This window comes from Pseudomonas sp. FSL W5-0203 (assembly GCF_001896155.1).
Lineage (GTDB): Bacteria > Pseudomonadota > Gammaproteobacteria > Pseudomonadales > Pseudomonadaceae > Aquipseudomonas > Aquipseudomonas paracarnis.
This window is the reverse complement of record NZ_MPOR01000014.1, coordinates 1-57,671: the sequence shown is the minus strand read 5'-3', so window position 1 is coordinate 57,671 and position 57,671 is coordinate 1. Positions and strand designations below refer to the sequence as shown.

The following is a 57,671-nucleotide window of genomic DNA, read 5'->3' as shown; positions in this document are numbered from 1 at the left end:
ATGCCAGGCGCACCCTGGGCCTTGAGGCGAATGCGCTCGCCATCGGCCACACCGGCCGGGATCTTCACGTTCAGGCTCTTGACGGTATTGCTGACGTGCCGGCCGGAGGCATCGTACTGGGGCACCTGGAAGCTGATCTGCTTGGACTCGGTCGACAGGGTTTCTTCCAGCGACACCGTCAACTGCATCTCCACATCCTGGCCCTTGCGCCCGGCGGGACGGCGCTGGCCGCCACCGAAAGCGTCACCGCGCGAGCCGAAGATCGAACTGAAGAAATCCGAGAAGTCGCCCGCGTCCTGGCCACCGCCAAAGCCGCCACGGCTCTGCCAGCCCGGAGGGCCCTGGAACGGCTGGCCATGCTGGCCGTATTTACGCAGCTCGTCGTACTCGGCGCGCTTGTCAGCACTTTTCAGTGCCTCATAGGCTTCGGACGCGTCCTTGAACTTGGCTTCGGCATCCTTTTCCTTGCTCACGTCCGGGTGATATTTACGCGCCAGCTTGCGGTAAGCCGACTTGATCTCCTTGTCGTCAGCCGTTGGCTCGACACCGAGAATCTTGTAATAGTCTTTGAAATCCATGGGGGCATCACCATCCGTTATCGATATCGCGCAGCCCGCCACACGGCACGCCATGGCTGGCAGCCTGGGAATTGATGTCAGGGCGCGTCATAAGTTAAATGGCGATACACGGCATCAATGCAATGGCTGTGTACCGCCTGGATATGCCCACAAGATTGGGGCAAAACATGGACTTTCAAGATAGGACGCGTCTATTTACGACGACAGACGCGTTACCCGCAACGCAAGAATCAGGCAAATCGGCCTCTTATCATGTCTTCGGTGTACTGGTAGTCCAAACGCAACTCGGTGCCAGCGGCGATATCTTCGGTAGCGAAAATGGCATTGAGTAAAAATGGCTTGCGCTTGATCTGCGCGTCAGGCCCCACGCCCAGCCACATGTCGGCCTCGACGTCGAAAGCCACGGTCTCAACGTTGTAGCCTCCCAACGCCTGGCGCAGGGGTGTGCCGTTGGCGTCGTACTCAAAGTGGGTGTTGATTCGCGACAGGATGTTGTCACCCGACAAGTGAATCGGTTCTTCCACCAGCGTGTTCCCGTGGGCAACCCTCTGGCTGCCCACCTTCATGGTATAGGTCTGTTCGCCAGGCCCGAAGATACCGAACGGCAGCACGGTACCGCCGTACACACCGACGATTTCGCCTTTGGCGATTCGGCGGTTGGCCACCACCATCGACTGGCCGATCAACGCTTTCTCGCCCGGCACTTTCACGTCTTGTTCGGTGAACGTGCGCAGTTGCAGTTGCGCTTCATAGCGCGCGCCGACCTGTTCATATCCCTCGAACTGGATGTAAGGCTTGATCTGCGCCGAGGTGTAGTGGGCGCCCGAGTCCTGGGTCACCTGCTTCTCCAGCGACCTGATTCGAATAGGCCGTCCCTGATAATCCCTCAGCGGATACTTGCCGTTGTTGGCACGGACGTAGCTGCCGGCCGGATTGGGATTGGCCGTGAAATGGATTTCACGGCGCATATAGCTGAGTTCGCCCGCCGTGTATGGCCGCACCGGCATGGACTCCGAGGCCTCCACAAATTCATCGTCCGAACCTTGCGGTACCATCCCGCCCCTCAGGCCCCGGCGCTTCCAGACCCCGGTGATATCAGGCTTGGCAATCACACCGCTGCTGGTCAACAGCAACGGATTGTCCACCGCCTGTACCCACAGCACGTAGTACTCACCGTCGCCCGCGTCGGGCATGCTCGCGACAAAATATTGCTTGCCATTGAATTCAATGGCTTGCGCCTGGGAAAGTTGCAGGTTCACGGAGGTGCTTTCCACCAGCGCCTCAAGCGTTGCCGTGGGTACCAACGCCTGCGCCACTTCATCGCGGGTCAAGGTTTCAATCAACTGCGCTTCTTCAATCGCAAACTGTGCCTGCAACTCCTCGGCCTTGGCATCGTAGGCTGCGCGCGATAACGTCCCAGCCTCGAAATCACGCCGCAAAATATCCATTTTTTGGTGATGGGGCTCGTTCTGTACTTCAAACCGTGCGCGGTATTTGTTCGCCACATAATCTTTCCAGAAGTCTCTTGAAAGCACGGCCTGAAACTCCTGTGCGGAGTTATCCAGGCTGATGACTCGCTGATAGGCATCATTAAGCATCTCCAAGGAGACATTACCCAGACGGGCGAACCGTGGCTGTTGCGGCTGGCCCGGCAACTCAAGGCGATCCTTCAGGCCATGACGATACGCCAGCCGAATCTCCACCTCTTCCAAGCGGCTGAACTCCACCTCGCGCTGAGCGGAGGTCAAGTCGTCGCGCTTGCGGATCGCAGTTCTACGCTGATCGATATCTTGCAGTGCGATCTTCTCCAGCTCCTCCAGGCGCAACAGCCCCCTGGACAGTTTCAGCAGCGCCGCTCCCTGGGACGCGTCCAGTGCGAGGGTCCTGGCGTTGTGGGTCATCAGCAGGATCTCAAGGTTGCTGAAGGTCAGGGCCGCGCGATCACAACAGGCCGCCCGGCCCGCCCATTCAAACATTTCCTTGCGCAACTGCTCGGACTCGGCACTGTTTTGCGTGATGCTATCGATCACGTCCCACACGCGCCGCTGCAAGTCTGCATGGCCTGCTGGTGCGACTTCCAGGTCACGCAGCACTTCGAAGAAACCTTGCGCACCGGGCAGGGCCTGCAGGGCGGACCATTGAAGTCTGCGCTGCGCAACCTGTTGCGTGGAGAACCCGGTGGACCAGCGCCGGAACGGAGCATCAGTGGCAGCCAACACCACAGGACGATCAGCCACCCGCATGACGCTGGCGACCAGCCTGTTAGTGGCTCGTTCTCCCGCACTTAGCCGGTTGCCGTAAGCGACTATGCGTTGTCGCGTCTCGACCGACAACGGGTTCAAATCCAGATCGGTCACACGGGTGACGCGCAGGGTCTGTGCCAGTTGCTCGTCCGGCGGGGCTATCAGCGAATCGGGCAATGTGGAAATATTGTTACCTCTGAGGTACACCGCATCCAGGCTTGGTTGGCCACCCAAGCCCGTCGGCCAGCTATCAATGCCGGTTGCCCCCATGCCCAATGAACGCAGATCCGACATTTGACTGAAATCCGGCGTGATACCCAGTGGGTTTGAATTGAGCAGCAACGCCCTGAGCGTGGTGCGTGACGACAGCATCGCTGCAGAATCGGGGGTCAGGCGTATCCGGTTGTTTTGCAGGGACAGCCGGGTCAAGCCCTGCATCTGCCCCAGCGCCGGTGGCAATTCGCGCAACCGGTTACTCGACAGGTCCAGCCAGCGCACGCCTCGAAAGCCAGAGAGAAAACCTTCAGGCGACGTATTGAGGTTCATGTTGCTCAATTTGAGTGAACCGACATGGCTGAAATCCGCATCCAGATCAGGCAGGCTCGGCAGGTTCAGGCCACTGAGGTCCAGCTCCAGACCGAAGGGGTCACCCGCGTGGGTGAGTTGCTGCGGGGTTTCCCTGCGCCAGCAACTCAAGATACGTTGCTGGGCCGTTGCGCGATCACTCAGTGCCGCCACCTCGGTGGAACGTTGCCCAACCCGCACATAGCGCTGGCGCTCACCGCCGCCGGAGAACCGCCAGCCCTCCAACTGACGCAGCAGCGTGTCAAATGCCTGCTCACGCGACGCCAGCTCTGCCTCGGCGGCCTCGCCCAACGCCCAAATCATCCCCCTGGAAAACTGCACGCTGTTGTTCGGGTATAATTTCTGCATAACCCGAAGCCTTGGATTCGCGCTGTCGAAGGCGTCCTCAAGGGCGCCTCGCAGGAGCCGCGGATGGTTCTGCGTCAGGTTCTTCCAATACTGGTCGAACTTCTGCCAATAGTCGGCCGCAAAGGGGTTGCCATGCACGATGGTGACGTTATTCGTGCGCACGACCGCTTCGAGCTGATCCGCCGGCGGCGTCAAGTGTTGCGCGGGGACCTCCTGCAGTCGGTTATTCGACAGGTCGACACGCTTTAATCCGGTCAGGCTGGTTAATCCAGAAGGCCACCGGTCAATCTGCGTACCGCGCAAGTTCAACTCCGTGAGGTTTGGCATACCACTGAAGTCGGGCAATGTACCTAACGGGTTATGCATCAGGTCCAGGTTTTCAAGCGCGCTGAGCCGGCTTAACAAGTGCGCACTGTGCGGTGTCAATCGAAGCCCGCTGAAGGTGATGCTCAACGAAGTCAGATTTTTCATTTCCCCGATCACAGGCGGAAATTCGGCAACGTCGCCATTGAAGATCTTCAAACCCTCCAGATGCCTGAAGTTGTCGAGAAACTTGCCCGCGTTGCTCGACCAACTGATGTCGGACAGCTCAAGGTGTTGCACATGACTGAAATCTGCACTCACTGGCGGCAAATCAAACCGTTCCCCCCTGCCGTAATGCAGCTTCAGTGACGCCCCGGTTTCCCGCCGCCAGCAACGCACGACTTGATTGACCAGCTCTGTCTGAACGCTGTAGGCATTCATGGCTTGCGGCCCTTGGGCGCGCCACCACACCTTCAAGGTTTTTTTCAGTGCCCGAAACTCTTCCTCCCGCCGCGCTAGTCCCCCAGTCACGTCATCACCCAAGGATTGGATAAACGCGGTGATTTGCTCCTCGTTGAAGCTGGGAAACAACTGCCGTACACGCCCTCTGTCCGTGCGCAACGCGTTGCCAATTTTCCTGAACAGACGAAACCCCGGCCCGCCACCCAACAGACGAACCATCGGGTCATACTCCGGTTTGCGCAGTGGGTTGGCCTCCAGCACCGTAAGCAGCTCCGTGCGTGGTAAAGGGCTGCGCTGAATCGCCTGCTTGAGCTCAGCGGCGCTGCCCAGGCCCAGGCGCTGACGCTCGTCGAGCGCCAGTTGCTCCCAGATGGCACTATAGAAATCGCCGGGCATGGAAGCCTGGAATTCGCCGCTCTCCAGCAGCACCAAGGTTCGCTTGTGCGGGAAATCGGGTGAGCCGATGGCATCGAGCACCCTGCCCTCAGGGGAATACTGGCGTAACTCCAGCCGCGAACCTCGGTGCCATCCTGGCAACGTTTCCAGGGTGCGCACGGCCAAGCGATGGCTGTCGAGTCCGGTCTGAGTGTCCAGGTGCAGGCCCTCGTAGGCACGCGCCACACGGGTTTGCTGGGCACACCATTTCGCTTGCTCGGCCAATCGCTCAGGCAAGCGACCGCTGCTGCGCAAGGCCTCCAGTTCGTTTGCCGCAGCCCCTTGCAACAGCCGCTCGGCCGCCAGGGTCGGCAAGGCCGGGAATGCGTCCAGCACACGTTGTACATCCGCATCGGGCGCGGGGTTCAGCGCTCGGTAGCGTTCTTCCAGCAACGGCCCCTTGAGACTCTGCACGGCATCGCCGAGGTACTGGCGCAGTTGGCCGCAGCGAACGTCCAGGGATTGATCGGGGCTACCCGGCAACTCCTTGAGCTGCGGGTCGACACCCTGCAAGGTGTACAGCAACTCCCTGAGCAAGCGGCCCCGAGCCACGGTGCTTTCGGTCAGCACTATCACACGCTTGCGCACTGAAGTTGGCGCATCGGCGGTTTCCCACAGCACATCGCCGGTGGGGCCAATGACTTTAAGCGGTACGTTATCGGGCAGCAAACCGCGGCGCTGGAGCATGTCAAATTGCAGCACAGGATCGGCTTTCTGGTACACCAGCGGGTCGCTGCTTTTGATTTGCTCGACAAAGGTGCTGAGTTGCCGGTGCAGTTCGAGGCGCTTGATGGTGTCGTCCAGCAAGAGCGGCAGCGGCTCATGATCGACCATGGTCTGGCGCAACGCATCGGTCTCGACGCCGCTGATACGTAGCGGTTCGGACTGTCCGACGAGGCCCAGGCGCTTGTGCAGCGTGGGCTCGTCCCACGTCAGCGGTTGCTCCAGTTCATGGCTCCAGACCCCGTTATGGTTGTGCTCCAGTTCCGGCGCATAGGCATTGGGACGGCTCGGATGCTGGATGCGGTATTGACCTGTGTGTGGGTCTTGCTTGACCTGATAATGGGAGTCGTCGAACGGCACCAACTGTTGGCCTTCGTGCTCGTACAGGCCCAACGCATCGGGCTTGGCCTCGGGCAAGGGTTTGAGTGGCGATGCATAGGGCGCAAGATCAGGGTTCCACAGCACCTGCTTGCCTGTTGGCAGCGTCACCGGTTTGAGATGATCCACCGCACTCTGCCATTTGACGGCAGGCAACACCTTGGAACCGGCGGCGATGAAGGCAACGTTCAGCGCCACGGAAGCGAAATGCGCCCACATCTGGCGCGGCTCGCCCTGTTCGTAGGCCTCAATGCCCTCGAACACTTCGTAGCACATTTGCGAAGCACCCACCGCGAGCATGATCGGCCCCAGCCCCGGCACTACAAAAGCGGCCAGGTTGAACACGCTGACAGCCGCGTCGAAAAAGCTCTCCAAACGTTCGAGCCGAGCTTTGCGGTCTTCATCTTCAGTGGGCACGGCCACGGCACGTGCATCACTCAAAATCTTGCTGATATGTGCTTGGCGACTGCGCTGCCACAGGTCACCGGCAACGACCCAGTCTTGCATCGGCAACCGCGCTAACGGTGTGCGCAGCGGATAGTCTGCCCCGCCATTTCCGTTGTTGGCAGGCTGGTACAACCAATTGAACCGGGCGAAAAAACCGCCTTGGTCGCGCACCGGCACAAAGCGGCTGAAAAAGCGTCGATACGATGCGCTGTGCAGGCGTGTGCGCAAGTCAGCCATGAACTCGCTACTTGACGCATATTCCTTGACGGGCTGCTGGGGGTCACCGGGGATGTACACCACCAGCGGCTCGGAGCGGCTCGTATTTTGACGATCGGGCCCGATCAAAAGCGGCCCTACCAACACGCTATCGAATACTTTAAGTGCGGCATAAGTCACCGGTTTCCCACCAAGCCTGGGGATATCAGAACCGGTCACCACCTGCTTGAGCATTCGATAGGCATCGGCACTCAGCGCTCCGTTCAACTGCAGCCTGGCAATCTCGATGCACACTGCAAGCTGCTGGCGCTGGTGCTCCTCGAGTAGCTGCTGCAGTGCCTGGCGCTCGCCGGCGTCTGCAGGTTCAACCACCGCCTTGATATGCGCCTGGTACAGCGCGCCCAGGTCCAGAGTGCGGCAGAGCTTGGCGAACGCGTGGGGGGCGATTGCTACAGCTTGGGCATTGACCGCCGCGAAGCTCGCAATGATGTTGGGGTTTTGCGGGTTGAAGGTGGTGATCAGTTGGCAATCGGTGCACGCGCTGGGCTGTTCTTCATCGGCCTCGAAATTGGCCAGGGCGGCTTCCAGCAATGAAATGCCGCGGTATGTGTAGGTCAGCGATGCGTCATTTTGTTGTTCGAAAACAAAGGCACCGTAGAAGTCATCGCGAGCGCCTTTGGAGCCATACTTGCGCACGAAGAACACATTGCGTACATCCAGCTCCAGATTGAACTCCTTTTTGATCGCATCTTTCAGCGGTTGCTCGGCGAATGTCAGGACGTCTTCAATCTGGCCCAGGTGCGCCTCAATCGAATTAAGCGTTTCACGAAAGCGCGAATGCTGCGCCGCCAGGGTGGTTTTGTCCGTGTGGGTGGCGGCCAGGTACCAGGCAGGAATATCCATCTCGTGCTTGCCCAGTTCTTCCTGGCGTTGCGGCGTACCTTCCTTGAACCAGTTCGGCACGCGTTGTTTGAGAAAGTCGTAATGCACGCCGCGCAGGTCGGCATTGAAGGTTGCATCAGGCATAGCAGTTCGTCCGTGAGGGCAGTAAAACCGCAGCCTAACCAAGCCCCCGCCGGTTCAAGACGTAGCTATGTAGCGCGATTACGCACTGATTTACGGATCACCGGTCTACGCATCCGCTCGCGAGTGACATACACTGCGCGGCCGTTTTTTGACCGGAACCTGTTAGACATGAAAAACGAATCTCCAGCCCGTGCCTGCGGCATTGACTTCGGCACGTCCAACTCCACCGTCGGCTGGATCCGCCCCGGCGAGGAGACGCTGATCGCGCTGGAGGACGGAAAAATCACCCTGCCGTCAGTGGTCTTCTTCAACTTCGAGGAGCGCCGCCCGGTGTACGGTCGCCTGGCGCTGCACGAATACCTGGAGAACTACGAAGGCCGCCTGATGCGCTCGCTCAAGAGCCTGCTGGGTTCCAAGCTGATCAAACACGACACCAGCGTGCTCGGCACTGCCATGCCCTTCACCGACCTGCTGGCACTGTTTATCGGCCAGCTCAAGAGCCGCGCCGAAGCCAACGCCGGTCGTGAATTCGAAGAAGTGGTACTGGGCCGCCCGGTATTCTTCGTCGATGACGACCCGATGGCCGACCAGGAAGCGGAAAACACCCTGGTGGATGTGGCGCGCAAGATCGGCTTCAAGGACATCTCGTTCCAGTACGAACCGATTGCAGCGGCGTTCGACTACGAGTCCACCATCGAGAAAGAAGAGCTGGTGTTGATCGTCGATATCGGCGGTGGTACCTCCGACTTCTCCCTGGTGCGCCTGTCGCCGGATCGTCGTCACAACGACAACCGCCAGAGCGACATCCTCGCCACCGGCGGCGTGCACATCGGCGGCACCGACTTCGACAAACAACTCTCGCTGGCTGGCATGATGCCGCTGTTCGGCTACGGCAGCCGCATGAAGAGCGGCGCCTACATGCCCACCAGCCACCACATGAACCTGGCGACCTGGCACACCATCAACTCGGTGTACTCGCAAAAATCCCAGCTGGCCCTGGGCAGCATGCGCTACGACATCGAAGACACCGGCGGCATCGACCGCCTGTTCAAGCTGATCGAACAGCGTGCTGGGCACTGGCTTGCCATGGAAGTGGAAGAAACCAAGATCCAGCTCACCCATCAAGACCGCCGCCACGTGCCGCTGGACCGCATCGAAGCGGGCCTGAGCGTAGACCTGAGCCGCGCGCTGTTCGAATCGTCCATCGACAACCTGCTCGAACGCGTGCGCGGCAGTGTCACGCAGTTGCTCAATGACGCCTCGGTGAGCGTGGCCCAGGTGGATACGGTGTTCTTTACCGGTGGTTCCAGCGGCATTCCGGCACTGCGCCACAGCATCTCGGCAATGCTGCCGAATGCGCGGCATGTGGAAGGTAATATCTTCGGCAGCATTGGCAGTGGTTTGGCGATTGAGGCGAGCAAGCGTTACGGCAGCTGAGTTTTAGCTGAAACCGTGGCGCGCCCTTCGCGAGCAAGCCCACATAGTTGGATCGTTGGGGTTTCAGGTAGATAGGCTTCGGCTGGCAGGCCGTCATCGCAGGCAAGCCAGCTCCCACAGGTGATCGCATTTCAATGTGGGAGCGGGCTTGCTCGCGATGGCGTCAGCCCAGGCGGCACAAGGCTTAAACCATCCCACCCAGCTTCAGCTCGCTTTTCAGATAGGCATAGTAAATCGGCCCCGCCACCACCCCCGGCAGGCCGAACGCTGCCTCAAACACCAGCATCGCCAACAGCAATTCCCATGACTTGGCACTGATCTGCCCGCCGACGATTCGCGCGTTGAGGAAGTACTCGACCTTGTGGATCACGATCAAATACCCCAGCGCCGCCACCGCCACCCAGATCGACAGCGACAGCGCCACGATGGTGATCAGGGTGTTGGAGATCAGGTTGCCGATCACAGGCAGCAGACCGAGCAGGAAGGTCAGCACGATCAGGGTCTTGGTCAACGGCAGGTGAATGCCACACAACGGCAGCACCACTGCCAGGAACACCGCGGTGAAGGCGGTGTTGAGCGCGGCGATCTTGATCTGGGCGAAGACGATGTTGCGAAACGCCTGGACCAACAGGTGCAGGCGGTCGAACAGCGCGGCGGCCAGGGGTTTGCGCTTGGTCAAGTCGGGCACGCGCTGCAAGGCGATGATCGCACCCAGCACCATGCCGATCAGCAAGGTGACGAACATGTGGGCCGCGTCTTTGCCAACCAGTTGCAGTTCGCTCAGGTGCTTGCTTAGCCAATCACCGATGGCCACGCGAAACTCCGCCGCGCTGGCGGGCAAATAGGCGTCGATGGACGGCGGCAATTGCCCGCGCGCGCGGTCGACCACGCCCATGAATTTGTCCAGGGAAGCCCCGGGGTTTTCCGCTTCGTGGAGCAGGAAGCTGATGGCGCCGGCGAAGATCAAGGCCAACACGCTGACGATCAAGGTGCCCAGCAAGGCCACCGCCAGCCAGCGCGCGCGCCGGCCTTCGATCAGGCGTTGCAGTTGAGGGGTGAGCATGTTGACCAGTTCATAGACCAACAGGCCGGCCAGCAGGCTGGGTAGCAATTTCAGCGGCAGTACCAGCAGCAACCCGCCGAAAATGATGATGTAGCTGGACAGCAACAACACATGACGCTGAGAAAACGTTGGCATACAGCCTCAAAACAAACGGCGTTGAAGGATGGGCAGTCTGCCAGCCTTGGAAGAATCAAGCGAGAGCGGGTGTTGTGAATACGATCAAGTGTGGGGGCTGGCTTGCCTGCGATGCGGGCACCTCGGTGTATCCGTCATACCGAGGCAGGCAAGCCAGCTCCCACAGGGGTTCTGCAGCATTCGTGAGCTCGCGATCAGCCCTTGAGGCAGGTGCTCATGAATGTCTTGCGCGCATCACCGGTCAACGCCTTGGTTTTCGCCGACGCATTGCAGTCTTTCATCTTCTGCTGCTGCGGGGTCAGGGTCTTGGCGTCGTTGGCGGCAGGTGCCGACAGGCAGGTCTTCATGAAGGCCTTACGGTCATCGCCCTTGAGCGTCTTGGTGGTGGCCTCGGCATTGCAGGTGGTCATTTTGTTTTGCTGGGCAGTGGCGGCAAAACCCTGGGCACACATCAGCAGGCCCATCATCAACAACGGAATACGCAGCATCTTCATGGAGTTTTCTCCCTGTTACCGTGCCGACGGGCACGGCCTACAGCGCAGTGTAGTCAAAACCTGTTACAACTTCACCGGCCACGAATGTTCGCCCGCCGATATTGCTCCGGCGTGCAGCCGGCGTGGCGTTGGAACATGGCGATAAACGCTGAGGCGGTGCTGTAGCCCAGATCAAACGCCACGTGTTGCACGCTGCGGTCGCTGTCCAGCGCTTCGATGGCCGCCAGGTAGCGCAAGCGCTGGCGCCATTCGCCGAAGCTCATGCCCAGCTCGCGCACAAACTGGCGCGCCAGGGTGCGCTCGCTCACATGCACCTGCTCGGCCCATTGCGCCAGAGGGCGGTTGTCTCCCGGTTCTGCCTGCATGCCCTCCAAGACCCCAAGCAATCCCGGGTGGCGGGCGTAGGGCAGGAAGCAGTCGTGGACCGGCGCCTGCCTGAGCTGGTCCACCAGCACCTGGGCCAGGCGGATATCGGCATCGGTGCGCGGTGCATTGACATCGCGCAGGGCGAAATCCTTGAGGATCGCCTTGAGAATGTCGCTGATCGCCAGGGTGCAAGGCTGCTGCGGCAACTGCTCGCACAGCTGCGGCGCCAGCCCTACGGAGTGGTAGACAATCGCCTCGGCATTGTAGGAACTGTGCTCGGTAAGCGGCGGCACCCACACGGCGTATTGCGGTGGCGACATGAAGCGATTGCCCGCCACTTCCATGCGCATCACACCGCTGGCCGAGTAATCCAGCGAGCCCCATGTGTGCTGGTGGGGGGTGCATTCGGTGTCCGGGGCAAAATCGGAATACCGAAAGTACACCGGGCTGGGCAGGCGGGCGAAATCGGGCAGGCGTACGGTGTGTCGGGACATATTGTCTGGATTCAACGCTCAGTTGTCTGGATCGCAGTATAGGCTTCGATCCAGACAGAGGATAATCCTGCCTCGTCAACACACTGGGTTTCTTTTCAATGCAATACGCGTATCCGCTGCTGGCTATCTTTATCTGGGCCGGCAACACCGTGGTCAACAAATTGGCCGTGGGCTCGATCTTCCCGGCTGAAATCGGCTTTTACCGCTGGCTGTTCGCTGCGTTGCTGTTCACGCCGTTCATGCTCAAACCGGTGGTCGCCCACTGGCCGCAGATCCGTCCCAACCTGGGCAAGATCTTTATCCTCGGCGTGCTCGGCATGGCGGTGTATCAGAGCCTGGCCTATTACGCCGCGACGCTGACCAGCGCCACCAATATGGGCATCATCCTGTCTCTGATGCCGTTGATGGCGCTGACCGCCGCGATCATCAGCCTTGGCCAACGCCTGACCTTCGGTGCGCTGACCGGCGCGGTGCTGTCGTTCGCAGGCGTGGTCGTGGTGGTGTCGGCCGGCAGCCTGGGCGCGTTGCTGCAACATGGGGTCAACCTGGGCGACGGCATGATGCTGGTGGCAACATTGGCTTATGCGGTCTACAGCACCCTGCTGAAAAAATGGCAGCTGCGCCTGCCGCCGTTGGTGCTGCTGTATTTGCAGGTGCTGGTCGCGGTGATGGTGCTGCTGCCGCTGTATCTGTTCTCGGCCAAGGCCGGTTTGGGCTGGGCGAATATTCCGCTGGTGCTATATGCCTGCCTGCTGGCTTCGATGCTGGCACCGCTGGCGTGGATGCACTCGGTCAAGACCCTGGGGCCCAGCCGTACCACGTTGTTCTTCAACCTGCTGCCGCTGATTACCGCGCTGATTGCGGCGGTGGTGCTGAAGGAAGAGTTGGCGCGGTATCACCTGGTGGGTGGCTTGCTGACCCTGGGTGGAGTGATCCTGTCGGAGCGCTGGACCACACCGGTCAGACGCCCTCAGGACACATCCTGTTAAATCCGATAAAACTTTTCGCCTGGCCCGGGACTCACAACCAATAGCGATCACGCCGGCAGAGCGTGGCGTACAACCGGATTAGCCCCAGGAGATTGAAATGACTCAAGCACAACTGACTGACGTTGCGACCCTGCGCAGCCGCGCCCGCCAGAACGTCGAAAACGGTGCCGTGACCGAAGGCTACGACGCCGACCGTCAGGAAATCATCCGACTGCTCAACGAGTCGCTGGCCACTGAACTGGTCTGCGTGTTGCGCTACAAGCGTCACTACTTCATGGCCAACGGCCTCAAGGCCAGCGTGGCTGCCGATGAGTTCCTGGAACATGCGACCCAGGAAGCCGAGCACGCTGACAAACTGGCCGAGCGTATCGTGCAACTGGGCGGCGAGCCGGAGTTCAACCCCGACCTGCTGTCGAAAAACTCCCATGCGCAATACGTGGCGGGTAACACCTTGAAGGAAATGGTCTACGAAGACCTGGTGGCCGAGCGGATCGCAGTAGACAGCTACCGCGAGATCATCCAGTACATCGGTGACAAAGACCCGACTACCCGCCGCATCTTCGAAGACATCCTGGCTCAGGAAGAAGAACACGCGGACGATATGGCGGATATTCTGCAGGATCTGTAATAACTAACACCGCAACATCCCCCTGTGGGAGCGGGCTTGCTCGCGATAGCGTTGGATCAGTTGATAAATCATTGACTGATACCCCGCTATCGCGGGCAAGCCCGCTCCCACAATTACTTCACGGTCTTGGGCGCCTTGCCTTCCTTCATCTGTTGCAGCAACGGTGCGCACTCATTGGGCTCGCCACCGCTTGGGGCAACCAAGGCGAGCAAGCCGGCGGCCGGCCCGGCGATCACGCCCAGGGCGACCATGCCTGCACCACGTAGCGCCAACGGAATGGCTTTCACGCCAGCATTGGGCTTGATGAAAGGTCCATTGACGTAAAGCGGTGAACGCAGGGAGAACAGGCGAAAACCCTTGGATTCCGGCGTGATGGTCAGGTCCAGTTGCTCGGTGGCCATATTCGCGGTGCCGTCGATGTAGATGATCGCGTTCTCGGTATCGAACACAAACAACCGTGTGGTCGCCAGGCCCGTCTTGATGCCGAAGTCCGCCGCCGCGCAGTTGATCTTTACCTCTTCGTCGCCGAACAGGCGGCCGACCACGTAGTTGCCCACGTTGAGCCCGGCGATTTCCATCAGGCTTCGGCTGATGGCACCATCGTTGATGAGCATCTTCAGGTCACCGTTGGATGTGCCCAACAGTGCCGCCACCGAGTTACCGCGCCCGGTAATATCAGCATCGCCGTTGAGTTCACCGAAGCTGGTTTTCATCGGTTCGAAAGTCGGGAACAACTGCTTAAGCTTGAAGTTGCGCGCCGTCAGCTTGGCGCGGCCCTCCATCGGCGTAGTGCGGCCGTTCAAGCGAATCTGCGCATCGAGCTTCCCACCGGCCACGCCAAAGCGCAGGGGTTCAAGGCTCAGTTGGCCGTCGTTGAGCACCAGGTGGGTGTAGAGGTCGGTAAAGGGCAAGTCGGCACTGTGCACGATACGCTTGCCGGTGAACTCCACATCGGCATCCATATCGCGCCAACGCTCGGTGCGGAACTCCTCAACCGGCAGCACTTTGGTCGCCGGTTGCTTGCTTTCACCGCCACGGGCTTTTTGCTTGGCGTTGGAGTCCGCGCCAATCAAAGGCGCCAGGTCATCCATCAGCAGTTGGTTGGACACCAGCGCGCCACTGAGCTTGGGCCGTGGCTGGCTGGCAACATAGGCCAGGTCGCCGTGGATGTCGCTGTTGCCAATCTTGCCGTTGAAGTTCTCGTAGCGAAAGGAGGCGCCGCTGGCCTCATGCAGTTTGGCGATCAGGTGGCCGTCGGTGGAATAGGCCGGCGAATCCGGCAGAGTCACGCCGGTCAGCGGATACAGGTTGCCCAGACTGCTGCCTGAAAGCTTCAGGCGCAAGTCCAGGGCGCCGAGGTTCAGCGGGTCGGTCAGGGTGCCGGCCAGGGCGATGCTGGTGTCCGCGATCTTGACCTGGGCTTGCAGCGGGAACGGCTTGGCCGCGTCCTGCAAGGCCAGCAAGCCACCGATCTTGCCCGTGCCCGCGAGCTTCTGACCATGATATTGACCTTTGACCTTGAGGCCGAACGCGTAGTCCTGGGGCGCCGAGCCTTTTTCCAGGGCCTTCTTGGCATCGGCGTCGCCGACGATTTCACCGAAGGGGATCGGCTTGCCCAGCGGGTCGATGATCACATCCAGCTGGGTCTTGAGGCTTTGATCGTCAAGGGTCACATGGCCTTTGTCGAAGCCGATGGCGCCAATATCCACCACCCAGTTGGACGGTTCGGCGTTGGGGTCCTTGGGGTCGAACTTGAACGTCCAGTTGGCGCGGCCATCCGCCAGGCGCTGCAACTGGGCACTGGGTTCGGTGAGGTCGATGCGGGGGATCACCACACGCTGCACCAGCAAGGCCAGGGGCGAAATGCGCAGCTCAACCTTCTTGAGCGTGACCATCTGCGGTTGTTTCGACCAATCGGGGTTACCCAGGGTCAGGTCTTCGGCAATCACATGGGGCCACGGCACCCAGGCGCGCCAGCCGCCTTCATCGGGCTCACGCTGCCACACCACCGCGAGGTTGCCGTTAATGGCGAATGGACGATGCAGTTCTTCGGAGACTTTGGCATTGAGGGGCGGCTTGATGCGGTTCCAGTCGAAGAACACCAACACCAGTACCACGATGGCAATCAACAGAACGAAGCTGGCGCAGCTCCAAGCGAGAATTTTACGAGTGCGCGTCATTGCACAGGGCTCCTGAATACGACTGGCTGGGCAACAGCCTTTTAAACAGCTTATAGGACTACGACTGGCAAAGTGCCTGGGGGTTTAACGCAACGGCGGATTTAGCCGAAAAAAGCGATTTTCCTGATCAACCAGACAATTTTCCCCATCGACGACGCACCATTGTTACCCAGGTTCGTGTCGAAAATACCCACATCGGTGCAAAGCCGCGGGCTTGAGAGGCTCGATCTAGAGCCTCCGGCGAGAACAATCAATTCTGTTGATTATTACCATTGTGTTTATGAACTTTTATATCGACTTATCAAGGGTAACATTAACCCTGTACCCACTTTATCGCCCTCCCTAGGAGCAACCATCATGAAACGCCAATTACTCGCTACCGTTCTGTTATCTGTCCTGGCTTCCAGCGCCTTTGCCCTGCCAGCTGCCGAACAGGCCACCCCACAGAACAAAGCCCAAGCCGTGCAAACCAGCCAAACCGTGGCTCGCAGCGGTTCGCAAGAAGACGAAAACCGTGATTACGCCAAAGGCGCCGTAGCTGAAAATGGCTACAACCGTCTGCAAGAGAAAGGTTTGGTCGAAGGCGGTGCTGAACAAGCCAACAAACGTGCCTACACCGAAGGCGTTGCTGAAGGCGGTGCCGACCGTCTGCAAGAACTGCATCAAGCACAGAGCTAAGCCTGTGGTGGCCCAGAAAAAAGCCCGATCTGCCGATCGGGCTTTTGCTTTTATATAGACCGCGTCACGCCCCGCCCCTGCCAAGTTCGACGCCGGCAAAGCGCTTTTGCTAGAGTGCGTCGCTGTACTTGCCGACAAAGCTCATCCGCTCATGCTGCCCCGCGCCGAACAGAAGCAACAGACCCGCCTCGCCCTGATGGACGCAGCCCGCCATCTGATGGAGTGCGGCCGTGGGTTTGGCAGCCTGAGCCTGCGTGAAGTGGCCAAGACGGCGGGTATCGTGCCCACCGGTTTCTATCGCCATTTCGCCGATATGGACCAGTTGGGGCTGGTACTGGTCAGCGAGGTCGGCCAGACCTTTCGCGCCACGATCCGCCTGGTGCGCCACAACGAATTCGTGATGGGCGGCATCATTGATGCCTCGGTGCGCATCTTTCTCGATGTGGTTTCGGCTAACCGCTCTCAGTTCCTGTTCCTGGCTCGCGAACAGTACGGCGGCTGCCTGGCCGTGCGCCAAGCCATCGCCGCCCTGCGCGAAGACATCACCCGCGACCTGGCCGCCGACCTGACGCTGATGCCCAAACTCCAGCACTTGGATGCCGAAGGTTTGCATGTGATGGCCGACCTGATCGTCAAGAGCGTGTTCGCCACCCTGCCCGATATCATCGACCCACCGGCCCACGCCCTGCCGGCCCACCTTACGCCCCAAGCGAAAATCACCCAGCAACTGCGCTTTATCTTTATCGGCCTCAAGCATTGGCAAGGGCTGGGCAGCACCGAATAAAGCAATCAACCCGCCGTGTGGAACCGTTTGGCGGTGGTGTAGTGCTTGTTCCAGTAGCTATTGCTCAATGAATCGATACGAATGGTTTTGCCGGTGCGCGGCGAATGAATGAATTTGCCGTGGCCAATGTAAAGCCCGACATGGCTGACCTGGCCGCGCCCGTTGCCTTTGAAAAACACCGCATCCCCAGGCTTCAACGCATTGCGCTTGATGGTCGCCGCCGATGACCGGTGCATGGCCGTGGTGGTGCGCGGTATCTGGATATTGGCCTGGGTCTTGAACAGATACACCAGGAAGCTGCTGCAATCGAAGCCCTGCTCCGCCGAGGTGCCGCCCCACTTATAGGGCGTACCGAGCAACTCATGGGCGCGGTCGATCACGTCGTCGATGGAAGCCGGCTTGAGGCTTTGCAGCGACGAGCCGAAGCTGGCGCGGGGCTGAAAATTGGCCGATGCCGATGAAATAAAGAAGGTCAGGCTGACCAGGCATATACAGAAAATTGATCGAAGCATGATGAACGTCGCGGTGGTATTAAACAGGGCGCATAGCCTAAAGAACCCTCAGGTAATCTCATGAACTCCAAATCCTCATGATTCGTAGGACAAATCCTAAAAACTGCCTACAGAGAAAAAGATGAAAGAAATTTCATCAAGACAAGCGCCTCCATCAACGCAAAACGCCCTTCGCCGGTGCTATAAACCTCGCCACGCACCAAATTGATTCACACACTGAATTATCTGACGCCCTATTGAGCAGCATGCCTGCCTGACTACAGGGAATTCCGACTCAATTCCGTGATTGGCAAGCCCCTTGCTCTAGGTCTTTCATCGCTCACAGCTGGAAGCTCTCTGATGCTGGTGATACATCGCCGAATCGCCCCCCAAGCCCTCTGGGCCGCCGAGTTGCTGCTCAATTACGAAGCCCGCAGCAAAAGCCGCCTGCGCTGTTTCAGTGCCGACGGTGAAGACGTCGGCCTGTTTTTGGAGCGGGGCCAGCCGCCCTTGCACGATGGTGAATTCCTACAGGCAGAAGACGGACGCGTCGTACGGGTGTGCGCCCGCCCTGAACAACTGCTGCATGTCACCTGCCGCAACGCGTTCGAGTTGACTCGCGCCGCCTATCACCTAGGCAACCGCCATGTAGCCCTGCAAGTCGGTGACGGTTGGCTGCGCCTGCTCGATGACTACGTGCTCAAGGCCATGCTTGAACAGCTGGGTGCCGATGCACAGACCATCGAAGCGCCGTTTCAACCCGAGCACGGCGCCTATGGCGGCGGCCATCATCATTCGCGCCATGGGGATGAAGACTTCAACTACGCCCCCAAGCTGCATCAGTTCGGCGTACGTCTATGAACCCAGCCTGGGCGCTTCTACGCCTGGCCAGTCCGCAATTGCCGATTGGCGGCTACAGCTATTCCCAGGGCCTGGAAATGGCGGTGGACAACGGCCGCGTGCAGGATGCCGCGAGCGCCCGACGCTGGATCAGTGACCAGTTGCTGCTCAACCTGGCGCGTTTCGAAGCACCGCTGTTGCTCGCCCATTGCCGCGCAGCCATCGAGCAGGACTGGGCACAACTGGCGCAGTGGTGCGACGAGCATCGCGCCAGCCGTGAGAGCCGGGAGCTGTATCAGGAAAGCCGCCAGATGGGCTACTCCCTGCAACAGTTGCTCAACGGCTTGCCGGAACTGGACGACAGCGCCCGTGACTTTCTCGCTCAACGCGACGAACCGCACCTGGCCCTTGGCTGGGCCTTGGCCGCGCGCGCCTGGCACATCAACGCCGACGACGCCCTCGCCGCCTGGCTGTGGAGCTGGCTGGAAAACCAATTGGCCGTGCTGATGAAAACCCTTCCACTGGGCCAGCAAGCCGCCCAGCGTCTAACCAGTGAACTGCTGCCGCTGCTGCAACAAGCCCAGCAGGATGCCGAGCGCATTAACCCTAACCATTTGGGCAGCGCTGCTTTTGGCCTGTCCCTGGCGTGCATGGCCCACGAGCGCCAGTACAGCCGCCTGTTCCGTTCCTGATTCTGGAGAAGCACATGAACACACAACCCCTGCGCGTCGGTATCGGCGGCCCGGTAGGCTCGGGCAAGACCGCCCTGACCCTGGCCCTGTGCCTGGCGCTGCGCGATCGCTACAACCTGGCGGTGGTGACCAACGACATCTATACCCGTGAAGATGCCGACTTCCTGGTGCGCAACCAGGCCCTGGCGCCGGAGCGCATCATCGGCGTGGAAACCGGCGGCTGCCCACACACGGCGATTCGCGAAGATGCCTCGATCAACCTGGAGGCCGTGGACCAACTCAACCGTCGTTTTCCGGGCCTGGACCTGATTCTGGTGGAGTCCGGCGGCGACAACCTGTCGGCCACCTTCAGCCCGGAACTGTCGGACCTGACCATCTATGTGATCGATGTGTCTGCGGGCGACAAGCTGCCGCGCAAGGGCGGGCCTGGCATTTGCAAATCCGACCTGCTGGTGATCAACAAAATCGACCTGGCCCCGCTGGTCGGCGCGTCGCTGGACCTGATGAACAGCGACACTCAACGCATGCGCAACGGCAAACCCTTTGTGTTCAGCAACCAGAAAACCGGGGTCGGCCTGGATGACATCGTCGCCTTCATCGAACGCCAGGGCCTGCTGACCGCCGCCTGATCAACCCATAAGGAACCTGTCCATGAGACTCAACAGACTTTTCGCCGCCGCCGCGCTGCTGCTCGCGCCTGCCCTGGCCTTCGCCCATCCGGGCCATGGCGACAATGGCCTGATGGCCGGTATCAGCCATCCCCTGGGCGGCCTCGATCACTTGCTGGCCATGCTTGCGGTAGGCCTCTGGGCGGCCCAACAAAAAGGCGCCGCGCGCTGGGCGCTGCCATGCACCTTTGTCGGCACCATGCTGATCGGCGGCGTGCTGGGTTTTGAAGGGCTGCAACTGCCGGCGCTGGAAAGCGGGATTGCTGCTTCGGTGCTGGCCTTGGGCCTGGCGGTAGCATTGGCGGTGCGGCCGCCGCTGTTCGTGGCCGTGGGCGCCACGGCGTTGTTTGCGCTGTTTCATGGCGTGGCCCATGGCCTGGAACTGCCGGATATGACCAGCCCTTGGGCGTATGCGGCTGGGTTTGTAGGGGCGACCGCCGTGTTGCACGCTGCGGGTTATGCGGTGGTGCGCTTTTTGCCGGCGGCTGCAGCGCCACTGGTGCGAGTGGCCGGGGCGGCTTCGGCGGCGACTGGGGTTTGGTTGCTGGCGGGCTGAGGAAAAGATCGTTCCCACGCTCCGCGTGGGAATGCAGCCTAGGACGCTCTGCGTCCCAAAGCATGACGCAGAGCGTCATAAAATGCATTCCCACGCAGAGCGTGGGAACGATCAGCCTGCTACCATGAGCGCCTACACCCCTGCCGTGACGACGCCAGCCAATGCCCATCGCTTCCCCCTCTTCCCTGACGCCTGTGCTCACGCACTTCCATGACCTGATCGTGCCTCTCTGGCAAGGCCCGGGCTGGAATGCCGACCTGGCACTGCCCTTTGAGGCCCTGGACGCCGACCACCAGCCACTGCCCCCCCAGCGCTATCGCGCCATGGCCTGCGCCCGGCAGCTGTACCTGTTCGCCAGCCTGATCGGCGAACCCGGCGCGGCTTTCGCCGAAGAACGTGCGGCAGCGCTGTTTCGCTCCCTGCAACGGCACTTTCATGATGCCGAACACGGTGGCTGGTTCTACAGCATCGACCCTGCCGGCCAACCGCTGGACAAGCGCAAAGACCTCTACACCCACGCCTTCATTATTTTTGCCTGCGCCCATTACTGGGCCAAGATGCGTGAGCCGTTGGTGGAATCGGTGCTCAACGCTGCCCTGGAAGTCGTCGCCCAACGTTTTGCCACCGGTGACGGCTTGTACGAGGCCGTACTGGAGCGCAACTGGGCCTCGCTCGACTCCGGCCCGTTGCAAAACCCGCTGATGCACCTGGCCGAAGGTTTCCTGGCCACCCTCGCGGTGCGTGAGGACGCCCAGGTACAAGCGGCCCTGCTGGCACTGGCGACGGCCATGCAGCAACGTTTCATCGACCGCGAGCACGGCGTGATGATGGAAAAACCTGTGGGCGCTGTGGATAACTGGTTTGAGCCGGGGCATCAGTTCGAATGGTTCTTTTTGCTCGAGTCTTCAGCTGCGCTACGCGGCACCGCGCTGCATGGCTCGCTGACACGGGCATTTGCCTATGCCGAGCAAAAGGGTGTGGATAAGTTAAGCGGGGCGGTCAGCGGCATGCTTGCGCTGGATGGCACGGTGCGCGACGGTACCCAACGGATCTGGGCACAGGCGGAGTACCTGCGGGCGTTGACCTTGCGGCCAGGCAGTGAAGCGGTGCTGCAGCGTCAGTTGCAGGCGCTGCAACAGCGCTTTTTGCATGCCAAGGGTTGGCATGAATGCCTGGATGCCGAGGGTAAGGTGAGCCGACGGGATATGCCTTCGACTACGCCTTATCATTTGGCGACTTGCTATCAGGGCTTGGTCCAGCATCTGGGCTGACCTGCTGGGCCCATCGCAGGCAAGCCAGCTCCCACAGTTGATAGTGTTCGCACATTTAAATGTGGGAGCTGGCTTGCCTGCGATAGCCTCACCTCGCTCTAACAGACTTTAGGCAATCCACTTGCGATCCCCGGTAAAACTGATCGTCAACCACCGCGCCGCATCCGCCGCCCCAAGCCCTGTGGATATCTCTTCCCGCAGCCCATCGAGAGTCGCGACGTTATCCACCGGGTAATTCGCTGGCAGCACCACATGAATTTCGATAAACCGCGCACGCCCGTGCTTCTGCACATAGGACACATAGTCGTCGAAACCATGCTTGGCCTGCGCGGCGTCCATCACTTCGCGGACCTTGTCGTCCAAGTGATCCGGCGCGATGCCCAACACTTCGCGCAGCGCTGGGCGCAGGATCTTGAATGCTGGCGCCAGCATGCTCAGGGCCAGCAGGATCAGAATCAACGGGTCCACGTAGACCGCCCACTCGCCATAGCCCTGGGACTTGAGCAACAGTGCGGCCAGGAAGCTGATCAGCAAGCCCACCGACAGCATCGCGTCCACCAGCCAACTGATGTTGTCGAACTGGATCAATGACGATTTGAGTGTGCGATTGCGGTAGCGCACATAGAAGAAGTAGGCGAACTCCACGACGGTAAACACCGCCGCATAAATGATCACCAGCCCTAACTCGATTTCGCGCCCGCCATTGATAATGCCGAACACGCCATTGAGGAACGCGTAGATGGCGATCAGCAGCAGGAAACTGCCTTCGATCAACAGCACCATTGGCTCCAGGTGCCAATAGCCGAACTGGAAACGCTCGTTGCTTTTCTTGGCGATCAGCTTGGCCGTGATCAGCATCAGCACCTTGATGGCGGTGGCGATCAGCGAGAAAAAACCGTCGAACAGAATGGATTGGGCGCCGGATATCACACCCGTGACAATCCCGGCGATCGCGACTGCGAACATCAGGATAGTCGATTGTTTGAGCAGTGCCTGCTCACCTCGGTTACTCACATTGCCTCCTGTCAAAACCTTTAAACCGCTGGGTGCGGTGGGGTTTTCAGGCGGGCAGTGTACCTTATGCCGCATTTTGGCCGATTTGCCGCCATCGCAGGCAAGCCCCCTCCCACATTTGGATGTGTGAATACCGTCAAATGTGGGAGCTGGCTTGCCTGCGATGGCAGCGACGCGGTCTTAGCCTTTGGCCCCACGCTCAATCGCAAACCCAGCCCAGGTCTGGCTCACCGGCATCAACTCCAGGCGGTTGATGTTCACGTGCGCCGGGGTGTTCATCACCCAGAAAATCGTATCGGCAATGTCCTGCGGCTGGATCGGCTCGGCACCTGCGTAGGTGGCGTCATAACGCGCCTGGTCACCGCCGAAGCGCACCAGGGAGAACTCGCTTTCACACAAGCCCGGCTCGATATTGGTCACGCGCACGCCGGTGCCTTGCAGGTCGCAGCGCAGGTTCAACGAAAACTGCTTCACGAACGCCTTGGAACCGCCATACACATGGCTGCCCGGGTACGGGTAGTTACCGGCGATGGAGCCCAGGTTGATGATCCCGGCCCCGCGGCCATGGGCAATCAGGCGCGGCAACAGCAGGTTGGTGGTGGTCAGCAGGCCCTTGATGTTGGTATCGACCATGGTTTCCCAATCGTCGAGGTCGCACTTGGGCGCAGGGTCGGTGCCCACGGCCAGGCCGGCGTTGTTGATCAGGCCGCGCAGCGTGGCGAACGACGGCGGCAGGTTGGCGATGGCCTCCTCCATGCCTTTGCGGTCGCGCACATCCACCACCAGGCCATGCACTTCGGTCTGCTTGGAAAGCTCTTGGACCAAGGCATTCAAGCGCTCGGCACGACGACCGGTGAGCACCAGTTTCCAGCCGGCCTCGGCAAAACGACGGGCACAGGCTTCGCCGAAACCTGAAGTAGCGCCAGTGATAAACAGCGTGTCGGACATGGTGTTCTCCTTGCGGGCATCGGGAAAAAAACAGCCAGCAGAATGCCCTTACGCCGCGTTTGCGGCAACCGCTGTGCACACACGCGCATGCTTGACTGATCACTTTTTAATCAAGCGACGCAAAGCCTTATAAACCGTAGCTTGCAGCCATATGCGCGCAGGTTATCCACAACTGCGCCCACAGTCTTTGGGGGCAAGTGCAAACGGCTCAAAGCCACTGTGTACAAGGGTTGCAGGCGGTTTTATAAAGTTTTTTGCTTGACCTGGGCAAGCGCCTATGTAGCCGGCGACAAATGCTGAAAAACACAACGATGGCTCCAGGCCAGTCATTGCGGCCCCTGCGCGCGTCTTTCCAGAGTTTAATCACAGACTTATCCACAGGCCGGAACGACTTATTTCGTTCATATACCTGTGTCTTTAAACAGGTTGACAAACCCTTGAGACGGTCGCGAAAAACACACTGATCGAAAAACAACCAACACGCTACAAGCCACGTGGTTAAAGGCTTTCAGCCAGCTACTCCCACGTTACCCACAGCCGGTTCCACAGTGGATGGGGACAAGTCAAAACTGTGACAAAACAGGGATTTGCGGCGACTATATGTCGCGCTTTTGAGGTGGGCTGGATTTGTTTTCCACAATTTGGTTGAGCGCTTGTGGACATCGCAAAAACAAATGTGGGAACCGGCTTTGGGTGGGAGCTAACTTGCCTGCGATGCGGCCACCTCGGTATGTCAGCTAAACCGAGGTGATGCTGTCGCGGGCAAGCCCGGCTCCCACATAAGGCCCGGTTCCCACAGGGTTGATGCGCCTGGATCTTAGGTCAGTGGCCGCCCAGGTAGGCGTTGCGCACGTCCTCGTTCACCAGCAACTCCTTGCCGGTGCCGGTCAGGCGAATCTCACCATTGACCATCACATACGCTCGGTCCGACAGGCGCAGCGCATGGTTGGCGTTCTGCTCCACCAGGAAGATGGTCATACCGGTGGACGCCAGCTCGCGCAGGGTGGAAAAGATCTGCTTCACCACAATCGGCGCCAACCCCAGGCTTGGCTCATCGAGCAGCAACAGCTTGGGCCGGCTCATCAGCGCACGGGCGATGGCGAGCATTTGTTGCTCACCACCGGACATGGTCATCGCCCGCTGGTTGCGCCGCTCCTTGAGCCTGGGGAACAGCTCGAACATGCGTTGCATGTCCTCGCTGGCGAACTTGTCGCCAATGGGGATAGTGCCCATCAGCAGGTTTTCCTCGACGGTCATGTCGGGGAACACCCGCCGCCCTTCCGGCGACTGCGCAATGCCGTTGGAAGCGATGTAGTGGGACGATTTGTGGGTAATGTCGACGCCGTTGTAGAGGATCTGCCCCGACTCGGCCCGAGGCTGACCGAAGATCGACATCAGTAACGTGGACTTACCCGCGCCATTGGAGCCGATCAGGCTGACGGTTTCGCCTTCGTTGATGTGCAGCGAGACTTTTTTCAGGGCCTGGATCGGGCCGTAGAACACGTCCAGGTCCTTCATTTCGAGGATAGGTGCACTCATACCAACTCCTCTTCATCCGCGCCCAGGTAGGCGGCGATCACTTTCGGGTCGTTGCGGATCGCATCCGGGCCGCCTTCGGCGATCACGTTGCCGTGGTCCAGCACCACAATGTGGTCGGAAATACTCATCACCATGCCCATGTCGTGTTCGATCAGCACCACCGTAAGGTCGTGTTCGTCGCGCAGCAGGCGAATCATCGCGCTGAGGGCTTCGGTTTCCTGTGGATTGAGGCCCGCTGCCGGTTCGTCCAGGCAGATGATCTGCGGCCGCGTGCACATGGCGCGGGCGATTTCCAGGCGGCGCTGCTGGCCGTAGGAGAGCTCGCCGGCCAGACGGTTGGCGCAGTCCACCAGGTCGACCACTTCCAGCCAGTAGAATGCGCAGTCCAGCGCATCGCTTTCGGCCTTGCGGTAGCCTTTGGTATTGAGGATGCCGGCAAGCATGTTGCGGTTGACCCACATGTGCTGGGCCACCAGCAGGTTTTCCAGCACCGACATTTCCTTGAACAGGCGAATGTTCTGGAAAGTGCGCGCCAGGCCGGCACGGTTCACCAGATGGGTGCCGCCGAACATCTTGTAGTACACGCGGCTGAGGAAGCTTTTGGGCGAGACAAAGTCGGTGGCCTCAAAGCGCTCACCCAGCAACTGAATGACGTTGGTTTGCTTGCCCCGCACGTTGAGCTCGATCTTGCCGCCACTGGCTTTGTAAAAGCCGGTGAGGCAGTTGAACACCGTGGTCTTGCCGGCGCCGTTGGGGCCGATCAGGGCGAAGATCGAGTTGCGTTTGACCTGTAGGCTCACATCACTGAGGGCCTTGATGCCCCCGAAGTGCATCATCAGGTGTTCGACAGACAGCACGACTTCCTTGCTCATGGCGCTACCCCCTTGCGTGGCGTCACACCGGTACGACTAATCCGAATCAAGCCACGCGGTCGCCAGATCATCATCACCACCATCAACACCCCAAACAGCAGCACGCGGTACTCGGAAAAACTACGCAGCAGTTCCGGCGCCACGGTCAACACGAACGCTGCGATCACCACGCCGACCGTCGAGCCCATGCCGCCCAACACCACGATGGCGAGGATCAACGCCGACTCGAAGAAGGTAAACGACGATGGGTTGACGAAGCCCTGGTAGCTGGCAAAGAACACCCCGGCCAAACCGGCGGTGGACGCGCCGATGGTGAAGGCCGAGAGTTTGACCAGCACATGGTTCAGGCCCATGGAACGGCAGGCGATTTCATCTTCGCGCAGGGCTTCCCAGGCGCGACCGACCGGCATGCGCGTCAGGCGATGCTTGATGTACAGCACGGCCAGCACCACCAGAAACAGCACGATGTAGATGAACATGAACTTGATGTTGGGGTTGTAATCGATGCCGAAAAACTCGTGAAACGGAATGCCGCCATCCTTCGCACGCTTGCCGAACTCCAGGCCCAGGAAGGTCGGTGACGGCACGGGCATCCCGTTCGGGCCGCCGGTGAACGACAGCCAGTTGTTGAGCACCAGGCGTATGATTTCACCAAAACCCAGGGTCACGATGGCCAGGTAGTCACCGTGCATTCGCAGCACCGGGAAGCCGAGTATGCACCCCGCCAACGCCGCCGCGATGGCCGCCAGTGGCAGCACCGTCCAGAAGCCCAGGCCCAGGTATTGATAACCCAGCGCCAGGCCGTAGGCACCGATGGCATAGAACGCCACGTAACCCAGGTCGAGCAGGCCCGCCAGGCCCACCACGATGTTCAGCCCCAGGCCGAGCAATACGTAGATCAGCCCCAGGATCACCACGGTGAGCAGGTACTTGTTGGCAAAGATCGGGAACACGATGGCGATCACGATCAACGCCGGGATGATCCAGCGCAGCCGCGACTTGTAGTCCGGTGGCAGCACGTGCACGCCGGAGCCGCTGCTCTCGAACCCCTGCAGGATCTTCACGCCCTTGGAAGTTTGCAGGAACAGGCTCAAGGCAAAGCGCCCGGCCATCACGATAGCGACCAGCACGGCAACCCGCGCAGGTTCCAGGTTGAAGCTGTAGCCGTCGAGCACCACGCCGACAATCGGGCCGAATACGATCAGCGAAATCAGCCCCGCGAGGACCGTATCGACCACACTTTTCTTGATATCAATGGATTTGGCAGCAGACATGTTTACACCTTCGCCACAAGTGGGCGACCAAGCAGGCCCTGGGGACGGAAAATCAGAATCACCACCAGCAGGGAGAAACTGAACACGTCTTTGTAGTCAGAGTTGATCAACCCCGAGAACAGCGACTCGGAGATACCGAGGATGATCCCGCCCAGCATCGCCCCAGGCAGGGAGCCGATGCCGCCGAGGACCGCCGCGGTAAACGCCTTGATGCCGATGATGAAGCCGGCATAGAAGTCGAAGGTGCCGTAGTTGAGGGTGATCAGCACGCCGGCCAGGGCAGCCATGGCTGCGCCGATGACGAACACGTAGGAGATCACGCGGTCGGTGTTGATGCCCAGGATCGAGGCCATCTTGCGGTCTTGCTGGGTGGCGCGGCACATGCGGCCGAGCTTGGTGTATTTGATGATGTAGGTGAGCAAGGCCATGCCGGCGAACGCCGCCACGAGGATGAACACTTTGGTGTAGGTCAGTTGCACGAACCCGGTGCCGATATCGACGCGCCAGGCGCCGGCCAGCAGGGTGGGAATGCCTTGTTGCTTGGCGCCCTGGGCGATCTGCGCGTAGTTCTGCAGGATCAGCGAGATACCGATGGCGCTGATCAGCGGTGCCAGGCGGGTGGAGTTACGCAGGGGTTTGTAGGCGACACGCTCAATCACCCAACCGTACACGCCGGTGACGACTACGGTGAAGATCAAAGTACCGAGAATGAGCAGCGGGAAGGATTCGATGCCGAAGTAAGCCAGCAGTGCCAGACTGATCGCCGCGAGGTAAGCGGAAATCATATAAACCTCGCCGTGGGCGAAGTTGATCATGCCAATGATGCCATAGACCATTGTGTAGCCGATGGCGATCAGGCCATAGACCGACCCGAGGGTCAGGCCGTTGACCAGTTGCTGCAGGAAAATACCATCCATAACGCAATCTCACGCGGTGAGCACCTGCACACCGGTGGGTGTGCGGCGCTTCTGGAGGAAAAGACAGGTTTGTTGCAATAGAGCAGGCAACCAGGCCCTCTGTGGGAGCTGGCTTGCCTGCGATAGCGGTTTCACATTCAACACAGGGTTGGCATTGAGTCCGTCATCGCGGGCAAGCCCGGCTCCCACAGGGATCAAGGTGTTCAGGCCGTCGCGTTATTACTTCTGCTTTTCCAACTGATGGTATTTGCCGTCTTTGTCCCACTGGTAAACCACGTAGTCAGAGACTTTCAGGTCGCCCTTGGCATCCCAGGCTTTTTCGCCCATGACGGTTTTAACCGGGTTGGCCTTGAGCCACTTGGCAGCGTCTTCGCCCTTGTTGGACTTGGCACCGTTGAAGCCGGCGGCCAGGGCCTGGATCGAGGCGTAAGCGTACAGGGTGTAGCCTTCAGGCTCGGTACCGTTCTTGCGGAACTCTTCCACGACCGTCTTGCTGTCTGGCAGCAGGCGCGGGTCGGCGCCGAAGGTCATGTACACACCATCAACGTACTGCGCGCCGCCGGCGGTGGCTACCAGTTCGTCGGTGACCACGCCGTCATCGGACATGAACTTGACGTCTTTGAGGCCCGCTTCGCGGATCTGGCGCACCAGTGGGCCGGCTTCCGGATGCAAGCCGCCGAAGTACACGACGTCGGCGCCCAGGGAACGGATCTTGGTAACCAGGGCGCTGAAGTCTTTCTCGCCCCGGGTCAGGCCCTCTTCCAGCACCGGCTTGACGCCGCGCTTGGTCAACTGCGCAGCGGTGGCGTCGGCCAGGCCTTTGCCGTAGGTGTCTTTGTCGTTGATCACCGCGACTTTCTTGCCCTTGAGCACGTCGACAATGTAGTCGCCGGCCACGATGCCTTGCTGGTCGTCACGCCCGCACATACGGAACATGGCGCCCAGGCCGCGTTCGGTCACTTGTGGGTTGGTGGAGCCTGGGGTGATGGCGATGATGCCCGCTTCGTCGTAAACCTCAGACGCCGGGATGGTGTTGGATGAGCAGAAGTGCCCGACCACACCGATCACTTTGTCCTGGTCGGCCAGGCGGTTGGCCACGGCCACGGCCTGCTTGGGTTCGCAGGCGTCATCGCCCGCCACCAGCTTGATCTGCTCGCCGTTGATGCCGCCGGCCTTGTTGATAACGTCGGCTGCCGCCTGGGCACCCTTCATGTACTGCTCACCGAAAGCGGCGTTGGCACCCGTCATCGGGCCCGCCACACCAATTTTCACATCAGCTTGAACAAACGTAGAAACACCCAGCGCCGCAGCAACGGCGAGGGCCAGAAAACCTTTCTTGTAAAACGTCTGGGACATGAGTGGTGCTCCGATATTTTTGATTTTTGGCACGACAACTTGCATTCAAACTTTTCACTGAAAGCTCAGAGCAAGCCGCGTGCCATTACTTTTTTATTCTTCAAAAAGACACGGTGTCATTGTTATTACAGGCGTTTCGACGCCTTTTGCCAGGACGTGCAACCGTCTAGCGTCTACGGGTGCAACCAGCACTGCAAAAAAGTACAACCCTGGTAGGTCGCACCTGCAACCACAGGCATAAACGACAGTTCCTACAGCTGTAACAACGTGCGTAACGGAACTGCACATTTACAGTGCGTGATTGCTACGACTTGCACCAATACAGATGGGTAGCCTGCTAAGAAAACGCAGGCTTCTGAGGGGTATTTCGCTGATCAGATCACGATCCTCAGGCATTGCCCGGCGTGATAGAGCGAGAAGCCGGCTTCATACAGGCAACTGCGCAGGCCCACAGCGGCCAGAGGTTGCATAGGGGCAAAAGGGATCGGTAAGGCTTGGGGGTCCTGGTGACACAGGTAGTCGGCAAACGCCTTGCCCACTACGCTGCCGGTGGTCACCCCGCGCCCGTTATAACCGGTAACCGCCACCAGGCCGGGGGCCGGTTCGAACAGGCGCATCAAGTGGTCGGGGGTGAACGCGATGCAGCCGGTCCAGGTGAATTCCCATTGCACCGATTTGAGGTACGGGAAGTAGTGTTGCTGCACCCGATCGGCCCATGCCTTGAGGAACCACGCCGGCTTCTGGTTGCCGTTACCCAGGCTGCCCAGCAACAGGCGCCCGTCGGCATCGCGGCGAATACTGCTCAGGACCTGGCGCGTGTCCCACGAACCCTGGCCGCCGGGGAGGATCTGCTTGGCCGTGTCATCGGTCAGCGGCGCCGACGCCACTTGGTAGTAATAGCCGGGGAAAAAGTTACGCCGCAGTTCGGTCCATTCGCCTTCGGTGTAGGCGTTGGAGGCGATCACCACCTGCGCGGCCTGCACCGCGCCCTCGGCGGTCTGCACCGACCAATCGGCGCCTTGGCGTTCAAGCTGGGTGACCGGAGAATGGTCAAACAACTGCCCGCCCAACGCTGCGGCGGCATTTGCCAACCCAGTGGTGTAGCCCATGGGGTTCAAGGTGCCGGCGCGCCGATCCAGCAACGCGGCGGCGATTTTCCGGGTACCGGTGGCGTGCTCGCAGGCCTGGCCGGTGAGTAACTCAACCGGTGCGCCACGGCGCTTCCACTGCTGCTCACGGCTGCGCAAATCCGCCTCGCCACGGGCGTTGTGCGCCATGTGCAAGGTGCCTTCACGGCGCAATTGGCAGTCGATGTTGTACTTGTCGATCAGGCTGAACACCAGGGACGGCGCCGCACCCAACATGCGGTTGAGCTGACTGCCCACCGCTGTGCCGAAACCGGCCTCGATCTCGTCCGGTGGAATCCACAGGCCGGCGTTGACCAGCCCTACGTTGCGCCCCGAGCCGCCGTGACCGGTGCGATGGGCCTCCAGTACGACGACGCTTTTACCTTGTTCCAGCAAATGAATGGCCGCCGACAAACCGGTGATGCCGGCGCCGATCACGCACACATCCACCTTGACCGCGCCCTTGAGCGCGGCTCGGTCGGGACGGCCTGGGGTGAGGTGTTCCCATAAACATGTTTCGCGCAGTGCCATTGCCAGACTCCGGGATGAATTCACCACCGCTCGTTCCCACGCTCTGCGTGGGAATGTAGCCTTGGACGCTCCGCGTCCGCATTGTCGTGACGCGGAGCGTCACAGTATGCGTTCCCACGCAGAGCGTGGGAACGATCAGTCTGGTCAGTCGAACGTGATGCCTTGTGCCAACGGCAACTCCAGCGAGTAGTTCACGGTATTGGTCTGCCTGCGCATATACCCGCGCCACGCATCCGAGCCCGACTCACGCCCGCCGCCGGTTTCTTTTTCACCCCCGAACGCGCCACCGATCTCCGCGCCGCTCGGGCCGATGTTGACGTTGGCAATGCCGCAGTCGCTGCCCACCGCCGACATGAACTGCTCGGCTTCACGCACGTCGGTAGTGAAGATGCAGGACGACAAACCTTGTGGCACGGCATTGTTCAGGCGCAGGGCTTCGGCGAAGTCGGTGTAGCCGACCACGTAAAGAATCGGCGCGAAGGTTTCGCTGCACACCACGTCGCTTTGCTCGGGCATTTCCACGATGGCCGGCGATACGTAGTAGGCGTTGGGGAATGTGTTTTGCAGTTGGCGCTTGCCGCCGAACACCTTGCCGCCTTCGCTCAAGGCTTGCTCAAGGGCGTCCTGCATGTTGTCGAAACTGTGCTTGTCGATCAGCGGGCCGATCAGGTTGCCTTCCAGTGGGTGGCCGATGCGCACTTTGGAATAGGCGGCCTTGAGGCGGGTGACGATTTCTTCCTTGACCGACTCATGGGCGATCAGCCGGCGCAGGGTGGTGCAGCGTTGGCCGGCGGTGCCCACCGCGCTGAAGAGGATGGCGCGCACGGCCATGTCCAGGTCGGCGCTTGGGCCGAGAATCATCGCGTTGTTGCCGCCCAGTTCAAGGATGCTGCGGGCGAAACGTGCGGCGACTTTGGGTGCCACTTCACGGCCCATACGCGTGCTGCCGGTGGCGCTGATCAGGGCGACGCGCGGGTCATCCACCAGCGCAGCGCCGGCGTCACGGCCGCCGATGATCACTTGGCTGAGGTACTCGGGGGCACCGTCGAATTTTTTCAGTACGCGCTCGAACAAGGCCTGGCAGGCCAGTGCAGTGAGCGGGGTCTTTTCCGACGGTTTCCAGATCACCGCGTTGCCGCACACCAAGGCCAGCGCAGTGTTCCACGCCCACACAGCCACCGGGAAGTTGAAGGCGCTGATCACGCCGACCACGCCCAGCGGGTGCCAGGTTTCACGCATATGGTGGCCTGGGCGCTCGGAGGCGATGGTCAAGCCGTACAACTGGCGCGACAGGCCGACGGCGAAGTCGCAGATGTCGATCATTTCCTGCACTTCACCCAAGCCTTCCTGGGTAATCTTGCCCGCTTCCCAGGAAACGAGTTCGCCCAGGTCGGCCTTGTATTCGCGCAATACGTCGCCGAACTGGCGCACCAGCTCGCCACGTCGCGGCGCCGGCACCTTGCGCCAGGCCTCGAATGCATGCTCGGCGCGACTGACCTGTTGCTCCACCTCGGCGGCGCCTTCCCAGTGCACACTGCCGATACGGCTGCCATCAATCGGTGAATGCACGGGTTGTTTTCCAGCCTGGTACAGCGCCGGGTTTACCCCGAGACGATCAAGCAATGCGGCAACCATGGGTCACTCCTTCAATCTGCAGACAAAAATTCGCGCCGCAATACGCACGGCGATCCTGGCCCTATTTTTAGCTGGCCCAAGACTTGCCAACAAACGACGATTAGGCGAGATATCATTCCCTTTATTCATGCAAAGAATAAAAAGAGGCATGCCGTGCTGAACAAAAGACATTTGCCCTCGATCACCGCCCTGCAGTGTTTCGAAGCGGCCACCCGCCACCTGAGCTTCACCCGCGCCGCCGAGGAACTGAACCTCACCCAAAGCGCGGTGAGCAAACAAGTAGCGCAGTTGGAAGAACTGTTGCAACACCTGCTGTTTCGCCGCGTGCGCCGCCGCTTGCAGATGACCCCGGCGGGCGACCTGTACCTGGTGGAGGTGCGCAAGATCCTCACCCAGGTGGAAATGTCCACCCACTACCTGCGCTCCTACGGGGGCGAAACCGAAGTGCTGCGCGTGTCCACGCCCTACACCTTCGGAGCACGCTGGCTGGTGCCGCGCCTCAAAGGCTGGCGTTTGCGCCACCCGCAGATCCACCTGGACCTGTGCAACGAACAGGACCCGGACGAGTTACTGCAAGGCAAGGCCGACATGGCGTTCTATTTCGGCCAGGGCGCACGTCCCGGCACCGAGAGCCTGAAACTGTTCAGTGAAGAGCTGGTACCGGTGTGTTCGCCCGACAGCCTGCCCGCCCAGCCTTTCACCGACCCCACGCAACTGAGCGACCTGGTGCTACTGCAAAACGCCTCTCGGCCCCAGGGCTGGCATGACTGGTTCGCCAGCCAGGGCTTCCATACCGAGCACAGCTACCATGGCCCGCGGTTCGACACGTTTTATATGTGTATCCGTGCGGCGCAGGTGGGATGCGGCGTGGCGTTATTGCCGCGCTTTCTGGTGGAGGAGGAATTGGCCGAGGGCAAGTTGGTGATCCCCTGGCAACATGCGATGCCGAGCCAGGATGCTTACTACCTGGCGTATCCTGAGCATTCGGCAGAGGTGCCCAAGGTGCGCGAGTTTGTGAAGTGGATGATGGAGCAGGTGCTTTAGCGCCTGGAGAATCGCCATCGCAGGCAAGCCAGCTCCCACCGTTTGGAATGCACTCCAAATGTGGGAGCTGGCTTGCCTGCGATGGCGCCAGTGGCCTTACTGAAAAAATCACTGGCAAAACCCCACAAGTCTATGCGCCACTAACCCCCTTCCTCAATTGTGCGTAAAGGCCGGCCTCCATCGCCGACCCGTCTGGAGATTCCCGTTATGAGCGAGAGTGTGTTTGCCGATCGCATCGTGCAGAACCTGCTCGACACCGACTTCTACAAGCTGACCATGATGCAGGCGGTGCTGCACAACTACCCGAACGTGGAAGTTGAATGGGAGTTTCGTTGCCGTAACAGCGAAGACCTGCGCCCTTACCTGGCGGAGATTCGTTACCAGATCGAGCGCCTCGCCGAGCTGAGCCTGAGCCCCGATCAACTGGGGTTCCTGGAACGCATCAGCTTTATGAAGCCGGATTTTCTGCGCTTCCTCGGGCTGTTTCGCTTCAACCTGCGGTATGTGCAAACCGGCATCGAGAACGGCGAGTTGTTTATCCGCCTGCGCGGACCGTGGCTGCATGTGATCCTGTTTGAAGTGCCAATGCTGGCCATCGTCAGCGAGGTGCGTAACCGCTACCGCTACCAGACCGTCATCCTCGAGCAGGCCCGCGAGCAGTTGTATCGCAAATTCGACTGGCTGACCGCCAATGCCAGCAGCGATGAGCTGTCGGAGCTGCAAGTGGCGGACTTCGGCACGCGCCGGCGCTTTTCCTACCGGGTGCAAGAGGAAGTGGTCAGCGTGCTCAAGCACGATTTCCCTGGCCGTTTTGTCGGCACCAGCAACGTGCACCTGGCGCGCGAATTCGATATGAAGCCGCTGGGCACCATGGCCCACGAGTGGATCATGGCCCACCAGCAACTCGGCCCACGCCTGATCGACAGCCAGATCGCCGCCCTTGATTGCTGGGTGCGCGAGTACCGTGGCCTGTTGGGTATCGCCCTCACCGATTGCATCACCACCGACGCGTTCCTGGGCGACTTCGACTTGTACTTCGCCAAGCTGTTCGACGGCCTGCGCCATGACTCCGGTGATCCGATCCAGTGGGCAGAAAAAGCCATCGCTCACTACCACAAGCTGGGCATCGAACCGATGAGCAAGACCCTGGTGTTCTCCGACAGTCTGACATTGCCCAAAGCCTTGGAAATATTCCGGGCGTTGCGCGGTCGCATTAATGTGAGCTTTGGCATCGGCACCAACCTGACCTGTGATATTCCAGGGGTGGAACCGATGAGCATCGTGCTTAAAATGACCGCCTGCAATGGCCAGCCCGTCGCAAAAATTTCCGATGAAGCGGGCAAGACCCATTGCACCGACCCGAATTTTGTCGCCTATTTGCGTCACGTTTTCAAAGTACCTGCCCTATCCAGCAAGGAGTGAATCATGCAAGCCGTACAGCGTGAGATTGCACAACAGCTCAAGGTGCAAGCCCCGTTCAAGGACCAGGCCGCACTCGAAGCCGAGGTTGCCCGGCGCGTGGCCTTTATCCAGGACTGCCTGCGCAATTCCGGGCTCAAGACCCTGGTGCTCGGCATCAGTGGTGGTGTCGACTCCCTGACCGCAGGCCTCTTGGTCCAACGTGCGGTGCAGGAACTGCGCGCCAGCACCGGCGATGAGGCGTACCGCTTTATCGCCGTGCGCCTGCCCTACGAAACCCAGTTCGACGAGCACGACGCCCAGGCCTCGGTGGACTTTATCGAGCCGGATGAACGTCACACCGTGAACATCGGCCCGGCGGTTAAAGCCCTGGCCAATGAAGTGGCGGCCTTTGAAGGCAAGGCCGCGGCGTCCCGTGACTTCGTGCTGGGCAACACCAAGGCGCGTATGCGTATGGTGGCGCAGTACACCATCGCCGGCGCGGCCGGTGGGCTGGTGATCGGCACCGACCATGCGGCGGAAGCGGTGATGGGCTTCTACACCAAGTTCGGTGATGGCGCGTGCGATCTGGCACCGTTGAGCGGGCTGGTGAAGCATCAGGTGCGGGCCATTGCCCGTCACTTTGGCGCGCCGGAATCGCTGGTGGAGAAGGTACCGACCGCCGACCTGGAAGACCTTTCGCCGGGCAAGCCGGACGAGGCGTCACATGGCGTGACCTATGCCGAGATTGATGCGTTCCTGCAGGGTGAGCCGGTGCGTGAGGAGGCGTTCAGGATTATCTGCGAGACCTATCGCAAGACTGAGCACAAGCGGGTGATGCCGTTTGCGCCTTGAGGTGAACCTGATCGTTTTGCATTGATTGTCACATCGCCATCGCAGGCAAGCCAGCTCCCACACTTGACCGGATTCCAACATGGGAATGCGGTCGAATGTGGGAGCTGGCTTGCCTGCGATGAACGATAACGCGGTCTTACTTCAGAACCACAGCACCTTTCATCATCGAGATGTGGCCTGGGAACGAGCAGAAGAAGCTGTATTTCTCATCGGCCTTCAGCTTGGAGACGTCGAAGGTCACCGAATCTTTCTCGCCGGCACCGATGATCTTGGTGTGGGCGATGATGCGCTCATCACCGGCTTTCAGGTAATCCTTGTCGATCCCCGCAGCCATGCCGTCGGTTGCCACCGGTTGCATATTGGCTTCGGTAGTCAGCACCCAGTTATGGCCCATCACGTTCTTGGGCAGGTTACCCGAGTGAGTCAGCTCAACGGTGAACTGCTTGCAGCTCTTGTCGATTTCAATCGCTTTGGTGTTGAACGACATTTGGTCGGTGGAGTCGACAGTGACCTTGCACTCTGCAGCAAGCAACTGGCCGCTCGCCAGAGTCAGCAGGGAAACAGCAACGAGTTTGGCAAACATGTGAATCTCCAAGGCAGGGTTTTAAAAACGCGGATTGCGGTAAGGGTGCCTCAATCAGGCTTGAGTTCTTATGATCTGAATCAACAGATTGTATACAACTTTAGGCTATCAGCTTCATCAACACAATCAACCAGCCAAACTGCCGCACCCTGATTATGATCGGCCCATCACTCACGGGAGTTCATGCCATGCACCTCAATCACCTGTTCAACGGCCTTCTGGCTGCCTACGCCTGCGGTAAGTGAAAGCAAAGGGCCCCCTGAAGCTGCTACCATGACGACCCGAGGCAGCTGCGCGCCGCCCACCCTCACCTTCGACCCTAGAGGATCGCCCATGGCCAAACCTAATTACTCCTTCGCCAAACGTCAGAGAGACTTGGCCAAGGAACAGAAGAAAGAGGAAAAGCTGCAACGCAAGAAAGCCGCTGCAGAGGAAGAAGCCAGCGCGCTGAACCCGGATGCCGAAGGTGAAGCGGCAACTGACGAGACCGAAACCCCGAAAGACCCAGCTGAATGATCGTTCCCACGCTCCGCGTGGGAATGCAGCCCCGGACGCTCCGCGTCCCGCACCAGGCTTGAAGCCAGCGCAAGGGTGACACAGAGCGTCACAGCAGGCATTCCCACGCAGAGCGTGGGAATGATCGTTTTTCATTCCAGCGGCATCACCGTCACCCGCACCTCCGGGTCGTGGCTGCCTCCCCCCAGAATCACCCCCCGCAATGGCGACACATCAGAAAAGTCCCGGCCCCAGGCCAGGGTGATGTGCTCCAGCGCCGGCTGCACATTGTTGGTCGGGTCAAAATCCACCCAGCCTGATACCGGGCAAAACACCGAAACCCACGCATGGGAAGCATCCGCGCCAATCAGCCGTGGCTGGCCGGGCGGTGGCTGGGTGAGCAGGTAGCCGCTGATATAGCGCGCCGCCAGGCCACGGGAACGCAGGCAGGCAAGCATCAGGTGAGCGAAGTCCTGGCACACGCCGCGACGGCGCTCCAGCACTTCAACCAGTGGCGTGGCGACCTGGGTGGCTTCGGCATCGAAGGTAAATTCGCTGAAGATCTTCTCCATCAATGCCTGCGTGCCCAGCAGTAAAGGCTCGCCGGGCGGGAAGCAGCTTTCGGAGAACTCGACGAAAGTTTTCTTCAGATGGACATAGGGCGACTCGAAGCGATAGCGGCAGGCTTCGATCAGTTCGGCGCTCAATGCCTGGCTGCTGTAAGTCAGGCTGTCGCGGGTGTGGTCCCAGGGCGGCGACCGCTGGAAGTCCAGAGCGGGTCGCGCCAGCACTTCCACGGTGAGCCCGGCGTTCACTAGCAATTCATCATGGGGCCGTTCGAACGCCAGGCGAGTGATCGGGTTGCCGAATACGTCCAGTTCGTCGCGGCGCGAGGTGGGTTCCGGGCTGATATCCAACTGCTGCCAGGTGCACTTCTGCCAGGCGCACGGCCTTGGCCACAGGTGCGCCAGTTGCTGGGCCAGGGACACCGGGCTGTCATAGTGGTAATGGGTATCGTGGAAAATCTGGTAGCGCGCGCTCATTACACCGACACCGTTTGCTGGCTGACATCATCCACGTGGGCAAAATGGCGCAGCGCCAGGCGATCCGACACTTGCCCGCTTTCATCGGCCACCGCTTGCAGCAAGTCGGCCAGGCCGTCCAGCGCGGCACGCACGCTGGTTTCGCCAAACAGGCCGTCCTCCAGGCAGCCCAGGTCAAAACGCGCCAGGCGCTCGACCAACGGCGCCAGCCCGGTTTCACGGGGCACGCCAAAATCATCATTGAGACGGCGCAGGGTGCGGCTCACCAACTTGAGCTGGAACAGCACCGCATGGGGGTTCTGCTCGTCGAGCAGCAGCAAGTCGAGCACCGGGATCAACTGCGGCACCGCCAGGTAGCGCGAGCGGTAGGTGATGCTGCTGTTGCCCAGCTCCAGCAACCATTCCAGCCCGGCCTGATCGAACACGGCCACGCCACGCAGGAACGCCGCAAGGCTGCTGCTCAGAAACTGCAGACGCTCGATACGCCGGCCCATCATCAAGAAGCGCCAGCCCTCATCGCGGGTCATGTCGTCCAGGGCAAACCCGGACAGTGCCGCCAGGGACATCACCAGGCGGTTGAGAAAGTCGAGCAGTTCGCCAAAGTCTGCAGTGTCGCTTTCCAGTTCCATGGCTTCGCGTTGCAGCTCCACCAGGGCCTGCCAGTTTTCCCTGGACAACTTGCCGCGCACCTGGGACGCCGCCCACTGCAAGCGCTGCAAATTGGCGCGCAGGCTTGAAGGCCAGTCATCACCCAGCAAGGCGGCCAGCAGGCGCTCCGGCAGCTCGCCCTCCTCCGGCAACAGGCGCAGGCTTTCGCCGAGTTCGACGGCGGCCTGCAACGCCAGCGGATCGTCGCCATCGACATACCGCGCCAGTACGATACGCAGCCAGCGCGCACTGTCGTCGCAGCGCTCGCAGTAACGACCGAACCAGAACAGGTTTTCCACCACGCGCGAGGGCAGATAGGGATCGCGGCGCACCAGGTCATAGGCGCCAATGGTGCGTTGGGCGCGCCATTGCTCGCCACCCGGCGCGCGCTCACCGAGCACCCAGGTGTCCTTGCTCGCCCCGCCGCGCTGCATCGACACCACCTCGGCATCGGCGTCGGCCGCCACGCGAGTCAGGCCGCCAGGCAGTACCCGATAACCGTCTTCACTGGCCACGGCGTAGACACGCATGCCGATGGCACGGTGTTGCAAGTGGTCATCCACGGTGTGCCATACGGGCGCCTGAGACAGTTGCGCCAGCTCTTGGGCGACATAGGCATAGGGGCGCGCACGCATCCGTTCGGCCAGGGCCTGGCGCTGTTCGTCGTCAAGGTCGCGACCAAACACCGGGGCGAAACTTTGTGAGGGAAATGCCGGCTTGATCAGCAGTTCCGGGAGTTTTTCCAGGGCTTCGGCAAGCACCGGCGCTTCGCCGCACCACCAGGTGGCAATCGACGGCAGGATCAAGGTTTCACCGAACAAAAATTCGTTGATCTTGGGCAAAAAGCCCAGCAGCCCCGGGGACTCCAGCACGCCACTGCCCAAGGCATTGGCCACCAGCACGTTGCCTTGACGCACGGCGTCGAGCAGGCCCGGCACGCCGAGCGCCGAGTCAGTGCGCAGTTCCAGCGGGTCGCAGAAATCATCGTCGAGGCGACGCATGATCGCGTGCACCCGGCGCAGGCCGCTGAGCGTTTTCAGGAACACAGTGCTGTCACGCACGGTGAGGTCGCCGCCCTCTACCAGGGGGTAGCCGAGCTGACGCGCCAGGTACAGGTGTTCGAAATAGCTTTCGTTGAAACGCCCCGGCGTGAGCAGCACGATCAGTGGCGGCTGGTCATCGCCAGGGGCCTGGCGCGCCAGGGTTTCCTGCAGCGTGCGAAAGAAACCGGTGAGGTGCTGCACCTGCATATCCCGGTACAGGTCCGGGAAGGCGCGGGACACAATGGTGCGGTTTTCCAGGGCGTAGCCGGCGCCCGACGGGGCTTGGGTGCGGTCGGCGGTGACCCACCAGCGGCCATCCGGCGTGCGCGCCAGGTCGACCGCGTACAGATGCAGGAACGCCCCGTCAGGCGGCTGAATGCCCTGGCACGGCCACAGAAAATTGTTATGCCCGAACACCAGTTCGGCGGGCAGCAAGCCTTCCTTGATCAAACGCTGCGGGCCATACAGGTCGGCCAGTACCGCATTGAGCAGGCGCGCACGCTGGGCGATGCCGGCCGACAGTTGCTGCCACTCCTCGGCCGCCAGCACATGGGGCAACAGGTCCAGCTCCCAGGGGCGGTCGGCGCCCTTGGGATCGGCGTAGACGTTGTAGGTCACGCCGTTTTCCTGGATCTGGCGCGTCAACAACGCCTGGCGCTGGGCCAGTTGTGCGGGCGTGCTGCGTTGCAGGTGATCGAACAAGCGTCGCCAATGGGCACGCACCGCGCCGCTGGCGTCCAGCAGTTCGTGATAGGTGCCCGCGGTGAGCGGGTAGCGGTCGAGCAAGTCGGACATGGAACGCTCGGCAGAGGCAAGGGAAGTCAGGTTAACTCAAATTCACTACGATCCAATGTGGGAGCTGGCTTGCCTGCGATAGCGGTGTGTCAGTCACCAGAACTATCGACTGAACCACCGCTATCGCAGGCAAGCCAGCTCCCACACTTGGATCATGTTCATTCCTTATTTTTTGTGAAACGCCGCAAATCCAGGGTCATTGGCAACTCATCGTTTACCGTTACAGTCGGCACCACAAGCTTGCCCGGGCTATGCCCCAAGCGGAAAAACCGCGCCATGCGCCGGCTCTCCGCCTCATTGGCATTCACCGGCAGGCTGTCGTAATTGCGCCCGCCCGGGTGCGCCACATGGTATTGGCAGCCGCCCAACGAACGCTGCATCCAGGTGTCGAGCAGGTCAAATACCAGCGGCGCATGCACGGGGATGGTCGGTTGCAGGCAGTTGGCCGGTTGCCAGGCGCGGTAACGCACCCCCGCCACGAACTCACCGACGCGGCCGGTCGGTTGCAGCGGCACCGGCACGCCATTGCAGGTCAGCAGGTAGCGTTGCGGTGGCAACCCGCTCAACTTCACTTGCAGGCGCTCCAGGGACGAATCCACATAGCGCACCGTGCCCCCCACCGCGCCCTCCTCGCCCAGCACATGCCAAGGCTCCAAGGCCTGGCGCAGTTCCAGTTCGATACCGCTGACGGCGTAGTCGCCCACCTTGGGGAAACGGAACTCCAGATGCGCCGCGAACCATTCGGCTCGCAGCGGGTAACCAGCCGCGTTCAGCTCGACGATCACGTCGGCAAAGTCCTGCTCGATAAAGTGCGGCAACAGGAAACGGTCATGCAGTTCAGTGCCCCAGCGCGCCAGCTTCGGCGGCGCATAGGGCTCGCGCCAGAACCGCGCGACCAGCGCTCGCAGCAACAACTGCTGGGTCAGGCTCATGCGCGCATGGGGCGGCATTTCAAAGGCGCGCAGTTCCAGCAGGCCCAGTCGGCCCGTGGCGCCGTCGGGTGAGTAGAGTTTGTCGATACAGAATTCGGCGCGATGGGTATTGCCCGTCACGTCGATCAGCAGGTTGCGCAACAGGCGATCCACTAACCACGGCGGGCACTCCTCGCCCGGTGCCGGCATCTGCGCGAAGGCGATTTCCAGTTCATACAGCGCATCGTTGCGCGCCTCGTCTACCCTGGGCGCCTGGGAGGTGGGGCCGATAAACAGGCCGGAGAACAAATAGGACAACGACGGGTGGTTATGCCAGTAGCTGATCAGGCTGCGTAGCAGGTCCGGGCGGCGAAGGAAGGGCGAGTCCTTGGGCGTCGCGCCGCCGAGCACGAAGTGGTTACCGCCACCGGTGCCGGTATGGCGCCCGTCGATCATGAACTTCTCGGTGGTCAGGCGGGTTTGCCGTGCCTCTTCGTAGAGGAATTCGGTGCGTTCCACCAACTCGTCCCAGGTGGCGGATGGCTGTACGTTGACCTCAATGACACCGGGATCTGGCGTGACGCGGAAATTGCTCAGGCGCATATCCGCTGGCGGCTCGTAGCCTTCCAGCAGTACCGGGCAATGCAGCTCTTCGGCGGTGGCCTCAATGGCAGTCACCAGCTCCAGGTAATCCTCGATGCGCTCCAGCGGCGGCATAAACAGGTACAGGCGGCCTTCTCGTGCTTCGGCGCACAGCGCGGTACGGGTCAGCCAGTCGGCGGACTCGTCGACCTTGGGCACACGCTCATCACCCGGCGCGGGCTCGCCATGGTTTTGCAACTGGGCGCTGGTCGGCAGATCCGGCTGATCCTGGTTAGGGTCGGTCGGATGCACAAACGGATACTCCGCCGCAGTCACCCAGGGCTGCGAAGCGAGCGGCAGACGATAGCCCAGCGGCGAATCCCCCGGCACCAGGCGGCAATGGTTGTCGCGCAGGTACCAACGACCACTCTGCCAGCGGTCATTGGCCGCAGTCCGTGCCAGCGGCAGCACTTGGCCGATGACTTTATCCAGGCCCTGGCTGAAGACTTTACGCAGGCGTTCACGCTCCAGGTCGTCGCTCAGGCGCGGGTCTTGGGCAGTGACGTTCTGGGGCAGCGCCCCTTCGCGCCACAGGTAGTAGAAATTGTCCTCGAACGCAGGGAACACAAAGCGCGCCGGCAGTTTTAGGCGTTCGGCGACGCTGGCCAGGAAACGCCCGGCCATCACCCCATCGGCGCCGTAGTCCTCTTGCTCATCGGCGATCAGCGCGCTGTTGTGCCAGATCGGCACGCCATCGCGGCGCCAATAACAGTTGAGCGACCAACGTGGTAATTGCTCCCCGGGGTACCACTTGCCTTGGCCGAAATGCACCAGGCCCTTGGGCGCATAGTGCTGGCGCAGGCGCTGGAACAGCTCGGCGGACAGGCGACGCTTGTCCGGGCCCAGGGCTGCGGTGTTCCATTCGGCGCCGTCTGGGTCGTCGATAGAGACGAAGGTCGGCTCGCCGCCCATGGTCAGGCGTACGTCGTCCTTGAGCAGGTCGCCGTCGATCTGCCGGCCCAGGGCCTGGATCGCCAACCATTGTTCTTCGGTGTAGGGCTTGGTCACCCGTGGCGCTTCCCAGATGCGCTCCACCGACATCTCATGGGTGAACTCGCATTCGCACGGCTCCACCAACCCGCTGATGGGCGCGGCGGACGATGGATCGGGGCTACAGGCCAACGGGATATGCCCTTCACCGGCGAACAACCCGGACGTGGCATCCAGGCCAATCCAGCCAGCGCCGGGCAAATACACTTCGCACCAGGCGTGCAGGTCGGTGAAGTCCACCTCGGTACCGGACGGGCCGTCGAGGGCTTTGACGTCGGCGGTCAGTTGAATCAGATAACCAGAGACAAATCGCGCCGCCAATCCGAGGTTGCGCAGCAATTGCACCAACAACCAGGCCGAGTCGCGGCAAGAGCCGGATGCGTTTTCCAGGGTAAATTCCGGAGTTTGCACGCCCGGTTCCATGCGAATCAGGTAACCGATATCGGCGGCCAGGCGCTGGTTGAGGCCGACCAGGAAATCCACAGCAGGCAGCGGCGTGCGGTCGATACCGGCCAGGTACGCAGCCAACCTTGGCGTCAGCGGCAAGGTTTCCAGATACGGCGCCAGCTCGCGCTGCTCATCGGCGGCGTAGCTGAACGGGATATTTTCGGCGTAGGGCTCGAGGAAAAAATCGAACGGATTGAACACCGCCATCTCGGCGACCAGGTCGACTTCAATGCGCAACTCGTCAGTCTTTTCCGGGAACACCAGGCGCGCCAGGTAATTGCCCTGGGGGTCTTGCTGCCAGTTGATGAAATGCTGCTCGGGCAACACCTTCAACGCGTAGGACAGTATCCGCGTACGGCTATGGGCCGCCGGGCGTAGCCGCACGATCTGCGGGCCGAGTTCAACTGCACGGTCGTAGCGGTAATGCGTAACGTGGTGCAACGCGACATGAATCGACACGGCGGCCTCCTGCGAGCCAGGGCATAAGCACAACGCGCGCAAGACTTATGCCACAGCAGCAGTCATTGCACTAAAACGTCAGGCCCGGTGCAGTACAGCACCAAAACAGCGCCAACGTTGCGGCTATGGTGCAGGCGCTGCACACATTTGTAGCGCCGGGCTGAGTGCAGGTGGTGAATCTACCCAGTTAAGGCGTAGTACGCCTGGTATTCAGGGCTTGGCGCAGTTGACGGATTTGCACAAGTTTTGCCCGCATCTCTCGCTGCCCGCTGCTGTTGAGCACCAGCAGGCCGAACAGCGGGAAAATCAGCGACAGGCTATAGAGAACCCTGTGTGGGTTGTACTGAATCATGGGGAGCACAAACAACAGACAGGCAGCGTAGATGGCGACCATCACCCATGCCCATGAAGGTTTGCCCCGCAGGATCATAAAGTTGCTATGGACCGTCAACAAGATAAGCAATGCACCTGCGACCAGGATCTTGAGCCCGACTTGAGCAAGGGGCGCATCACGAAAATAGGTAACGAAAGCCAGCGCCACTGCAAGTGCCAGCGAAAAGTACGCAGCAAATACGCCGCCCAGAAACGTCAAGAAGTGACGCCTGAAGAAGTCGCGCAGCGTCATCAGCTCACTCATTCGTTTATTTCCTCGTACAAGCCTATCGCAATGGTATTGACGTTCCCAGAGTAGGCGCTGCCTCCGAACCCGACGGTCGCTCCCAGGATATCTTTGATCTGAGTACTGGTGCTTTGCTTGAGTTGCGTCGGGGTGAAACGCTTGGAGAGCTCACCCGATGCCTGCCTGAGCTTGAGCATCTTCGAGGTCAGGCTGGGATCATTGATGCTCAGTAGTTCCTTGGTCAGCTTGGCCCTCTCCTGACGGTTCAAGCCGCGTAGCACTTCCCGCAGGCTCTTGCCCGTCGATGCCTTAGCGACCTTGACCAGCTTGACCGTCGTCAGGGCTGAAGCGCCCACACCGGCCAACGATGCCGCGTCCAGCACAATGGATGCATTCTGGTACCAGCCTTCACTGTCGAGCCAATCGTTTACCTCAGGCTTGGCCACCTCAAGGGTCGTTCGGGCAATGCCATTGAAGCACTGGAGCGAACTCGCGCCTGCGGCCGCGTACCCCACCACCACAATGACTGAGCTCGCGCCGGCACTGAAAGGAACCAGAATAGTACCGCTGGCAATCGCAGCCCAACTGATGACAGCACCCAGGCAAGAGATTCCGGTATTTACGGCCTCGCCGATCAGCCTGGATTCCCGTGGATTGTTTACTACGTGATCAGCGAATTGTGTCGGCGCGATGTATTTCTGCGCCTCGCGCAGGATGACACGCTTTGGCTTGATGCTGCAGATGGGCTTGAATTCGCGCAGAGTGACGATATTAAAATCGGCATCGATATACACCACGCCAGCACCGACAACGCCGGGGTCAGCATCGATGGCCGCAAACAGCCGTGGCAGATTGATCAGGCTCTCGATGCGCTGGCGCGCCATAAATTGAGAGCGGTTGGAATCCATGCCGATGTTGAACAAGGAGTTGCCCATAAGTGTTCTTCCCTGACATTGAAAGTGCCCAGACCGGCCTCATCGCAGGCAAGCCAGCTCCCACACTTGAAATGCATTCCCCTGTGGGAGCTGGCTTGCCTGCGATAGCAATCTGATGGGCGCCACCCTAACAAACAGGCCACCTACCGCCAATAAACCTACCTAATCAACGGGCCTTGCGTTGCGCAATCACCGCCCGACGCAGGTGACGTATTTCGAGTAACCGCTGGCGCATTTCACGATGGCGCTTACTGTTGAGCAGCAGCAAGCCCAGCAGCGGAAACAGCACCGCCGAGCCGTACACCAGGGTATTGAGGCCGTATTGAATCATCGGCAACACGAACAGCAGGCAACACACCAGGTAGCCCGCCACCAGCCGGGTCGCCCAGGGATACCCGCGTGCAATCATCACATTGCCAAACACCAACACTGCCACCAGCACCAGGATTGCAGCCCCGGAGTAGTTGGCCTTGAGCGCCGGTTCAACCCCGCGCAAATAGGTTACGCCCGCCGTGGAGACAGCCACCGAACCAGAGAAAATCGCCATGAAGATGGTGCCCATGAACACCGGAAAATAACGCGCAAGGAAACTGCGCCTATCGGGAAACCCCTTCATTCCGTCAGTTCCTCATACAGGCCAATGGCAAGCGTCGACGCCGAGCCGACGTGACCGGTTCGATAGCTGCCCCAGATACCCAACATGCCGCCCAAGGCGTCCTTGAGCTGGGTGAGCGTGGCATGACGAATTTCCGTGGAGCTGTAGCGCTTGGGCAATGTGCCGGCGCGCTGCTGCAACTTGAGCAACTTGGGGGTCAGGCTTGGGTCTTTGAGACTGAGCAATTCCTGGGTCAACTTCTTGCGCTCCTGGCGATTCAAGCCCTTGAGCAATTCATACCAGCTCTTGCCCAACGCAGCGGCTTTTTTGGCCTTGAGTAGCCTTAATGTGGTGAAGGCTCCCGTTCCGATCCCGACCAACGACGCGGCATCGAGAATCGGTGACACCGCGCCATACCACTGGGCGTCGTCCATGCGGTCGTTGGCATCTGGGTCAAGGATCTCGTTATAGGTACGGGCCACGCCAAACCCGCACTGAGCACTGCTGGCCAGCGCCGCTGTGACACCAATACCCACCACAAAAGCACTGGCGCCGGCGGTGAAGGGTACGGCGACGCTGCCACTGAACACCACGATCCAACCGATCACCGCCGCCCCACAGGAAAGCCCCATATCAAAGGCCTCCTTCTGGAGTCGCCCTTCACGGGGGTCGGTCTTCACCTGCTCGACGAACTGCGCCGGCGAGATGTACTTCTGCGCCTCGCGCAAAATGACGCGCTTGGGTTTGATGCTGCAGATGGGCTTGAATTCGCGCAGGGTGATCACGTTGAAGTCGGCGTCGATGTACACCACGCCAGCGCCGACGATGCTGGGGTCGGCGTCAATGACGGCGAACAGCCGCGGCAGGTTGATCTGGCTCTCAATGCGCTGGCGCGCCATGAATTGGGAGCGGTTGGAGTCCATGCCGATGTTGAGCAAGGGGTTGCCCATAAGTGTTCTTCCTTGAAATCGAGAGTGCCCAGACCGGCCTCATCGCAGGCAAGCCAGCTCCCATAGGGGAATGCATTCCAAGTGTGGGAGCTGGCTTGCCTGCGATAGCAATCTAATGGGCGCCACCTTACCAAACAGACTCACCACCGACCAGAAAGCAAAACGCCAGCACGAGGCTGGCGTTTTGCATTTCAGGCGTCGATCAACGCGGCACAACCGGCTTGCGCGTAGGCTTGCCGCCCTTGCCCTTGGCCGCATCGCTGCGCTCTTTGGCCGCCTGCTTATTGCGCGCCTGGGCCGCAGCCTTGGCTTGCTCGCGCTTGTCCCACGGGTTGCTGCCGTCGCTGCCACGGGGTGGCAGGCCGGTGTGCTGGGTGAGGATCTTGGTGGTGGTTTCCTTGGCGACCTTATGGCTGCCGGCCGGCGTCGAGTTCTTACGCCGGGCGCTCTGGTAGCTGTCGGTGGACGGCTGGTGCAGCGGGATCAACTGGTCCTTGCCCGACCCGATCAGGTCGGCACGGCCCATGCGGGTCAATGCTTCACGCAGCATTGGCCAGCCCTTCGGGTCGTGGTAACGCAGGAACGCCTTGTGCAGGCGGCGCTGCTCCTCGCTCTTGACGATGGTCACCGCGTCGCTCTTGTAGGTGACCTTGCGCAGCGGGTTTTTGCCCGAGTGGTACATCGCGGTGGCGGTGGCCATCGGCGACGGGTAGAACGCCTGCACCTGGTCGGCACGGAAGCCATTGCCCTTGAGCCACAGGGCCAGGTTCATCATGTCTTCATCGGTGGTGCCGGGGTGGGCGGCGATGAAGTACGGGATCAGGTACTGCTCCTTGCCCGCTTCCTTGGTGTACTTCTCGAACATGCGCTTGAACTTGTCATAGCTGCCAATGCCCGGCTTCATCATCTGGTTGAGCGGACCTTCCTCGGTATGTTCCGGGGCGATCTTGAGGTAGCCACCGACGTGGTGGGTGACCAGCTCTTTGACGTACTCCGGCGACTCGACGGCCAGGTCGTAGCGCAGGCCGGAAGCGATCAGGATCTTCTTCACACCCGGCAACGCACGGGCACTGCGGTACAGCTGGATCAACGACGAGTGGTCGGTGTTCAGGTTCGGGCAGATGCCAGGGAACACGCACGACGGTTTGCGGCACGCGGATTCGATTTCCGGGCTTTTGCAGGCGATGCGGTACATGTTCGCCGTCGGGCCGCCGAGGTCGGAGATCACGCCGGTGAAGCCCGGCACTTTGTCGCGAATCTCTTCGATTTCGCGAATGATCGACTCTTCGGAACGGTTCTGGATGATGCGGCCTTCGTGCTCGGTGATCGAGCAGAAGGTGCAGCCGCCGAAGCAGCCACGCATGATGTTCACCGAGAAACGGATCATGTCGTAGGCCGGAATCTTTTCCTTGCCGTATGCCGGGTGCGGCACGCGGGCGTAAGGCATACCGAACACGTAGTCCATTTCTTCGGTAGTCATGGGAATGGGCGGCGGGTTGAACCACACGTCCACTTCTCCGTGCTTCTGCACCAAGGCACGGGCGTTGCCTGGGTTGGTTTCCAGGTGCAACACGCGGTTGGCGTGGGCATAGAGCACCGCGTCGCCGCGGACCTTCTCCACCGATGGCAGGCGGATCACGGTCTTGTCACGGGTCATACGCGGGCTGGCGAGGATCTGCACAACCTTGGCTTCTTCCGGATCGTCGACTGGACCTTTTTCCTGCTCGATGGCGCAGGCCTGGGTGTCCTGGGTATTCACATACGGGTTGATGATCTTGTCGATCTTGCCCGGACGGTCGATGCGCGTGGAGTCCACTTCGTACCAGCCCGCCGGCGTGTCACGGCGAATGAACGCAGTACCGCGCACATCGGTGATGTCTTCGATCTTGTGGCCCCACGACAAGCGCTGGGCAACTTCGACGATGGCCCGCTCGGCGTTGCCGTACAGCAGGATATCGGCGGTGGCGTCGATCAGGATCGAGTTGCGCACGCGGTCTTGCCAGTAGTCGTAGTGGGCGATGCGGCGCAGGGAAGCTTCGATGCCGCCGAGTACGATCGGCACGTTCTTGTAGGCTTCCTTGCAACGCTGGCTGTACACCAGGCTTGCACGGTCGGGGCGTTTGCCAGCCATGCCGCCGGGGGTGTAGGCGTCGTCGGAGCGGATTTTCTTGTCGGCGGTGTAGCGGTTGATCATCGAGTCCATGTTGCCGGCCGCGACGCCGAAGAACAGGTTCGGCTCGCCGAGCTTCATGAAGTCGTCTTTGGACTGCCAGTTCGGCTGCGCAATGATCCCGACGCGAAAGCCCTGGGACTCCAGCAGCCGGCCGATGATCGCCATGCCGAACGATGGGTGGTCAACATAGGCATCACCGGTGACGATGATGATGTCGCACGAATCCCAGCCAAGCTGATCCATCTCCTCCCTGCTCATCGGCAGGAATGGCGCAGGACCGAAACATTCGGCCCAGTACTTGGGATAGTCAAATAACGGCTTGGCTGTTTGCATGACGGTGACCGGTGGGAAGATGAAAAATCGCGGGCGCGGAATATAGCACAAATTTTGACCAATTCCGACGGTAGTAGTCGGAATTGTGGTGACCCCATCGCAGGCAAGCCAGCTCCCACAGGAGAGCGCATTCCACATGTGGGAGCTGGCTTGCCTGCGATGAGGCCCTTACAGGTGCTTGAAACTACTCGTCGTCGTCGAAGTTGTAGCTACCCGGCGCCAGGTTCTCGAAACGCGTGTACTTGCCGATGAACGCCAACCGGATAAACCCGATCGGGCCGTTCCGCTGTTTGCCGATGATGATTTCGGCAATGCCCTTGTGTTCCGTCTCGGGGTGGTACACCTCGTCGCGGTACACGAACATGATCACGTCGGCGTCCTGCTCGATCGCTCCGGATTCCCGCAAGTCGGAGTTCACCGGACGCTTGTTGGGACGTTGTTCCAGGGAACGGTTGAGCTGGGACAACGCCACCACCGGGCAGTTGAATTCCTTGGCCAGCGCCTTCAAGGAACGAGAGATTTCAGAAATCTCGTTGGTACGGTTGTCACCACTGGAACCGGGGATCTGCATCAACTGCAGGTAGTCGATCATGATCAGGGCGATGTCGCCATGCTCACGCACCAGGCGCCGGGTACGCGCGCGCATTTCGGACGGGCTGATACCGGCGGTGTCATCGATAAACAGCTTGCGGTCGTTGAGCAGGTTGACCGCCGAGGTCAGGCGCGGCCAGTCGTCATCCTCAAGTTGACCGGAACGCACCTTGGTCTGGTCGATACGGCCAAGAGACGAGAGCATACGCATGATCAGCGATTCACCTGGCATCTCGAGGGAGTACACCAGCACCGCCTTGTCGCTGCGCAGAACGGCGTTTTCCACCAGGTTCATCGCAAAGGTGGTCTTACCCATCGACGGACGGCCGGCGACGATGATCAAGTCGGACGGCTGCAGGCCGCTGGTCTTTTCGTCGAGGTCGGTGTAGCCGGTGGAAATACCGGTAATAGCCGCGTCGGTGTTGAACAGGGTGTCGATGCGGTCGATGGCTTTGGTCAACAGGTCGTTGACGCTGACCGGGCCGCCGGTCTTGGGCCGTGCTTCTGCAATCTGGAAGATCTGCCGCTCGGCTTCGTCAAGGATCTCGGCAGCAGTGCGGCCTTCGGGGTTGAAGGCGCTGTCGGCGATTTCAGTGCTGATGCCGATCAACTGGCGCAGGGTGGCGCGCTCGCGGACGATCTGGGCATAGGCCTTGATGTTGGCGACGGACGGCGTGTTTTTCGCCAGCTCACCGAGGTAGCCCAGGCCACCCACTTGGGAGGTCTGGCCTTCCTTGTCCAACTGCTCGGCCAGGGTGACCACGTCGATCGGTGAGTTCTGGTCGGCCAGCTTGGCGATGGCGCGGAAGATCAGGCGGTGGTCATGACGATAGAAGTCACCGTCCGAGACTTGATCCAGCACGCGTTCCCAGGCGTTGTTGTCCAGCATCAAGCCACCGAGCACGGCCTGTTCGGCCTCGATGGAATGCGGCGGCACCTTCAGGGCAGCGGTTTGCAGATCGTATTGCTCAGGAGCGGAGATTTCGTTCATGGCCACTTGGAATTTGGGGTGTGTAGAAAAACAAAAGGCACGACCTGTAAACAGGATCGTGCCCGATGTTAACCGGCTGGCACGCGAGGTGCCAGTCAGTTAGGTGCGACTTAAGCTGCTACCACGACAACGCGTACGGTGGCTTCAACTTCGGCGTGCAGGTGCACGGCTACGTCGAATTCGCCTACGTTGCGGATGGTGCCGTTCGGCAGACGAACTTCGCTCTTCTGCACTTCAACGCCGGAGGCGGTCAGTGCATCAGCGATGTCGTGGGTGCCGATCGAACCGAACAGCTTGCCTTCGTCACCAGCGGTGGCAGTGATAGTCACTTCCAGCTCAGCCAGTTGGGCAGCGCGAGTTTCGGCCGACGCTTTTTTGTCTGCTGCGGCTTTTTCCAGCTCAGCACGACGCTCTTCAAACGCAGCCAGGTTGGCAGCGGTTGCAGCGGTGGCTTTGCCGTATGGCAGCAGGTAGTTACGACCGTAGCCGGCCTTAACGTTCACTTTGTCGCCCAGGTTGCCCAGGTTGGCGACTTTTTCCAGAAGGATCAGTTGCATGTGAAAATCCTCTAACTTTTAACCTTCACCGTTCGCGTTATCGGCGTCTTTCGACGCCAGACGACCGCGAAAATCAATCAGGCTGTCAACAATGGCCAAGACCACGAGTAACGGATAGATCAGCTGCATGAACAGCAACAGCGTGACGTACAACCCCACCAGCCAGAACCTGGCCAGGCGCTTTCGCGCAACCAGCCCATGAATCAGGGCCAGCCCGGCAAACACCAGCGGTACGCTGCAAATCGGCGCCAGCAAGGCCATCTGTGGGCCGAAGCTCGGCCCGACAACCATGCACGCCAGCAGCAACATCGCCGGCCCCGCTGGGATTCTGATACTGCGAAACTCGCGACCAAAACCACCCGGGTTGTACAACAACGCCTGCCAATAACGCCCAAGAATCAGGCTCAGCACGCTGACGACCTGCAACAAAGCCGCAATCAGGCCAGTCAGGACCGGGGCAATCAGTGACGCAAACCGCGCTCGCTCATCTACCGACAAATGCTGGTAGAGATCCCCGAGGGCCAACGGCAGGATCTTGACGATCTCCTGCGCCAGCGCCTCGATTTGCGGGCGGAAAGCCGCGCCAAGCATCACTGAGTACACCAACCCCAATGCCACGCTGACCAGCAGCGTACGGACCCAGGACTCACTTGCGCGCAAAACCAACGCAAGGCTCGATGACCCCAGCAGTACCAGAAGTACCCGTGGATCACCCATTTGCAGCCACCAGATCAAGGCCGGCAACAAACCCAGGGCAAGAACGCCAAGGGCGTCCTTCAAACCGCGCCGCAGCAGCACAAGGCAACCTGCGGCAGCACCCAACCAATAAAGCAACGGCAATGCCGCACATCCAGCCACTACCAGAGTGGCCTGCACGCGACCGCGCATGATGAACTCAGCTAAGGCGCGCATGCATTCAATCCCTTACTACTTGTCGACTGCCCGGTCTCAGCGGCCGTGGCTGTCGGTGTAGGCCAGCAGGGCCAGGAAGCGGGCGCGCTTGATAGCGGTGGCCAGCTGACGCTGATAACGTGCTTTGGTACCGGTGATACGGCTTGGAACGATTTTGCCGGTCTCGGATACGTAGGCTTTCAGAGTGTTGAGATCTTTGTAATCGATCTCTTTCACGTCTTCAGCGGTGAAGCGGCAGAATTTACGACGACGGAAGAAACGTGCCATTTGATAGGCTCCTTAATAAGGTCCGTGGATTACTCGTCAGCGTTATCGCTGTCGTTCTCTTCGCCTTCAGCGCTTTCAGCGCCTTCGTGCTCAGGACGATCGCGACGCTCACGGCGCTCACTGCGGTTTTCTTCAGCCTTGAGCATCTCGGATTGGCCGGTAACGGCTTCTTCGCGACGGATGACCAGGTTACGGATCACTGCATCGTTGTAGCGGAAGTTGTCTTCCAGCTCGGCCAGGGCCTTGCCAGTGCACTCAACGTTCAGCATCACGTAGTGAGCCTTGTGAACATTGTTGATTGCGTAGGCCAGTTGACGACGGCCCCAATCTTCCAGACGGTGGATTTTGCCGCCGTCTTCTTCGATCAGCTTGGTGTAACGCTCAACCATGCCGCCGACTTGCTCGCTTTGATCCGGGTGGACCAAAAAGATGATTTCGTAATGACGCATGAATGCTCCTTACGGGTTGTAGCCTGCCGCTCAAAAACGGTCAGACAAGGAGTGAATGACACTTATGGATCTTGCCGCAGGGGAGGCACATCGGTGCCTGCCAGGAAGGCAAGGGGCGCAATTGTAGAGAAGGGGGAGAAGCGGCGCAAGGCAATTGGTGATTATTTGAACAATCCTGAATAAACACCACAGAACCAATGTGGGAGCGGGCTTGCCTGCGATGACCATGGCACCGGCAACATCTCTGCTGACTGACACTCCGTCATCGCGGGCAAGCCCGCTCCCACATTTTGATCACTTCTTGGGCTTGGCCTTGGCTTTCGCACCACGCTGACGCTGGGCTTCAAACAGGCAAACACCCGTCGCAACCGACACATTGAGGCTGCTGACGCTACCAGCCATCGGCAGGTGCACCAGGTAATCGCAATGCTCACGGGTCAACCGGCGCATGCCTTTGCCTTCGGCGCCCATGATCAGGATGGTAGGGCCGGTAAGGTCTAGGTCATAAATGCTGACCTCAGCCTCCCCCGCCGTGCCCACGACCCACAGGCCGCGCTGCTGGAGCTTCTCCAGGGTACGCGCAAGGTTGGTCACGGCCACCAGCGGAATCACTTCCGCCGCACCGCAGGCGACCTTGCGCACCACCGGCGTCAGGGTCGCGGACTTGTCCTTGGGCACGATCACCGCCAGCGCACCGGCAGCATCCGCCGAACGTAGGCAGGCGCCGAGGTTGTGCGGGTCGGTCACGCCGTCCAGCACCAAGAGCAACGGCGCACCTTCGGTACGGTCGAGCAGCTCGTCGAGCATCGCCTCGCCCCACACCTGGCTCGGACTGACGTCAGCCACCACACCTTGGTGAACGCCTTCGACCCACACGTCCATTTCACGACGCTCGGCCTGGCCGATGGCAACCTTATTCTGCGTAGCCAACTCGACCAGCGCCTGTACGCGCGGCTCGCTGCGACCTTCGGCCAACCACACCTGCTTGACGCGCTTGGGATGGTGACGCAGCAGTGCTTCTACGGCGTGCACGCCGTAGATTTTTTCCAGACTCATGACTTGGCCTTAGGTTTGCGCGACCCGCCGCTTTTTGCGGGAGCCGAACCCGCTTTTGGCGGGCCTTTACGGTGTTTACTTGGCTTGCTCGACGGCTTTTCCGCCCCGTGAGACTTTCCCCCAGACGCCGCTTTACCACCGCTTTTGGCTTCGTTGAGCAACTGCTGCTTCAACTCGCGGCTCTTGCGCAGCTCGGCGTTTTTCGCCGCAGCGTCGCTTGGGCGGTAGGCTTCAGGGGCCTTGTCCTTGGCGGAAGAACGACGACCGGCCTTGGCAGGTGCAGGCTCGGCCGTGGTTTTTGCAGTGGTCGCTTTGCCTTTGGACGCAGGCGCTGTGGTTTCACCACGTTTTTTACGACCCGCAGGCTCTGCCGGCTTGTCAGGCATGCCGAAGTCGATCTTGCGCTCGTCGAGGTCGACACGCATGACCTGCACTTCAACGGTATCGCCCAGACGGAAACTGCGACCGGTGCGCTCGCCCGCCAGGCGGTGATGCACAGGATCGAAGTGGTAGTAATCACCCGGCAAGGCGGTGACGTGCACTAGGCCCTCGACGTAGATGTCGGTCAGCTCGACGAACAGGCCAAAGCCGGTCACGGCGGTGATGACACCAGGGAACGACTCGCCCACGCGATCCTTCATAAACTCGCATTTGAGCCAGTTCACCACGTCGCGGGTGGCCTCGTCAGCGCGGCGCTCGCTCATGGAGCACTGCTCACCCAGCTGTTCCAGGGCCGCTTCGTCGTACGGGTAGATCCGTGCTTTCGGAATGGTCATGGCACCGGCGCGCTTGACGTGCGGGGTGTTCTGCTTGGAATGGATCACGCTGCGGATCGCCCGGTGCGTGAGCAAGTCCGGGTAGCGGCGAATCGGCGAAGTGAAGTGGGTGTACGCCTCGTAATTCAGGCCGAAGTGGCCCTGGTTATCGGCGCTGTACACCGCCTGGCTCAGGGATCGCAGCATCACGGTCTGGATCACGTGGTAATCCGGACGGTCCTTGATGCTGGCCAGCAGGGCCTGGTAATCCTTAGGCGTAGGACCATCCTTGCCTTTGTGCAGGGACAGGCCGAGTTCGCCGAGGAAGGCGCGAAGTTTTTCCAGGCGCTCCGGCGGCGGGCCGTCGTGCACACGGTACAACGCAGGAATTTCGTGCTTCTTGAGGAACTCGGCAGTGGCCACGTTGGCCGCCAGCATGCACTCCTCGATCAGCTTGTGCGCGTCGTTACGGGTGGTCGGGGTGATCGCCGCAATCTTGCGTTCGGAGCCGAAGACAATCCGGGTTTCCTGGGTTTCGAAATCGATCGCGCCACGGGTATGACGGGCACCCAGCAACACCTTGTACAGCGAGTAAAGCTGCTTGAGGTGCGGCACCACGCCAGCGTACTCGGTACGCAGGGCCTTGGCTTCGCTGGTCTTCGGCGTTTCCAGGATGGTGCTGACCTTGTTGTAGGTCAGACGCGCCTGGGAGTGGATCACCGCTTCGTAGAACTGGTAGTCGGTCATTTCGCCGGTTTTGGAGATGGTCATCTCGCACACCATGGCCAAACGGTCGACTTTCGGGTTCAGGGAGCACAGGCCGTTGGACAGCTGCTCAGGCAGCATCGGGATCACGCGCTCTGGGAAGTACACGGAGTTGCCGCGCACCTGGGCTTCGTTATCCAGGGCCGAACCGATCTTCACGTAACTGGAGACGTCGGCAATCGCGACGTACAACTTCCAACCGCCGGAGAACAGGCGCAGCTTGCCAGGCTTGGCTTCGCAGTAGACCGCATCGTCGAAGTCGCGGGCATCTTCGCCGTCAATAGTGACGAACGGCAGATGGCGCAGGTCGATACGTTTTTCTTTGTCTTTCTCTTCGACTTCCGGCTTGAGCTTGGCGGCTTCCTTGAGCACGGCATCAGGCCAGACGTGAGGAATATCGTAGGTGCGCAAGGCAACGTCGATTTCCATGCCCGGCGCCATATAGTTGCCGACCACCTCCACGATATCGCCCTGGGGCTGGAAGCGCGCAGTAGGCCAGTGGGTGATTTTCACCTCGACGAACTGGCCGACCTTGGCGGCGCCATTGCGGCCCGGGGTGATCAGCACTTCCTGCTGGACCTTGGGGTTATCCGGCACAACGAAGCCGATGCCGCCTTCTTCAAAGTAACGGCCGACGATAGATTCGTGGGCACGGGACACCACTTCGACGATCACGCCTTCACGACGACCACGGCGGTCGAGGCCAGAAACCCGCGCCAGGGCACGGTCGCCATCGAACACCAGACGCATTTGCGCCGGGCTCATGAACAGGTCGTCGCTGCCATCGTCCGGTATCAGGAAGCCGAAGCCGTCGCGGTGGCCGGCAATGCGGCCCAGGATCAGGTCGAGCTTGTCTACCGGCGCGTAAGTGCCACGACGGGTGTAGATCAATTGAGCATCGCGCTCCATCGCACGCAAACGGCGGCGCAGGGCTTCGAGCTGGTCTTCGGTGGTCAGACCGAATTCTTCGACCAACTGCTCGCGGCTAGCAGGCGAACCACGATCGGCGAGGTGCGCCAGGATCAGTTCGCGGCTAGGAATAGGGTTTTCATATTTTTCCGCTTCACGAGCGGCCTCGGGATCGAGGGACTGCCAATCGGCCATTAGAGAGTTTTCACCTTGTCTATATGTGGGTTAGTTTGGCATACGCGTATTGAAACGGGAAATTTCAGGTATCAACAAGCGTTTAAAAGACCTTTACGACCCCCGCCACGCACCTTGCACGACCGCTGGTGAAATTTTCCAGGCTTTTTTCATGGCAGGGGTTTACAGCTCAAATATCGCTCCGTATAGTGCGCGCCATCGACGACGGCAACGTTGTTGATGCTGCCCAGGTGGTGAAATTGGTAGACACGCCAGCTTCAGGTGCTGGTGATCGCAAGGTCGTGGAAGTTCGAGTCTTCTCCTGGGCACCAAATTCAGATCAAACCCGCGAAAGCGGGTTTTTTCGTTTCAGACCTTTGATTTTTAACGGAAAAATTGATTTATATTTTTCGAATCAGGGGTTTACAGATTAAAAACCCCGCCGTATAGTTCGCCCCATCAACAGCGGCAACGTTGTTAGATAATGCCCAGGTGGTGAAATTGGTAGACACGCCAGCTTCAGGTGCTGGTGATCGCAAGGTCGTGGAAGTTCGAGTCTTCTCC

Annotated in this window: 46 protein-coding genes and 1 tRNA gene (1 of these 47 running past the window's edge); 15 read left to right on the top strand and 32 right to left on the bottom strand. The window is 60.3% G+C overall.

Annotated features, from left to right (window positions below; genetic code table 11):
• A protein-coding gene (locus BOP96_RS14775; protein WP_014716703.1) for a DnaJ C-terminal domain-containing protein crosses the window boundary here: on the bottom strand, positions 1-578 show its 5' portion. The gene continues 361 nt to the left of window position 1, outside the view; 578 of the gene's 939 nt are visible here — the first part of the coding sequence; the start codon lies at positions 576-578; the stop codon falls past the left edge of the window.
• A 230-nt stretch (positions 579-808) separates the two neighbouring features.
• Positions 809-7,744, bottom strand: a complete 6,936-nt coding sequence (locus tag BOP96_RS14770) for a dermonecrotic toxin domain-containing protein (RefSeq protein WP_073453162.1) — start codon at positions 7,742-7,744, stop codon at positions 809-811.
• A 168-nt stretch (positions 7,745-7,912) separates the two neighbouring features.
• Between BOP96_RS14770 and BOP96_RS14765 the strand changes: the two genes are divergently transcribed.
• On the top strand, positions 7,913-9,181 hold the full coding sequence (locus BOP96_RS14765; RefSeq protein ID WP_038448682.1) for an Hsp70 family protein: 1,269 nt from the start codon (positions 7,913-7,915) through the stop codon (positions 9,179-9,181).
• Between the two features lie 184 nt (positions 9,182-9,365).
• Here the strand turns inward: BOP96_RS14765 and BOP96_RS14760 are convergent, their stop codons facing one another.
• From BOP96_RS14760 to BOP96_RS14750, 3 genes are all read right to left on the bottom strand, one after another.
• Positions 9,366-10,379 carry an AI-2E family transporter gene (locus BOP96_RS14760; RefSeq protein ID WP_003188124.1) on the bottom strand — a complete coding sequence of 338 codons (1,014 nt, stop codon included), beginning with the start codon at positions 10,377-10,379 and terminating at the stop codon, positions 9,366-9,368.
• Between the two features lie 194 nt (positions 10,380-10,573).
• Positions 10,574-10,873 carry a PsiF family protein gene (locus BOP96_RS14755; RefSeq protein ID WP_014716700.1) on the bottom strand — a complete coding sequence of 100 codons (300 nt, stop codon included), beginning with the start codon at positions 10,871-10,873 and terminating at the stop codon, positions 10,574-10,576.
• A 71-nt stretch (positions 10,874-10,944) separates the two neighbouring features.
• Positions 10,945-11,733, bottom strand: a complete 789-nt coding sequence (locus BOP96_RS14750) for an AraC family transcriptional regulator (protein WP_003188122.1) — start codon at positions 11,731-11,733, stop codon at positions 10,945-10,947.
• 98 nt (positions 11,734-11,831) lie between these two features.
• Between BOP96_RS14750 and BOP96_RS14745 the strand changes: the two genes are divergently transcribed.
• Both BOP96_RS14745 and BOP96_RS14740 read left to right on the top strand, forming a co-directional pair.
• Positions 11,832-12,722: a DMT family transporter gene (locus BOP96_RS14745; protein WP_014716699.1), complete on the top strand. Its 891-nt coding sequence runs from the start codon at positions 11,832-11,834 to the stop codon at positions 12,720-12,722.
• A 97-nt stretch (positions 12,723-12,819) separates the two neighbouring features.
• On the top strand, positions 12,820-13,350 hold the full coding sequence (locus tag BOP96_RS14740; protein ID WP_014716698.1) for a ferritin-like domain-containing protein: 531 nt from the start codon (positions 12,820-12,822) through the stop codon (positions 13,348-13,350).
• A gap of 113 nt (positions 13,351-13,463) precedes the next feature.
• On the opposite strand, the gene BOP96_RS14735 is transcribed toward BOP96_RS14740, so the two are convergent.
• The gene (locus tag BOP96_RS14735) at positions 13,464-15,530 is read right to left on the bottom strand and encodes an AsmA family protein (RefSeq protein WP_014716697.1); all 2,067 of its coding nucleotides are present in this window, start codon (positions 15,528-15,530) and stop codon (positions 13,464-13,466) included.
• A gap of 357 nt (positions 15,531-15,887) precedes the next feature.
• Between BOP96_RS14735 and BOP96_RS14730 the strand changes: the two genes are divergently transcribed.
• Together BOP96_RS14730 and BOP96_RS14725 are read left to right on the top strand one after the other, a co-directional pair.
• Positions 15,888-16,208: a hypothetical protein gene (locus BOP96_RS14730; RefSeq protein WP_003188116.1), complete on the top strand. Its 321-nt coding sequence runs from the start codon at positions 15,888-15,890 to the stop codon at positions 16,206-16,208.
• 151 nt (positions 16,209-16,359) lie between these two features.
• Entirely contained in the window at positions 16,360-16,992 is a 633-nt protein-coding gene (locus BOP96_RS14725; protein WP_003188114.1) for a TetR family transcriptional regulator, read from the top strand.
• 5 nt (positions 16,993-16,997) lie between these two features.
• On the opposite strand, the gene BOP96_RS14720 is transcribed toward BOP96_RS14725, so the two are convergent.
• On the bottom strand, positions 16,998-17,504 hold the full coding sequence (locus tag BOP96_RS14720) for a C40 family peptidase (protein WP_014716696.1): 507 nt from the start codon (positions 17,502-17,504) through the stop codon (positions 16,998-17,000).
• 339 nt (positions 17,505-17,843) lie between these two features.
• On the opposite strand from BOP96_RS14720, the gene ureE reads away from it, so the two are divergent.
• From ureE to BOP96_RS14695, 5 genes are all read left to right on the top strand, one after another.
• Positions 17,844-18,344 carry an urease accessory protein UreE gene (gene ureE / locus BOP96_RS14715; protein ID WP_014716695.1) on the top strand — a complete coding sequence of 167 codons (501 nt, stop codon included), beginning with the start codon at positions 17,844-17,846 and terminating at the stop codon, positions 18,342-18,344.
• Positions 18,341-19,015, top strand: a complete 675-nt coding sequence (locus BOP96_RS14710) for an urease accessory protein UreF (protein ID WP_014716694.1) — start codon at positions 18,341-18,343, stop codon at positions 19,013-19,015. The genes ureE and BOP96_RS14710 overlap by 4 nt, the downstream gene beginning before the upstream one ends.
• Positions 19,016-19,029: 14 nt before the next feature.
• Positions 19,030-19,644: an urease accessory protein UreG gene (ureG, locus tag BOP96_RS14705; RefSeq protein ID WP_014716693.1), complete on the top strand. Its 615-nt coding sequence runs from the start codon at positions 19,030-19,032 to the stop codon at positions 19,642-19,644.
• A 22-nt stretch (positions 19,645-19,666) separates the two neighbouring features.
• Positions 19,667-20,239 (top strand): HupE/UreJ family protein, encoded by a 573-nt coding sequence (locus BOP96_RS14700; protein WP_073453160.1) that lies wholly within the window; start codon positions 19,667-19,669, stop codon positions 20,237-20,239.
• Positions 20,240-20,400: 161 nt separating this feature from the next.
• The gene (locus BOP96_RS14695) at positions 20,401-21,510 is read left to right on the top strand and encodes an AGE family epimerase/isomerase (protein ID WP_073453158.1); all 1,110 of its coding nucleotides are present in this window, start codon (positions 20,401-20,403) and stop codon (positions 21,508-21,510) included.
• A gap of 108 nt (positions 21,511-21,618) precedes the next feature.
• Here BOP96_RS14695 and BOP96_RS14690 read toward each other — a convergent pair whose 3' ends face one another.
• From BOP96_RS14690 to amaB, 9 genes are all read right to left on the bottom strand, one after another.
• A complete protein-coding gene (locus tag BOP96_RS14690) occupies positions 21,619-22,524 on the bottom strand; it encodes a cation diffusion facilitator family transporter (RefSeq protein ID WP_014716690.1) in 906 nt (301 codons plus the stop codon).
• A gap of 180 nt (positions 22,525-22,704) precedes the next feature.
• A complete protein-coding gene (locus tag BOP96_RS14685) occupies positions 22,705-23,472 on the bottom strand; it encodes an SDR family oxidoreductase (RefSeq protein ID WP_014716689.1) in 768 nt (255 codons plus the stop codon).
• An 822-nt stretch (positions 23,473-24,294) separates the two neighbouring features.
• Positions 24,295-25,011 (bottom strand): ABC transporter ATP-binding protein, encoded by a 717-nt coding sequence (locus BOP96_RS14680; RefSeq protein ID WP_003188103.1) that lies wholly within the window; start codon positions 25,009-25,011, stop codon positions 24,295-24,297.
• Positions 25,008-25,883, bottom strand: a complete 876-nt coding sequence (locus BOP96_RS14675; protein WP_003188102.1) for an ABC transporter ATP-binding protein — start codon at positions 25,881-25,883, stop codon at positions 25,008-25,010. The genes BOP96_RS14680 and BOP96_RS14675 overlap by 4 nt, the downstream gene beginning before the upstream one ends.
• A complete protein-coding gene (gene livM, locus BOP96_RS14670) occupies positions 25,880-27,157 on the bottom strand; it encodes a high-affinity branched-chain amino acid ABC transporter permease LivM (protein WP_014716688.1) in 1,278 nt (425 codons plus the stop codon). The genes BOP96_RS14675 and livM overlap by 4 nt, the downstream gene beginning before the upstream one ends.
• Positions 27,158-27,159: 2 nt before the next feature.
• Positions 27,160-28,074 (bottom strand): ABC transporter permease subunit, encoded by a 915-nt coding sequence (locus BOP96_RS14665; protein ID WP_003188099.1) that lies wholly within the window; start codon positions 28,072-28,074, stop codon positions 27,160-27,162.
• Between the two features lie 219 nt (positions 28,075-28,293).
• A complete protein-coding gene (locus BOP96_RS14660; protein ID WP_005784282.1) occupies positions 28,294-29,430 on the bottom strand; it encodes a branched-chain amino acid ABC transporter substrate-binding protein in 1,137 nt (378 codons plus the stop codon).
• Positions 29,431-29,804: 374 nt separating this feature from the next.
• Positions 29,805-31,088, bottom strand: a complete 1,284-nt coding sequence (amaA, locus tag BOP96_RS14655) for an L-pipecolate oxidase (protein ID WP_073453156.1) — start codon at positions 31,086-31,088, stop codon at positions 29,805-29,807.
• 144 nt (positions 31,089-31,232) lie between these two features.
• Positions 31,233-32,723, bottom strand: a complete 1,491-nt coding sequence (amaB, locus tag BOP96_RS14650; protein ID WP_073453154.1) for an L-piperidine-6-carboxylate dehydrogenase — start codon at positions 32,721-32,723, stop codon at positions 31,233-31,235.
• Positions 32,724-32,876: 153 nt separating this feature from the next.
• Between amaB and BOP96_RS14645 the strand changes: the two genes are divergently transcribed.
• The 3 genes from BOP96_RS14645 to nadE all read left to right on the top strand — a co-directional run bounded on the left by BOP96_RS14645 (position 32,877) and on the right by nadE (position 36,020).
• Positions 32,877-33,767 (top strand): LysR family transcriptional regulator, encoded by an 891-nt coding sequence (locus BOP96_RS14645; RefSeq protein ID WP_014716686.1) that lies wholly within the window; start codon positions 32,877-32,879, stop codon positions 33,765-33,767.
• A 207-nt stretch (positions 33,768-33,974) separates the two neighbouring features.
• A complete protein-coding gene (gene pncB, locus BOP96_RS14640; RefSeq protein ID WP_003188094.1) occupies positions 33,975-35,189 on the top strand; it encodes a nicotinate phosphoribosyltransferase in 1,215 nt (404 codons plus the stop codon).
• Positions 35,190-35,192: 3 nt separating this feature from the next.
• The gene (nadE, locus tag BOP96_RS14635) at positions 35,193-36,020 is read left to right on the top strand and encodes an ammonia-dependent NAD(+) synthetase (RefSeq protein WP_073453152.1); all 828 of its coding nucleotides are present in this window, start codon (positions 35,193-35,195) and stop codon (positions 36,018-36,020) included.
• Between the two features lie 136 nt (positions 36,021-36,156).
• Here the strand turns inward: nadE and azu are convergent, their stop codons facing one another.
• Positions 36,157-36,603: an azurin gene (azu, locus tag BOP96_RS14630; protein ID WP_014716684.1), complete on the bottom strand. Its 447-nt coding sequence runs from the start codon at positions 36,601-36,603 to the stop codon at positions 36,157-36,159.
• A gap of 333 nt (positions 36,604-36,936) precedes the next feature.
• Here azu and BOP96_RS14625 point away from each other — a divergent pair, with 333 nt between their 5' ends.
• On the top strand, positions 36,937-37,119 hold the full coding sequence (locus tag BOP96_RS14625; protein WP_073453150.1) for a hypothetical protein: 183 nt from the start codon (positions 36,937-36,939) through the stop codon (positions 37,117-37,119).
• Between the two features lie 131 nt (positions 37,120-37,250).
• Here the strand turns inward: BOP96_RS14625 and BOP96_RS14620 are convergent, their stop codons facing one another.
• The 15 genes from BOP96_RS14620 to rnr all read right to left on the bottom strand — a co-directional run bounded on the left by BOP96_RS14620 (position 37,251) and on the right by rnr (position 57,128).
• Positions 37,251-38,141 (bottom strand): transglutaminase family protein, encoded by an 891-nt coding sequence (locus tag BOP96_RS14620; RefSeq protein ID WP_020301622.1) that lies wholly within the window; start codon positions 38,139-38,141, stop codon positions 37,251-37,253.
• Entirely contained in the window at positions 38,141-40,627 is a 2,487-nt protein-coding gene (locus tag BOP96_RS14615) for a circularly permuted type 2 ATP-grasp protein (RefSeq protein WP_073453148.1), read from the bottom strand. The genes BOP96_RS14620 and BOP96_RS14615 overlap by 1 nt, the downstream gene beginning before the upstream one ends.
• A 158-nt stretch (positions 40,628-40,785) precedes the next feature.
• Complete coding sequence (locus BOP96_RS14610; RefSeq protein WP_073453146.1) at positions 40,786-44,076, bottom strand: transglutaminase family protein; 3,291 nt, start codon at positions 44,074-44,076, stop codon at positions 40,786-40,788.
• A 187-nt stretch (positions 44,077-44,263) separates the two neighbouring features.
• A complete protein-coding gene (locus BOP96_RS14605) occupies positions 44,264-44,713 on the bottom strand; it encodes a hypothetical protein (RefSeq protein ID WP_020301625.1) in 450 nt (149 codons plus the stop codon).
• A complete protein-coding gene (locus tag BOP96_RS14600) occupies positions 44,710-45,630 on the bottom strand; it encodes a hypothetical protein (RefSeq protein ID WP_014716678.1) in 921 nt (306 codons plus the stop codon). Before BOP96_RS14600 ends, BOP96_RS14605 begins: the two co-directional genes overlap by 4 nt.
• A 166-nt stretch (positions 45,631-45,796) precedes the next feature.
• On the bottom strand, positions 45,797-46,246 hold the full coding sequence (locus tag BOP96_RS14595; protein ID WP_014716677.1) for a hypothetical protein: 450 nt from the start codon (positions 46,244-46,246) through the stop codon (positions 45,797-45,799).
• Complete coding sequence (locus BOP96_RS14590; RefSeq protein WP_014716676.1) at positions 46,243-47,175, bottom strand: hypothetical protein; 933 nt, start codon at positions 47,173-47,175, stop codon at positions 46,243-46,245. Before BOP96_RS14590 ends, BOP96_RS14595 begins: the two co-directional genes overlap by 4 nt.
• Before the next feature lie 202 nt (positions 47,176-47,377).
• The gene (locus tag BOP96_RS14585) at positions 47,378-49,681 is read right to left on the bottom strand and encodes a YgiQ family radical SAM protein (RefSeq protein ID WP_003188080.1); all 2,304 of its coding nucleotides are present in this window, start codon (positions 49,679-49,681) and stop codon (positions 47,378-47,380) included.
• A 184-nt stretch (positions 49,682-49,865) separates the two neighbouring features.
• Entirely contained in the window at positions 49,866-51,263 is a 1,398-nt protein-coding gene (gene dnaB, locus BOP96_RS14580; protein ID WP_003188079.1) for a replicative DNA helicase, read from the bottom strand.
• A gap of 110 nt (positions 51,264-51,373) precedes the next feature.
• The gene (gene rplI / locus BOP96_RS14575; protein ID WP_003171376.1) at positions 51,374-51,820 is read right to left on the bottom strand and encodes a 50S ribosomal protein L9; all 447 of its coding nucleotides are present in this window, start codon (positions 51,818-51,820) and stop codon (positions 51,374-51,376) included.
• A gap of 18 nt (positions 51,821-51,838) precedes the next feature.
• On the bottom strand, positions 51,839-52,732 hold the full coding sequence (locus BOP96_RS14570) for a hypothetical protein (protein WP_073453144.1): 894 nt from the start codon (positions 52,730-52,732) through the stop codon (positions 51,839-51,841).
• Between the two features lie 36 nt (positions 52,733-52,768).
• Entirely contained in the window at positions 52,769-52,999 is a 231-nt protein-coding gene (rpsR, locus tag BOP96_RS14565) for a 30S ribosomal protein S18 (protein ID WP_002551829.1), read from the bottom strand.
• 29 nt (positions 53,000-53,028) lie between these two features.
• Entirely contained in the window at positions 53,029-53,448 is a 420-nt protein-coding gene (gene rpsF, locus BOP96_RS14560; RefSeq protein ID WP_003188075.1) for a 30S ribosomal protein S6, read from the bottom strand.
• Positions 53,449-53,742: 294 nt separating this feature from the next.
• Positions 53,743-54,504 (bottom strand): 23S rRNA (guanosine(2251)-2'-O)-methyltransferase RlmB, encoded by a 762-nt coding sequence (rlmB, locus tag BOP96_RS14555; protein ID WP_073453142.1) that lies wholly within the window; start codon positions 54,502-54,504, stop codon positions 53,743-53,745.
• Positions 54,501-57,128 (bottom strand): ribonuclease R, encoded by a 2,628-nt coding sequence (gene rnr, locus BOP96_RS14550; protein WP_014716673.1) that lies wholly within the window; start codon positions 57,126-57,128, stop codon positions 54,501-54,503. The genes rlmB and rnr overlap by 4 nt, the downstream gene beginning before the upstream one ends.
• Before the next feature lie 224 nt (positions 57,129-57,352).
• Here rnr and BOP96_RS14545 point away from each other — a divergent pair.
• Positions 57,353-57,439 (top strand) — tRNA-Leu (locus BOP96_RS14545).
• Positions 57,440-57,671 lie beyond the last annotated feature (232 nt).

What these genes read in the sequence shown, in the direction of transcription:
- BOP96_RS14770 (WP_073453162.1), bottom strand. Translation starts at nt 7,744, where the DNA reads ATGCCTGATGCAACCTTCAATGCCGACCTGCGCGGCGTGCATTACGAC.
- BOP96_RS14765 (WP_038448682.1), top strand. Translation starts at nt 7,913, where the DNA reads ATGAAAAACGAATCTCCAGCCCGTGCCTGCGGCATTGACTTCGGCACG.
- BOP96_RS14760 (WP_003188124.1), bottom strand. Translation starts at nt 10,379, where the DNA reads ATGCCAACGTTTTCTCAGCGTCATGTGTTGTTGCTGTCCAGCTACATC.
- BOP96_RS14755 (WP_014716700.1), bottom strand. Translation starts at nt 10,873, where the DNA reads ATGAAGATGCTGCGTATTCCGTTGTTGATGATGGGCCTGCTGATGTGT.
- BOP96_RS14750 (WP_003188122.1), bottom strand. Translation starts at nt 11,733, where the DNA reads ATGTCCCGACACACCGTACGCCTGCCCGATTTCGCCCGCCTGCCCAGC.
- BOP96_RS14745 (WP_014716699.1), top strand. Translation starts at nt 11,832, where the DNA reads ATGCAATACGCGTATCCGCTGCTGGCTATCTTTATCTGGGCCGGCAAC.
- BOP96_RS14740 (WP_014716698.1), top strand. Translation starts at nt 12,820, where the DNA reads ATGACTCAAGCACAACTGACTGACGTTGCGACCCTGCGCAGCCGCGCC.
- BOP96_RS14735 (WP_014716697.1), bottom strand. Translation starts at nt 15,530, where the DNA reads ATGACGCGCACTCGTAAAATTCTCGCTTGGAGCTGCGCCAGCTTCGTT.
- BOP96_RS14730 (WP_003188116.1), top strand. Translation starts at nt 15,888, where the DNA reads ATGAAACGCCAATTACTCGCTACCGTTCTGTTATCTGTCCTGGCTTCC.
- BOP96_RS14725 (WP_003188114.1), top strand. Translation starts at nt 16,360, where the DNA reads ATGCTGCCCCGCGCCGAACAGAAGCAACAGACCCGCCTCGCCCTGATG.
- BOP96_RS14720 (WP_014716696.1), bottom strand. Translation starts at nt 17,504, where the DNA reads ATGCTTCGATCAATTTTCTGTATATGCCTGGTCAGCCTGACCTTCTTT.
- ureE (WP_014716695.1), top strand. Translation starts at nt 17,844, where the DNA reads ATGCTGGTGATACATCGCCGAATCGCCCCCCAAGCCCTCTGGGCCGCC.
- BOP96_RS14710 (WP_014716694.1), top strand. Translation starts at nt 18,341, where the DNA reads ATGAACCCAGCCTGGGCGCTTCTACGCCTGGCCAGTCCGCAATTGCCG.
- ureG (WP_014716693.1), top strand. Translation starts at nt 19,030, where the DNA reads ATGAACACACAACCCCTGCGCGTCGGTATCGGCGGCCCGGTAGGCTCG.
- BOP96_RS14700 (WP_073453160.1), top strand. Translation starts at nt 19,667, where the DNA reads ATGAGACTCAACAGACTTTTCGCCGCCGCCGCGCTGCTGCTCGCGCCT.
- BOP96_RS14695 (WP_073453158.1), top strand. Translation starts at nt 20,401, where the DNA reads ATGCCCATCGCTTCCCCCTCTTCCCTGACGCCTGTGCTCACGCACTTC.
- BOP96_RS14685 (WP_014716689.1), bottom strand. Translation starts at nt 23,472, where the DNA reads ATGTCCGACACGCTGTTTATCACTGGCGCTACTTCAGGTTTCGGCGAA.
- BOP96_RS14680 (WP_003188103.1), bottom strand. Translation starts at nt 25,011, where the DNA reads ATGAGTGCACCTATCCTCGAAATGAAGGACCTGGACGTGTTCTACGGC.
- BOP96_RS14675 (WP_003188102.1), bottom strand. Translation starts at nt 25,883, where the DNA reads ATGAGCAAGGAAGTCGTGCTGTCTGTCGAACACCTGATGATGCACTTC.
- livM (WP_014716688.1), bottom strand. Translation starts at nt 27,157, where the DNA reads ATGTCTGCTGCCAAATCCATTGATATCAAGAAAAGTGTGGTCGATACG.
- BOP96_RS14665 (WP_003188099.1), bottom strand. Translation starts at nt 28,074, where the DNA reads ATGGATGGTATTTTCCTGCAGCAACTGGTCAACGGCCTGACCCTCGGG.
- BOP96_RS14660 (WP_005784282.1), bottom strand. Translation starts at nt 29,430, where the DNA reads ATGTCCCAGACGTTTTACAAGAAAGGTTTTCTGGCCCTCGCCGTTGCT.
- amaA (WP_073453156.1), bottom strand. Translation starts at nt 31,088, where the DNA reads ATGGCACTGCGCGAAACATGTTTATGGGAACACCTCACCCCAGGCCGT.
- amaB (WP_073453154.1), bottom strand. Translation starts at nt 32,723, where the DNA reads ATGGTTGCCGCATTGCTTGATCGTCTCGGGGTAAACCCGGCGCTGTAC.
- pncB (WP_003188094.1), top strand. Translation starts at nt 33,975, where the DNA reads ATGAGCGAGAGTGTGTTTGCCGATCGCATCGTGCAGAACCTGCTCGAC.
- nadE (WP_073453152.1), top strand. Translation starts at nt 35,193, where the DNA reads ATGCAAGCCGTACAGCGTGAGATTGCACAACAGCTCAAGGTGCAAGCC.
- azu (WP_014716684.1), bottom strand. Translation starts at nt 36,603, where the DNA reads ATGTTTGCCAAACTCGTTGCTGTTTCCCTGCTGACTCTGGCGAGCGGC.
- BOP96_RS14625 (WP_073453150.1), top strand. Translation starts at nt 36,937, where the DNA reads ATGGCCAAACCTAATTACTCCTTCGCCAAACGTCAGAGAGACTTGGCC.
- BOP96_RS14620 (WP_020301622.1), bottom strand. Translation starts at nt 38,141, where the DNA reads ATGAGCGCGCGCTACCAGATTTTCCACGATACCCATTACCACTATGAC.
- BOP96_RS14615 (WP_073453148.1), bottom strand. Translation starts at nt 40,627, where the DNA reads ATGTCCGACTTGCTCGACCGCTACCCGCTCACCGCGGGCACCTATCAC.
- BOP96_RS14605 (WP_020301625.1), bottom strand. Translation starts at nt 44,713, where the DNA reads ATGAGTGAGCTGATGACGCTGCGCGACTTCTTCAGGCGTCACTTCTTG.
- BOP96_RS14600 (WP_014716678.1), bottom strand. Translation starts at nt 45,630, where the DNA reads ATGGGCAACTCCTTGTTCAACATCGGCATGGATTCCAACCGCTCTCAA.
- BOP96_RS14595 (WP_014716677.1), bottom strand. Translation starts at nt 46,246, where the DNA reads ATGAAGGGGTTTCCCGATAGGCGCAGTTTCCTTGCGCGTTATTTTCCG.
- BOP96_RS14590 (WP_014716676.1), bottom strand. Translation starts at nt 47,175, where the DNA reads ATGGGCAACCCCTTGCTCAACATCGGCATGGACTCCAACCGCTCCCAA.
- BOP96_RS14585 (WP_003188080.1), bottom strand. Translation starts at nt 49,681, where the DNA reads ATGCAAACAGCCAAGCCGTTATTTGACTATCCCAAGTACTGGGCCGAA.
- dnaB (WP_003188079.1), bottom strand. Translation starts at nt 51,263, where the DNA reads ATGAACGAAATCTCCGCTCCTGAGCAATACGATCTGCAAACCGCTGCC.
- rplI (WP_003171376.1), bottom strand. Translation starts at nt 51,820, where the DNA reads ATGCAACTGATCCTTCTGGAAAAAGTCGCCAACCTGGGCAACCTGGGC.
- BOP96_RS14570 (WP_073453144.1), bottom strand. Translation starts at nt 52,732, where the DNA reads ATGCGCGCCTTAGCTGAGTTCATCATGCGCGGTCGCGTGCAGGCCACT.
- rpsR (WP_002551829.1), bottom strand. Translation starts at nt 52,999, where the DNA reads ATGGCACGTTTCTTCCGTCGTCGTAAATTCTGCCGCTTCACCGCTGAA.
- rpsF (WP_003188075.1), bottom strand. Translation starts at nt 53,448, where the DNA reads ATGCGTCATTACGAAATCATCTTTTTGGTCCACCCGGATCAAAGCGAG.
- rlmB (WP_073453142.1), bottom strand. Translation starts at nt 54,504, where the DNA reads ATGAGTCTGGAAAAAATCTACGGCGTGCACGCCGTAGAAGCACTGCTG.
- rnr (WP_014716673.1), bottom strand. Translation starts at nt 57,128, where the DNA reads ATGGCCGATTGGCAGTCCCTCGATCCCGAGGCCGCTCGTGAAGCGGAA.